This is a genomic window from Azospirillum sp. CT11-132 (assembly GCF_047302835.1).
Classification (GTDB): domain Bacteria; phylum Pseudomonadota; class Alphaproteobacteria; order Azospirillales; family Azospirillaceae; genus Azospirillum.
In genome coordinates, this window is record NZ_JBGLZA010000003.1 from 2170001 (window position 1) to 2225575 (window position 55575).

Sequence of the window (55575 nt, forward strand, 5' to 3'; positions counted from 1 at the left end):
CTCACCCAAACCACGCAAGCGCTTTTTTGCGCTTCGATGAAAAATTCCTGACGGTTCGTTTTTCACCGGAGCCTGCACCGGATTCAGTGTAAGGGAACGACCCACCAACCGCGGCGTGGCCGGCGACCGTCCGAGCGCGCCAATCCATAGTGTTCCCATAGGGTTCACCCAGAGTTCACCCCTGCGGTCTTGTGTCGGTTGACAGGGTCGGACCGGTCCAGCATCGTCCGATCTATAGGCTTAACACCTTTGGTGACGGCCATCGCCGACAGCCCGCTGGGCGGCCCTGGGGTTACAGGAGGAGGACGACGGTGCGTTCGAGGCTCTCCCGCCTTCCCACGCTCGCCTTGCTTGCCATCATCTCGGCCGGTGCGTTGACGCCTGCGACTGTTGTCGCGCGCAACGCGGATGCGCCGAATGGCCGGGTTCCCCATGCTTTCAAGCCGGCGGTGAAGCCAAACTTGGGCGCGGAGAGCAACTCCGAGGCCAAGGACGATGCCGGGGACAGTGAACGCGCCATCGGACCGGTCGACCGCCACACCCTGTCCATCGGCCGCGGCGATACGCTGATGGATCTGCTGTCCACCGCCAATGTGCCGGCCAACGATGCCCACGATGCGGTGGCCGCATTGCGCGAGGTCTATAACCCGCGTCGTCTCCAGGTCGGCCAGCATGTGACGGTCCTGTTCGAACCGCGTCGCGGCGGTGCCCGCAAGTTCGTCGGGTTCGAATTCGCGCCGGATCCGCTGCGGTCGGTGTCGATCGCGCGTAAGGGCGATGCCGGCTTCACCTCCAGCCAGATCGAGAAACCGGTCACGCGCAAGCCGGTGGCGGCCCAGGGCGTCATCCGCTCCAGCCTGTTCGAGGCGGGGGCCCAGGCCGGGGTGCCGATCTCGGTCATGATGGCGTTCATCCAGAACTTCTCCTACGACGTCGATTTCCAGCGCGACCTGCAGCCGGGCGACCGTTTCGAGATTCTGTATGAGAAGCTGGTCACGACGGAGGGCAAGGAGGCCGGCGAAGGCGAGCTTCTGTATGCCTCGCTGACGCTGAGCGGCGACGACATGCCGATCTACCGCTTCAAGACCCGCGACGGGCGGATCGACTATTACAATGGCGACGGCGAAAGCATCCGCCGCGCCCTGCTGCGCACGCCCATCGACGGCGCCCGCATCACCTCCGGCTTCGGCATGCGCCACCATCCGATCCTGGGCTTCAGCAAGATGCACAAGGGCGTGGACTTCGCCGCGCCGACCGGGACGCCGATCTATGCGGCCGGCCGCGGCACCATCGAGATCGCGGAACGCAGCAGCTCCTACGGCAACTATGTCCGCATCCGCCACAACACCGAGATCTCCACTGCCTATGCCCATATGAGCCGCTTCGCCAAGTCGATCCGCCGCGGCGGGCGGGTCGATCAGGGCGATATCATCGGCTATGTCGGCACCACCGGACGGTCGACCGGGCCGCACCTGCATTACGAGGTGTTGAAGACGGGCCATCAGGTGAACCCGCGCTCCGTCGACCTGCCGACCGGCGAGAAGCTGGAGGGGCGGGAGCTTCAGGCCTTCCAGCAGGCCCGGCGGTCGATCGAGAAGATGTTCGATGACAGCCGCGGCGGCCTGCAGCTGGCGCGCACTCCGGCACCGGCGTCGGTGGAGGAAAAGGGCTGCAACAAGGCGAACAGCTGCTGACCGGCTGGTAGGCAATCCGGCGGCGGAGGCCGCCGGTGTCCCTATTCCTTGTTCATCATGTTGCGGATGGCGCCGACGAACTGGCGGGCGGTGTTCTCGTCCTCCAGCATCTTCTGCAGCTTGTCGCGGATGATCATCGCCTTCGGCCGCTGCTGCATGGCGCGTTCGATGGCGACATCGGCTTCGCCGGGCTTCAGGGGTTCGAGGTCTGACATGGCGGACATCCCGTGCGGTAAGGGCGTGTCTAGTCGGCACGCAGGTAAGGATAGCCGGAACCGTCCCGGCCATCATCAGGCAAAGCGCATCAGCGGTATTGGCCGACCGTCTCCACCGCCTCCCCGCCGGTGCCGAGCTTGAACTCGGTGACGCCGGGGGCGGTGTCGGGATTGATGCCGCCGAGATCGAGCGCGCGGACGCCATGCTGCTTCAGCTCCTGCATGGCCTTCCACAGCACCAGCCGCATGGCGCCGCTCTTGCGGCCCGACTCGTTGGCCCAACTGATCTGACTGGTGGCGCAGACACCATGGCGGAAGAACAGGCCGCAAGCGACCGGGGCGCGGCCGTCGAGCGCCGTCACCATCACCACACCCTCATTGCGGCCACCGCCCTTGACCATGGCGTTGCGCAGGCGGACGGCCAGCGGCCCGGTCATGGCACGAAAGCCCTTCTCCAGCGCCTGGTCGTGCTCCTGCTTCATCAGCCAGGGCAGATTGTCGGCCTTCCAATCGGTGTCGAGGACGAGGCCGGCCTTCTCCGCCCCGCGCAAGCGCTGCCGCCAGTCGCGGGCGAAGCCGGCGCGCATCGCCTCCTCGTTGCGGGTCAGGTCGAACCAGACCGTCTGGTAGCCCGGTCCGATCTTACGGAAGCCGCAGCGGGCGAGCAGCGCCTCCGTCTCCGGCCCGGCGGGAAGTTCCGGCAACAGGCTGGCGCGGCTGAGCGGCGACCGCGGACAGGCGCGGCGCAGCAGGCGGAATACCGCTTCCAGCGTGGCGGCATCGGGGATCGTGCCGTCGAGCCAAAGCGGGCCGCGGTAGCATTGGCGGTCGTGGAAGACCTTCAGCATGCGGCGGTCCAGCGTCTGGACGAGGCCGATCGGCTCGCCGTCGCGGCGGATCACGCCAAGGCGTGGGACATGGCCATAGGTGCGGCCCATGGCGCGGCCATAGGCGAAGCTCTGCAGCAGGGTGGAGCGCGGAACGCGGGCGAACAGGGCGTCCCACTCGCCGACCGTTCCCTCGTTCCAGGCGATGTCGATGTCCGGCATCGGGCCCCTCCGTCGATCAGGACAACGGATCAGGCCGGCGGCAGGGCGGAGGTCGCCTCTTCCACCTGGGCGAAGGTCGGACGGTATTCCGGTTCCAGCACGTTGCGGGCGTATTCCACCGAAATGGCGGGCGCGTAGCCGGAGAGATGGGCGATCAGTCCGGTCTTCATTGCCTGATAATATTTGCCTTCCGCGTGATAGATGTTCTTCAGGCCGCTGGCGATGGGGGCGAGGAAGCCGTAGGCGACCAGAATGCCGGTGAAGGTGCCGACCAGCGCGCCGCCGATCAGCTTGCCCAGCACTTCCGGCGGCTCGGTGATCGAGCCCATGGTGTGAATCACGCCCAGCACCGCCGCCACGATGCCCAGCGCCGGCACCGCGTCGGCCACCGCCTGGATGGCGTCGGCGATGCGCTGGTGTTCGTGGTGCATCGTCTCGATGTCCTCGTCCATCAGGTCGACCAGCTCGTGCGGATTGTCCGCACCAAGCGACATCAGACGGAGATAGGTACAGAGGAAGGCGATGGCATGATGGTCGCCATAGAATTTTGGGAATTGCTGGAAAAGCGGTGAGTCTTCCGGTTTCTCGATATGCTGTTCGAGTGCCAGGAGGCCCTTGGTTTTCGCGATCTTGAAGACCTGATACATCATGGTGAGGACCTCCAGGAAGTCCTCTTTCTTGTATTTTGGTCCTTTGAACAGGTGACCCAGCTCCTTGCCGGTGTGGGTCACCACAGATTTTGGATTTGCGATGAAAAAGGCGCCGGCGCCGGAGCCCAGGATGATCATGAACTCGAACGGCATCCACAGCACGCCCATGTGGCCACCGCCGAGGATGTAGCCACCGAACACGCTGAAGATCACGATGCCGAAGCCGATCATCACGAACATTCGGTCTTTCCCTCCCCGATACCGACCACGGGCCGCAAGATGCTCCCAGCCGACAGATGGCCGGACATCGGTTGAGTTTCCGTGAATCACCCGAACGGCCTACCGCCTTCGCGACAGGCCGCGCGATCCTACCGGTGCAGGCGGGTCCTGTCACGAAAGGACTGACGATCCAGGCTTTTCAACGGATGCGATGCGGACGGCGGGCAAAGGGCCTGCAGGGAGCAGGCCTTGACACGGGGCGGGACGCGCGACAAGGGCACAGGATGGTCACAGCCCGTGACAGCGGTGCCGAAACGCAAAACGCTCCGGCCGCCGGGTAAGGCCGACAGCCGGAGCGCTTGGAAAACTTGGATCGTTAACGGAGCGGAATGTTCATCTGGACGCTGACGCCCGGTTGAGGGGGCGGCGGGGCATAGATGACCGCCGGCGGCGCGTAGGAAGGCGCATAGACGACGCGCGGCGGGGGCGGCGGGGCCGGAACCACGACCACCGGCGGCGGCGCGCCATAGATGACGACCGGGCCGTCGTCGTGATGGTGCTTCTTCTTGTGGTGGCCCCAGGCGTGGCCGCGGCCATGCTCGCCTGGGTCGGCGAGCGACGGCGTCGACAAGGCGGCGCCGAAAGCCAGCACCGCGGTGACGGCCACCACGGCTTTGGCAGCGGCACGGGCCACCCGGCACATCGCCGTGTGGGGCGACTGGGTGTCCTGCATGACGGCTCCGGCGTTCATCGGCCTGTTCTCCTGGAATGGGCTTGCATCGGCGATGGGAGCGGCGGCAGCCGGGCGGGCGTCCGCGTACCCATTTCGATGGGATAGATTTTTATGCTCAGGCTGAGGCTCGGCCGGTTGGGACATTTTTCGGGCGCTGTTCGGTGGACAAGGACGGTTGTAAGGATTGCGACGATCGATCGCCGTGCATCCTTACCTATCAACTGTCGATCCACGGGCGCCGTGGCTACCCGTCCGAAAGGGGTAGACCTGATGCGATGGGCGACCGGCCTGTCCCATCATGATCCGATAGGCGCCGGACCTCGTATCGGGCATCGTAGACGTAAGGATGCAAAGCCCTCCAACCGCCGAGCCCTACCGATGACCGTCCGAACCCGACTTCGCACCGTCGCCATGGCGGCGGTCTTTTCCGTGATGGGAGCCGCCAGCGCCATAGCCGCGAGCAGCACCGCCGCAAGCAATGCCGCCACAAGCAGCGCATACGACTTCACCTTCCAGGGCATCGACGGCAAGCCGCTGCCGCTGTCGCAGTTCAAGGGCAAGGCGGTCCTGGTGGTCAACACCGCCTCTCAATGCGGATTCACCCCGCAATACAAGGGGCTGGAGGCGCTGTGGCAGCATTACCGTGACCGCGGGCTGGTGGTGATCGGCGTACCGTCCGACGATTTCGGCGGCCAGGAGCCGGGGAACGCCACCCAGATCAAGGATTTCTGCGAGGTCAACTACCGCATCGACTTCCCGCTGACCGACAAGACGGTGGTGTCGGGCGACGGCGCCCATCCCTTCTACCGCTGGGCGGCCGACGAACTGGGCTTCCTCGCCAAGCCGCGCTGGAACTTCCACAAATATCTGATCGGGCCGGACGGCAAGCTGGTGTCCTGGTTCTCCACCATGACAGACCCCGAGTCGGACAAGGTGCGCGAGGCGATCGAGAAGCTGCTGCCGGAAAAGGCGACGAAGTCGTAAGGGCGCGGAAGCCCCCTACTCCACCGCCTGCCGCAGGGCCGCGGCCCCGGCCCAAGGGGCGAGCGGCAGGGCGGCGGCGAGGATGCCGGCGAGAAGCAGCAGGTGCGGGCGCGGGGTCAGCCCGTTGATGGCAGCGTCGATGGCGCCGGCGCCGAAGATCAGCACGGGAATGTAGAGCGGCAGGATCAGCAGCGACAGCAGCACGCCGCCGCGCCGCGCTCCCAGCGTCAGCGCCGCCCCGATGGCGCCAATCAGGCTGAGGATCGGCGTGCCCAGGGTCAGCGTCAGCACCAGAACGCCGAACCCTTGCGCATCCATGTTCAGCAGAACGGCCAGCAGCGGCGCGGCGACGATCAGCGGGACGCCGGTGACCAGCCAATGGGCCAGCGTCTTCGCCAGCACCGCGGCCTCCAGCGGCAGGGGGGAGAGCGAGAGCAGTTCCAGCGACCCGTCCTCGTAATCGGTTTGGAACAGCCGCTCCAGCGACAGCAGCGAGGCGAGCAGAGCCGCCACCCAGATCACACCGGCGGCGATGCGGGCGAGGATGTTCGGCTCCGGCCCGACGCCGAAGGGGAACAGCACCACGCACAGCACGAAGAACATGACGGCGATGGTGGCGTCGGACCCCTGGCGCAGGGCCAGCCGCAGGTCGCGCGCGACAAGGCGCAGAAAACGGCTCATGGCGCGGCCCCCTCTTCCTCATGGTCTTCGTCGCCAGCCTCTTCATCGTCGGCGTAGGGGGCGAACTCGTCCAGATGCAGCTCCTCGCCGCCGGGGGTGGCGATGTCGGTGTGGGTGGACAGCACGACCATGCCGCCCTGGGCGCGGTGTTCGGCGATCAGCCCCTCGAACAGGGCGATGGCGGCGCGGTCGAGCGCCACGGTCGGCTCGTCCAGCAGCCACAGCGTCGCCGGTGCCGCCAGCAGCCGGGCGAGGTTCAGCCGGCGCTTCTGACCGGCCGACAGATAGCGGCCCGGCACCCCGGCGATGTGCGGCACTCCCAGCCGGTCGAGCGCGGCCCGCGCGTTGGCGGCCGGGTCGGCGGCACCGGCCAGCGCCGCCCAGAAGGCGAGATTCTCCGCCGCGGTCAGCACCGGCTTCACTGCGTCGAGATGGCCGACATACTGCACCCGCGACCGGTGGCCGTCGGGATCCTCGGAAACCGGCACCCCGTCCCAGTCCAACGTCCCGCGCAGCGGCTTCAGCAGCCCGGCCATCACCCGCAGCAGGCTGGACTTGCCGCTGCCGTTGGGACCGAGCAGCACCAGCGCACCGCCGGGGGCGATGCGGAACTCCAGCCCGGTGAAGACCAGACGGTCGCCACGCAGGCAGGTCAGCTCTGATCCGGCAAAGACGGGCATGGGAACGGGTCGCGCTTCCGGTTGAGGGAGGCGCTGCTATAGCACAAGGGAACGGGAAAGCCTGAGCAAGAATGCTGTCGCAGCCTCCCGCCGCCATCTCGCCCGAAACAACCCGCCCAAAAGAAAAGGCCACCGCGAGGGGGTTCTCGCGATGGCCTTGCGTCCGGCCGGGTCCGGCCGGTCGATACCTTGTGGAACGGCTTCGTTCGTCGCTGCGGTGGCGCTAGGGGAACGCCGGTGCGCGACCTGCGGGGCCGGTTGCTTGAGATAAGGTCTAGGGGAAGAAAATGGCAAAATTTGGATGGAGTTCGAGGAATCGGACGCCGCCCGATGACGGGCCGCATGGCTCGCAGCGCTGCACTTCCATGCGTTCGCCGCAGCGCCGGACGTCGGGATTGTCACGGCTAAAGGCCGTGCACTTGTTCTGAATCAACGCTTTGCCCGCAGTCCTGCCGCATCGTCGCGCCGTCGTCCCCAATCGAAGGGGAAGTGCCGCAGTCATCGGGGATCCCACCGAACGCGGCGGCGGTTTGCCCAAATGTGTTCAGGAAGCGAGTTGCTCCATGTCGGCTTTCGCAGACATTCTCCAGGCCATGCCGCCGATCGCGCGGGTGGTGCTCATGCTCGGTCTCGTGTCGGCGGCGGGCGTGGCGCTCGGCCATATCAAGATCCGCGGGGTCGGGCTCGGCATCGGCGGCGTTCTGTTCTCCGGCATCGCCGGCGGCCATATCGCCAAGCAGGCGGGCATCGCCTTCAACCCGGAGATGATGGACTTCATCCGCGATTTCGGCCTGATCCTGTTCGTCTACACCATCGGCATCCAGGTCGGCCCCGGCTTCTTCGCCGCGCTCCGTCGCAGCGGGCTGGCGCTGAACGGGCTGGCCCTGCTGATGGTGGGGTCCAGCATCCTGCTGACCGCGGCGCTGGTGTCGTCGGGGGTGCTGTCGCTGGGCTCCTCGCTCGGCGTGTTTTCCGGCGCGGTGACCAACGCCCCGGCGCTGGCCGCCACCCAGCAGGTGCTGACGGAGGTCGGGGCCGATGCGGCGGTGATGGCCCTGCCCGGCCTTGCCTTCGCCGTCACCTATCCCTTCGGCATCGCCGGCAACCTGCTGGCGATGGCCGCCGTCCGCATCCTGTTCCGCATCGACCCCGAGGTCGAGGCCGCCCGCTTCGAGGAGTGTCGCCGCGCCGAGGTGTCGACGCTGGAGACCATGGACCTGACCGTACGCAACCCGGAGCTTGAGGGCCGGCCGCTCGGGTCCGTCGACGCGCTGTGCGATCATGGGGTGGTCGCCTCCCGCCTGTTGCGCGACGGCACGCTTTGCGTCCCCCACAACAACACCTGCCTGAAGCTGGGCGACGTGCTGCATGTGGTCGGGCCGCGGCCGAAGCTGGAGCAGGTGCGGACCCTGCTGGGGCAGGAGTTCGACCGGCCGCTGACCACCAAGGGCACCGACCTGAAATGGGAGCGCATCGTCGTCACCAACAACGCGGTGCTGGGCAAGTCGATCGCGGCGCTGAACCTGCAGGACGCCCATGACGTGGTGGTCAGCCGCGTCAACCGGTCGGGCGTGGAGCTGGTGCCGACCCCGGCGCTGAAGCTGCAGTTCGGCGACATCCTGACGGTGATCGGCCGGCCGGACAGCCTCGCCGCCGTCGGCCGGGTCTTCGGCAACTCCGCCCGCAAGCTGCAGCAGGTGGAGATGATCCCGATGTTCCTGGGCATCGCGCTGGGCGCGGCGCTGGGCGCCATCCCGATCTTCCTGCCGGGCATGCCGGCGCCGCTGCGCCTCGGTCTTGCCGGCGGGCCGCTGATCGTCGCGCTGATCCTGGGCCGCGTCGGCCATGTCGGGCCGCTGGTGTGGTTCATGCCGCCGGCCGCCAACCTGGCGCTGCGCGAGATCGGCATCATCCTGTTCCTGGCCGTGCTGGGCATCGCGTCGGGCGACCGCTTCGTCGCCACGCTGGCGAGCGGCGCCGGCTGGCCCTGGATGATGTGGGGCGTGCTGGTGACGCTGGTGCCGCTGCTGCTGACCGGGCTGGTCGCGCGCGGGCTGATGAAGCTGAACTTCCTGACCATCTGCGGCGTGCTGGCCGGGTCGCAGACCAACCCGCCGGGGTTGGCCTACGCCAACGCGCTGGTCGCGTCGGAGGCTCCGGCACTGGCCTACGCCACCGTCTATCCGCTGGCGATGTGCCTGCGTATCCTGGGGCCGCAGATTCTGGTACTTTTGTTGTGGTAACGCACTGTTTCCGGACACAAGCGGCTTAACGTGCATTTGATGTGAAATCTGCGTTGCGAAACGTGCATGCCCCGGTCTAGCCTGTGCCGCAATGGTCATACCGATGCCTTGGCCGGCCGCCTCGGCCCGCCGCGTCGGCGCAGCTGTCCCTCGCCACCCGAACCAGCCGGTTTTTCGCGCATGCACCGTCACCCGCCAGTCAGCGAGTCCGCTCCCGCCGCCGTCGTCGTGGAGGATCTGCACAAGCGGTTCGGCGAGCTGGAGGTGCTGAAGGGCGTCTCGCTGACCGCCCGCGAGGGCGACGTCATCACGCTGATCGGCTCGTCGGGCTCGGGCAAGAGCACGTTGCTGCGCTGCATCAACATGCTGGAGATCCCGGACGACGGGCGGGTCGTCATCGGCGGCGAGGCCATCGCGCTGAAGAAGACGCGCGGCGGCGCCAGCGTCCCCGCCGACACCCGTCAGGTGGAGCGCATCCGCACCAGCCTCGGCATGGTGTTCCAGAGCTTCAACCTCTGGACCCACATGACCATCCTGCAGAACGTGATCGAGGCGCCGGTGCATGTGCTGGGCGTGCCGAAGGCGGAGGCCATCGACCGCGCCCGCATGCTGCTGGACAAGGTCGGCATCCTGGCGAAGGCCGACGCCTATCCGGTCCAGCTGTCGGGCGGCCAGCAGCAGCGCGCCGCCATCGCCCGCGCGCTCGCCATGCAGCCCAAGGTCATGCTGTTCGACGAGCCGACCTCGGCGCTCGATCCCGAGCTGGTCGGCGAGGTTCTGCGCGTCATCCGCCAACTGGCGGATGAAGGCAACACGATGATCCTGGTGACGCACGAGATGGGCTTCGCCCGCGAAGTGGCGTCCAAGGTGGTTTTCCTGCACCAGGGGCGGATCGAGGAGGAGGGGTCACCCGACAAGGTGCTGACCGACCCCGACTCGGACCGGGTGCGGCAGTTCCTCTCGCGCCATCTGTCCGGCGCGGCGTGAGGGGACGAGGCAGAGGGCAGGACCGGACCGTCAGAAACAGCCCGGCCCCGGCAGGGGCGAGAGAACGGGCGAACCGAACAGAGGAGTGTGTTCGTTGAAGAAGATCGTTTCGGCCCTGGCGCTCGGCGCCATGATGGCTGTGGCCGCGGCAGGCGCCGCCAACGCCAAGGAATGGAAGACGGTCCGCATCGCCAGCGAGGGCGCCTATCCTCCGTGGAACGCCACCGACACCTCGGGGAAGCTGACCGGCTTCGAGGTCGATCTCGGCAACGACCTGTGCAAGCGCATGAAGGTCACCTGCGAGTTCGTCGCCCAGGATTGGGACGGCATCATCCCGGCCCTGCAGCAGGGCAAGTATGACGCCATCATGTCGGCGATGACCATCACCGACGAGCGCAAGAAGGTCATCGACTTCTCGGTTCCCTACGGCACCGAGCCGTCGGTGTTCGCCGTGATGGCCAACTCGCCGCTGGCCAAGTCGCTGGCGCTCGGCGCCGACCGCGTCGACCTGAACGACCAGGGCAAGGCCAAGCCGGTGCTGGAGAAGCTGGCCGATGCCCTGAAGGGCAAGTCCGTCGGCGTCCAGGTGTCGACCATCCAGGCCGACTTCATGGACAAGCATCTGCCGAAGGTGACCATGCGCACCTACGACAAGATCGACAATGCCGGCATCGATCTCAGCTCCGGCCGCGTCGACGCTATGCTGGGCGACCGTTCGGTGGTCGAGGCGGTGGTGAAGGCCACGCCGGACAAGATGATCATCGTCGGCCCGAACTTCATCGGCGGCGTGATCGGCGAGGGCATGGGCGTCGGCCTGCGCAAGGACACCGCCGACCTGAAGGCGATGTTCGACAAGGCGATCGCCGAAGCGCTGAAGGACGGCACCGTCAAGAAGCTGAGCACCCAGCATTTCGGCTACGACATCTCCCCCACCAAATAAGGGGACCAAGTAAGGCGGGCCTTCGGCTCTCCTGTCTGATCGGAACGGCGCCCGGCGGCCTTCACGGCAACCGGGCGCCAGTCGTTCCGTGATCTCCGTTCGCTGAACCCCGTACGGCCGGCCGTCCGCGCCGCGCCCGGCGGGCCTTACCGGGCGTGCCAATGCTGGAACTCCTTTCCTTCGGTCCCAACGGCTGGGGCGGACAGCTTCTGATGGGCACCGCGATGACCGTCGCGGTCGCCGTGTCGGCCTTCGCCTTCGGCATCGTCGTCGGATCGCTCGGCGCCTCGGCCAAGCTCAGCCACTCCCTGGCGCTGAACGTCCTGGCCGACTTCTACACCACCATCGTCCGCGGCATCCCCGAACTGCTGGTGATCTATCTGCTGTTCTTCGGCGGCAGCGGGGTCGCGACCTCCATTGCCGCCGCCTTCGGCTATGACGGCCGGGTCGACCTGAACGCCTTCACCATCGGCGTGCTGGCGGTCGGGCTGATCTCCGGTGCCTATTCGACCGAGGTGATCCGCGGCGCGGTGCAGTCGGTTCCCTTCGGTCAGATCGAGGCGGCGCGCGCCTGCGGGATGAGCCGCTGGCTGATCCTGCGCCGGGTGCTGGTGCCGCAGACCCTGCGCTTCGCCCTGCCCGGCCTTGGCAATGTCTGGCAGCTGACGCTGAAGGACACGGCGCTGGTGTCGGTGACGGCCTTGGCCGAGCTGATGCGCATCACCCATCTGGCGGCGGGCGCCACGCGCCAGCCCTTCCTGTTCTACAGCACCGCCGCCGTGCTCTATCTGCTGCTGACCACCATTTCGACGGCGCTGTTCAACCGCGCCGAAATCTCCGCCAATCGCGGCGTCCGGAGGGCCTGAGGCCATGAACTGGCAACTGATGTGGGACAGCCTGCCCCGCATGCTCGGCGGCCTGTCGCTGACGCTGCAGCTGATCCTGGGTTCGCTGGCGCTGGGGGCGCTGGTCGCCTTCGCCGTCGCGCTTCTGCGGCTGTCGGGCAACCGCGTGGTGGAAAAGCTGGCCGCGGCCTATGTCTTCGTCTTCCGCGGCACGCCGCTGCTGGTGCAGATCTTCCTGGTCTATTACGGGCTCGGCCAGTTCGAGTTCATCCGCGACAGCTTTCTCTGGCCCTTCCTGCGCGAGCCCTACTGGTGCGCCATCCTGGCGCTGACGCTGAACACCGGCGCCTATACCAGCGAGGTCCTGCGTGGCGCCATCCTGTCGGTGCCGCAGGGACAGGTGGAAGCGGCGCGGGCCTGCGGCATGTCGCGCGCGCTGGCCTTCCGCCGCATCGTGCTGCCGGTGGCGATCCGCCAGATGCTGCCGGCCTACGGCAACGAGGTGATTTTGATGGTGAAGGCGACCTCGCTCGCCAGCACCATCACGCTGATGGAGGTCACCGGCATCGCCCGGCGCATGATCGCCCAGACCTTCGCGGTCTTCGAGCTGTTCATCGTCGCCGGGGCGATCTATCTGGTGCTGAATTTCGTCGCCACCCGCCTGATCAAGTTCGCCGAATGGCGCCTGACCCCCTACCTGCGGGCGCGGGCGTAAGTAAGGATGGCAGTGAAAAAGCCCTCGCCCGGCTCGGGAGAGGGCCTTTTTCCTTACTGCCCCAGCATCTCGAACGACGGCGGCGCCGGATCGACGACGCGCGATCCGGTGGGCGTGATCTCCATCACCGCAAGCCCGCGTTCGACCAAGCCGTCGGCGCGCAGGCGGAACAGGCCGTCCAGCCCCTCGAAGCCGTTGGGGTTGGTCATCGCCATGCGGTCGAACGGAACCGGGCCGCCGCTGCGGGTCAGCACCGCGGCGATCGAGGTCGCGTCATAGGCCAGCGTGGCGATGCGCGGCGGCTTGCGGCCATAGACCTGCTCGAACTGAGACTCGAAGCGGGCGCGGGTCTGCGGCGTCGGGGCGGCGTAAAGCGCGCCGACCAGCGCCGGCTCCTGCCCCAGCGCCGCTTGCGAACTGTCGTCCCACAGCCCGGTGCCCAGCAGCTTGACCTGCTGCGGCTGCACGCCGTTGGCGGCCAGCGCCTGGGCGATGCCCTGGGCGCGCTGCCCGCCTTCGGCCAGCATCACCGCCTGCGGCTGCGGGGTTTCCTGCGCGACCTGCTTGGCCGGGACCGACAGGTCGGTGATGGCCGGATCGTAGCGCTCGACCTGCGTGGTCATGGCGCCGAGCCGTGGCGCGATGGTCTGCATGGCGTTGACCACCGCGTCGCCGTAGGGGGAGCGCGGCGCCAGCACGGTGAAGCGCGTCGCCCCGCGCGACCGGGCATAGCCGGCGACGCGGCTGACCTGATCGGCCGGGACGAAGCCCATCACATAGGTGCCGTTGCCGGCCTGGGTGGCGTCGTTGGTGAAGGCCAGCACGTCGACGCCGGCATTCTGCGCAATGGGGCGCACCGCGGCGACATCGGCAGCGAACAGCGGACCGATGATCAGGCGGGCACCCTCGGCCAGCGCCTGGCGTGCCGCGTCGGCGGCGCCGTTCGGCGTGCCCTTGGTGTCGCGCGGCAACAGCTGCAGCTGGTCGCCGGCCATGTCGAACAGCGCCATCTGCGCGGCGTCCAGCATGGACTGGCCGATGGCGGCGCTCTGCCCGCTGAGCGGCACCAGGACCGCGACCTTGACCGGGCCTTGCGTCTCCGGCAGGGGAGCCACCGGAGCGGGAACCGGTTGCGGCGCTTGTGCCACCCGCGGCGGCGCGCTTAAAGTCGAACAGGCCGACAACAGGCCGGCGACCAGCAAGGCTGCCACGCCGTGACGTTTCAGACCCTGTGAGAAAGCTGTTGCCAAGCGTGCCACCAATCGTCTCCACATCTGCTGAAACGGCCGCCGGAACCGAAGGCGAGACCCAAGGCATGGTCCCGGCCATGAGTCCGGGTGACTCGGCCGAAAGTGGCGCTCAAGGTAGCCCCCTCGCCGCGCCAAGTAAACTCGCGGGCGGACTCCATGTCGTCGCTACCCCCATCGGTAACGCCGCGGACATCACGCTGCGGGCGCTCGACACGCTGAAGCGGGCCGACGCCATCGCCTGCGAGGACACGCGCGTCACCGCAAAGCTGATGGGCATCCACGGCATCCACACCCCCTTCGTCTCCTACCACGAACACAACGCCGCAAAGATGCGTCCGGTCCTGATCGGCCGCATGAAAAAGGGCGAGGCCATCGCGCTGGTCACCGACGCCGGCACGCCGCTGGTCTCCGACCCCGGTTACAAGCTGGTGCGGGAATGCGTGGCGGAAGGGGTGGCGGTGACCACCCTGCCCGGCGCCTCGGCCCCGCTGGTGGCGCTGGTGCTGTCCGGCCTGCCGACCGACCGCTTCCTGTTCGCCGGCTTCCTGCCGAACAAGAGCAGCGCGCGGCGCGCCACCGCCGGCGAGCTGAAGGGTGTGCCCGCCACGCTGGTCTTCTTCGAATCGCCGCAACGCCTGCCGGAGTCGCTGGCCGACCTCGCCGATATCCTGGGTCCGCGCGAGGCCGCCGTCGCCCGCGAGCTGACCAAGCTGTACGAGGAGGTGCGGCGCGGCACATTGCCGGAGCTGGCCGCCCATTATGCCGAGGCCGGCCCGCCGCGCGGCGAGGTCGTGCTGGTCATCGGCCCGCCGGGAGAGGAGGCGACGCCGGGCGAAGCCGACGTCGACGCCCTGCTGCGCGAGGCGCTGACCCGCCTGTCGGTGCGCGACGCCGCCGCCGACGTCGCCGCCCGCACCGGCCAGCACAAGCGCACCGTCTATGCCCGCGCGCTGGAGCTGCAGCGGGAGGAGAAGACGAAATGACCGACCTGGATGCGCGGCGCCTGCGGGCCGAAAGCCTGGGCCGCCGGGCGGAGGCGCTGTGCCGCCTGTCGCTGCGGCTGCGCGGCTACCGCATCCTGGCCAGCCGCCTGCGCACGCCGATGGGCGAGATCGACATCGTCGCCAAGCGCGGCCAAACCATCGCCATCGTCGAAGTGAAGGCGCGTGGCGACTGGGATACCGCCAACGAGGCGCTGAACGCCCGCCAGCGCGGCCGGCTGGCCCGCGCCGCCCATGCCTTCCTGGGCGCCAACCCGCGCTATGCCGGCTATGTCTTGCGCTTCGACGTGATGCTGGTTACCCCTTGGGCCTGGCCCCGTCATCTGGTCGATGCCTGGAGACTGTGAGGGGCGACATGAGAGGGCGACAGTCTTGAGCAACCGCGCGGAAGCCCGCGAAATCCTGCGCCGCATCGGCGACCAGCCGGACGACGAGATCGATCTGGCCGAAGCCGCCCTGGCGCTGGGCGCGCTTGAACTGCCGAACGCCGACCTCGCCCCCTACCGCGCCCATATCCGCGCCATCGTCGAGGATCTGGCCGCCCGTGTCGCGGCGCAGGATCCGGCCGACGACAGGCTGGAGACGCGCATCGCGCACCTGCATGCGGTGATCGGCGGGCGCCACGGCTATTCCGGCGACCACGACACCTACGACGACCTGCAGAACGCCAACCTGCTGCGGGTGATCGACCGCCGGCGCGGCCTGCCGGTGGCGCTCGGCATCCTCTATATGCATGCGGCGCGGTCGCAGGGCTGGCCGATGGTCGGGCTGAACTTCCCCGGCCATTTCCTGGTCCGCATCGAGAAGGACGGCGCCCGCGCTATTCTTGACCCCTTCAACGAGGGGCAGACCCGCAGCGTCGTCGACCTGCGCGACCTGCTGAAGGCCACCGCCGGCAGCGCCGCCGAGCTGGAGCCCGGCCATTACCAGCCGGTGTCGAACCGCGACGTGCTTCTGCGGCTGCAGAACAACATCAAGCTGCGCCACCTGTCGGCGCACGAGGTGCCGAAGGCACTGGAGGTGCTGGAGGCGATGCGCCTGTTCGCCCCGCACGAGCCGTCGCTGTGGCGCGAGACCGGCCTTCTGGAGGCCCATGCCGGCAACCTGAAGGACGCCATCACCGCGCTGGAGACCTTCATGGCGCTGACCGGCGACGACCATCACCGCCACCAGACCGCCTCGTTGATCCAGCAGTTGAAGAACCGCCTGAACTGACCCCCGTTGCAGAGGTCCGGAGACCCGTCATGAGCCTCGCCGTCGCCTTCCAGATGGACCCTATCGAGTCGATCAACATCGACACCGATTCCAGCTTCATGATGGCGCTGGAGGCGCAGAAGCGCGGCCATCGCCTGTACCACTACCATCCGCGCGACCTGATCCTGACCGGCAACCGCCTGACCGCCCGCGTGCGCGAGATGACGGTGGTGCGCCAGCGCGGCGCCCATTATACGCTGGGCGAGCCGGTGATGACCGATCTGTCGACGATGGACGTCATCCTGCTGCGGCAGGACCCGCCCTTCGACATGGCCTACATCACCTCCACCCATCTGCTGGAGCATGTGCAGCCCAAGGTTCTGGTGGTCAACGATCCGGCCGAGGTGCGCAATGCGCCCGAAAAGCTGTTCATCACCAAGTTTCCCGACCTGATGCCGCCGACGCTGATCACCAGCGACAAGCAGGCCATCCTCGACTTCCGGGCGGAGCATAAGGACATCATCGTCAAGCCGCTGTTCGGCAACGGCGGCGCCGGCGTCTTCCACCTGAAGCCCGACGACGAGAACCTGGGTTCGCTGCTGGAGCTGTTCACCCAGCTCTACCGCGAGCCGGTCATCGTGCAGAAGTACCTTCCGGAAATCCGCCAGGGCGACAAGCGCATCATCCTGGTCGACGGCGAGCCGGTGGGTGCGGTCAGCCGCATGCCGCTGGAGGGCGAGGCCCGCGCCAACTTCCACGCCGGCGGCAGCGCCCAAAAGACCCAGTTGACCGCGCGCGAGCGCGAGATGTGCGCCGCCATCGGCCCGGTCCTGCGCGAGAAGGGTCTGGTCTTCGTCGGCATCGACGTGATCGGCGACTACATGACCGAAATCAACGTCACCTCCCCCACCGGCATCCAGGAGATCAACCGCCTGGACGGCGTGCAGATCGAAGCCCTGCTGTGGGACGCCATCGAGCGCCGGCGCGCGGGGAGGTGAGGATACGGCGCGGGTGAGTGTGGCGGGGGCGGCGGGTCCGCCCCCTCCCAACCACACGAACGCGGCGGTAGCGCACAAGCGCATTCAATACAACCAGGACAACTCACCCGCGACGATCCGCGCGGACAGCCGTCATGAGCGCGCCGTGCCTTGACCGGCGGACTTCGGGGGGCGATAACTGCCGCCTCCCAGAGTTTTCGAGCGAGACCACCCGTGAACCGCATTTTCTCCGGCATGCAGCCGACCCGGCAGCTTCACCTCGGCAACTATCTGGGGGCGCTGCGCAACTGGGTGGATCTGCAGAACAGCTACGAGTGCATCTTCTGCGTCGTCGACCTGCACGCGCTGACCATCGACCAGGACCCGGAAGTTCTGCGCAACAACATCCGCGAGGTCGCCGCGGCCTACATCGCCGCCGGCATCGACCCGGACAAGAACATCTTGTTCAACCAGTCGGTCGTCTCCGGCCATGCCGAGCTGGGCTGGATCCTGTCCTGCCACACGCCGCTGGGCTGGCTGAACCGCATGACCCAGTTCAAGGAAAAGGCCGGCAAGCAGAAGGACATGGCCAACCTCGGCCTCTACGCCTACCCCACCCTGATGGCCGCCGACATCCTGCTCTACAAGGCCACCCATGTGCCGGTGGGCGAGGACCAGAAGCAGCATCTGGAACTGGCGCGCGACATTGCCGGCGCCTTCAACCGCCGCTATGAGACCGAATTCTTCCCGCTGCCCGAGCCGCAGATCCTGGGCGAGGCGACGCGGGTGATGAGCCTGCGCGACGGCAAGAAGAAGATGTCGAAGTCGGACGAGTCCGAATATTCGCGCATCAACATGACCGACGATGCCGACACCATCGCGCAGAAGATCCGCAAGGCCAAGACCGACCCGGAACCCCTGCCGGAGACGGTGACCGAGCTGGAGGCCCGCCCCGAGGCCGACAACCTCGTCACCATCTATGGCGCGCTGGCCAGCCAGTCGCGCGAGCAGGTGCTGGCGCAGTTCGCCGGTGCCCAGTTCTCCGACTTCAAGAAGTCGCTGGTCGATTTGTCGGTGGACAAGCTGGCGCCGATCACCACCCGCATGAAGGAGCTGCTTGCCGACAAGGCGGAGATCGACCGGCTGCTGAAGAAGGGCGGCGAGCGCGCCTCCGCCATCGCGGAGAAGAACCTGAACGACGTGAAGGACATCATCGGCCTGCTGCGGCCGTAAGGATGTGACTGTAAGGATGTCTTGCCCGTGACGGCTCCCATCCTGCTCACCGGCTTCTCGCCGTTCGGGACCTCGGACGGCGAGCCGGCTCCTGATTCAGACCATTCCTGGGCGGCCGATCCGACCGCTCTGCTGATGGACCGGCTGACGGGGGAGCCAGGGGTCGTCACCGCCACCCTGCCCCCTCTCTATGACGTCTGCGGCGACGCCTTCGCCGAGCTGCTGGCGGAACACCAGCCGCTGGCGGCGCTCGGCTTCGCGTACCTCGAGTCGAGCGATTACATCCGGCTGGAACGTCTGGCCTGGAACCGCGACGAAAGCCCGCTGCCCGATGCCGCCGGCACGGTGCGGGAACACGCCGACATCGTCCCCGACGGGCCGACCGCCTATGGCAGCACCCTGCCGGTGCCGCGGGTGATGCGGGAAATGTCGATGGCCGGGCTGCCGGTGACCTTCGGCGACTTCTCCGGCGGCTTCCTCGGCAACCATCTGTTCTACCGGGCGCGCCACATCATCGAGCGCGCCGACCTGGATATCCCCTACGGCTTCTTCCACATGCCGCCGCTGCCCGAACGGGCCAAGGAGTTGCGGCGGTTCGGCGGTCTGGCGCTGGAGCGGCAGGAGTTGGCGGTGCGCACACTGGTGGGAATGCTGCGCACGGCGCTGAACGGGATCGCTTAGCTACAAAAATCAGGGCTACAAAAATCAGGGCTGCGAAAATCAGGCTGTCTTGGCGGCGCGGCGCTGCTCGGGCGGGTTCACGATGGCGCGCAGCGCGTCCAGGAACTCACGGCCCTTGTCGGTCAGGGTGACGATCTTGCGGCGGCGCTCGCGCGGGTCTTCCTGCGCCTGCACCAGATCGAGGCCGGCCTTGCCGAAGCTGTGCCAGCGGCTGAGCGCCGCAACGTTGCGCGATGCGGAGGATTGGGCGATGCCCAGGCGTTCCGCCAGTTCGCCGATGGAGATGCCTTCGCTCTGCGCGATGGTCATGAAACTCAGCGCATACTGGATGGGCAGATCGGGGTCGAGCTTGCGGAACGCCTCAAGCACCTGGACGACGGTAAGGACCTCGTCATGACGAACGCGGGCCGGCATTCAGCAGGTCTCCGCGGCGCCGCGCGCTATGCAGCGCGGGAGGGTGGTCCCCAACGGGCCGGTGTGTAGATGATGTTCAGGCGTCCAAGCCATAGGATGACTTCCCCGTTCTCACGCCGCAGGTCGAAGGACCCGGCCGGCGATGCCCAGCGGGCGTGTTCAACGAAGAGACGGTGACCGCAAAAACCCAGAAAGACACACATGGGATCCTCTCGATATCCGGAATTCACGTTCGAAGGGTGCGGGAAGAAGGCGGGCCGGCTGGGCATGATTGGCGGCCATATGGGCGGCCCAATTGGCGGCGGTGATGGCCGGATCGCCCGATCGGCGAGTCCAGGCGGTGGTTACGATGGCTTTCATCGATACTCTCCAGGGGTTGAGTGATGCCGGCGTGAGAGGCCGGCGGATCCGGTATCGCTGCTCAGCGATACGGTTGCAAGGTCAAAAATGTCCGCGCGTCCGATAGGTTCCGATCGCGGATGTGAAAAGGCGGAAGAGCGCGGCCGAGCGGAGGCTCTTCTCCATCCGTCGCCTCCCTGTCCGCCAGTCCGATGTCGCGCCGCAGGTGGTCGCACAATCGGCCCGGTCCGGAGGATGCCCCGGAATCGAGCCAGCGGCTCTGCATCGCCGTCCACAAGGTCGGCATGATCTGCTCCTGAGAAAGAGAGGCTCCGTCCGTCGGGCCTCTGGTGGCGAAATAATTCCGTGTGCGGATGTGTTCCGTCAACCTGTCCGTCCGTCAATGGCGTGATCTTTGCTGCACGGCTGTTGCAGATCAGCATCACCTATCGGCCGTTTTGCCGCCGTTCGGCTATCGGTCGGGATGGCGCCGGGCGCCTCTGGACAAGCGAAGGTCGCTCGGTCAAACACAAAGCCGCCGCCCAAAACCGTCTGCGGTACTCCATCCATCAGGTCCAGGTCGTCCGTCCGTGTCCATCCTCTCCTCTCCCGCATGGCCGATAGCGGTGCGCTCCGCCCGCAAGCTGCGGGCTGCGCTCGCGGCGGTTGCCGTGGTGATGGGTGCGCTGTTGGCCATGCCCGCGGTGGCGGAGACCCGCTTCACCCCTGGCCCCTGCTGGTTCACCGTTCCCGACGGAGAAGCGGCGCTGTGCGGGACGGTGGCGGTACCGGAACGCCGCGACCGCGCCAACAGCCGCAGCCTGCGCCTGCCGGTCGCCGTGCTGCTCAGCACCGCGCGCCAGCCCGACCCGGACCCCGTCCTGTTTCTGGAGGGTGGTCCCGGCGCCTCCCCCTTCGGCACCGGCGAGGCGACGGAAGAGCGGATGGAGGTGTGGTGGGAGCTGTCGGCGCCCTTCCGCCGCACCCGCAACCTGATCCTGTTCGACCCGCGCGGCGTCGGCCGGGCGGAGCCGGACACCGATTGCCCGGAGCTGGACGCCGTCGACGCCCGCGGCAGCCGGCCGCAGACGCGCGAGCAGCGGTCGGCGGCGGAACGCTCCGCAATCAGCGCCTGCATCGCGCGGCTGGAGGCGGCCGGGCTGGATACCACGCAGTTTTCCACCCCCGTCGCGGCGGAGGATGCGCTGGACATTGCGACGGCGCTGGGCGCCCAGCGCGTGAACCTGTTCGCGGTGTCCTACGGCACGCGCGTCGGGCTGGAGATCCTGCGGCGGCAGGGCGGCCGCGTCCGCACCGCCGTGTTCGACAGCATCTACCCGCCCGACGTCAACGCGCAGGAGGAGACGGCCGGGCTGGCCCAGCGTGCCTACCGCCGGCTGTTCGACGACTGCGCCGCCAACCGGACCTGCCGCTCCGCCTTTCCCGACCTGGAGAAGCGCTTCCTCTCCCTGGTCGAACGGCTGGATCGCAATCCCGTCGACATCGTCGTCGGCGATCATGAGACGCGCCGTGCCCTGCGGCTGACCGGCGGAGCGATCATCGCCGCCGGGCTGGAGGCGATGGCGATCAGCGAAGCGGTGCCGGCATTGCCGATCATGCTCGACCGCGCCATCCGCGGCCAATACGCCACCCTTGCCGAATGGGCGCCGACCAACTGGCTGGGCGATCCGGAGGTCGCCGACGGGCTGGCCTTTTCCGTCGAATGCCGCGAGTCGGTCAACACCGCCGACCCGCAGAAGCGCGCCGACAACGCCCGCCGCTATGCCCCCTATGGGCTTGTCGCCGCCGACGATCCGGGCCGGCGCGTCTGCCGTCTCTGGCCCGCCGGCCATCAGGAACCGGCCGAGCGCCTGCCGGTCGCCAGCCCGATGCCGGTCCTGCTGCTGTCCGGCGCCTACGACCCCGTCACACCGCCGGACTGGGGCGACCGTGCCGCCGCCACCCTGCCGAAGAGCCGCCATCTGGTCTTCCGCGCCGCCAGCCACATCGTAACATCCAGCGAAGACTGCGCCATGGCCGCCGCCGTGACCTTCGTGGAGCAGGAGTCGGTGCCGACGACCGTCTGTCCGGGGGCGGGCAAGCCGCCGGTGTTCGAGGGGCCGTAAGTTCAGGGAAGAGCAGATAGATAAAGATCAAGAAGCATGATACTAAGAAAATAGAAATTTGCAATTAACGGGTGGGGAAATGGGGAAATAAAAAATGATCAAGTTAGACCGCATTTGCGAACACACATTCTTTTCTTTGATCAATGAAAACTCTGTTGCGGTCGATTTCGGCTGCAACGAGGGAAAATTCGCACACGCCGTCATCGAGCGGTATGGCTGCAAGGTCTTTTCAGCCGAGCCTGTTCCCGAATGTGCCGAACAGATCGCCCGACATCCCAGGCTGACGCTTCAGCAGGTTGCGATTTCCGGCGCATCGGGCAGCCTGGACATCCATGTCTATCCGGACCGCTGTGCGAGCGGCTTCAACCGTTCTCCGGCAGAACAGGCGATTCGGACCATCCGGGCCGAAGCCATGACCCTGGCGGAGTTCCGGCGCCGCTGCGGCATCGGCCGCATCGCCTTGTTGAAGGTCGACATCGAGGGTGCCGAATTGGACATGTTCGCGGCCGCTGCGGATGAGGAATTTTCGGACATCGACCAGATCACCGTCGAATTCCACGACTTCTTCTATCCCGAAATGCGACCGGCGGTGGAGGCGGTGAAACAGCGGATGCGGTCCCTGGGATTCCATATGTTGCCATTCTCCCTGGACAACACCGACGTCCTCTTCGTCAATCGCCGGGCCGCGGTGAACTGGCAGAACCGGCTGTGGGCCGGCACCGTGGTGAAATATGGCCGCGGGCTCGAACGGCGGTTGCGGCAGATGATCGGCCGGACCGCTACCGCCCCGGCGCGATCCGCCGGTAGCTCAGCGCCTCGGCGATGTGGCGACGCTTGACCCCCTCGACCCCGTCCAGATCGGCCAAGGTCCGCCCCACCCGCATCACCCGGTGGTAGCCGCGGGCCGACAGCTTCAGCCGCTCCGCCGCCTCGGTCAGCAGGGCGCGGCCGGGGGCGTCGGGGGAGGCCACCTTCTCCAGAAGTTCGCCATCGGCCTCGGCGTTCGTCCGCACAGCCCGCCCGGCCGGGTAAGGACCGAAGCCGCCATAGCGTTCCGCCTGGATGGCGCGGGCGACGGCGACGCGGGCGGCGATGTCGGCGCTGCCCTCCGCCGGCGGCGGCAGGCTGAGGTCGGCCGGGCTGACCGCCGGCACGTCGATGTGCAGGTCGATACGGTCGAACAGCGGCCCACTAATTTTAGATTGATAATCTGCTGCACATTTCGGCGCCCGCGCGCAGGCGAGCGAGGCGTCGTCGAGATGGCCGCAGCGGCAGGGGTTCATCGCCGCCACCAGTTGCACGCGCGCCGGATAGGTTACATGATGATTGGCACGGCTGACCACCGCCTTGCCGGTTTCCAGCGGCTGGCGCAACGCCTCCAGCAGGGCGCGGGGGAATTCGGGCAGTTCGTCGAGGAAGAGAACGCCCTGGTGCGCCAAGGAGATTTCTCCGGGCTTGGCCCGCGTGCCGCCGCCGACCAGCGCCGGCAGGCTGGCGGACTGGTGCGGCGCGCGGTAGGGGCGCTGGCGCAGCAGACGCCCGCCCTCCAGCAGCCCGCCGACGCTGTGAATCATCGACACCTCCAGCGCCTCCGCCGGGTCGAGCGGCGGCAGCAGGCCGGGCAGGCGGGCGGCGAGCATCGACTTGCCGGAACCGGGCGGCCCGATCATCAGCAGGTTGTGCGATCCGGCGGCGGCAACCTCCAGCGCGCGCTTGGCGGTCTCGTTGCCCTTCACGTCGCGCAGGTCGGGCGGCGGCGCGTCCTGTTCCTGCAGCCGCGGCTTGGGCGGGGTCAGCACCTGGGTGCCCTTGAAATGGTTGATGAGGGCCAGCAGGTTGGCCGGCGCCAGCACGTCCAGATCGGGACCGGCCCAGGCCGCCTCGCCGCCGCAGACCGCCGGGCAGATCAGGCCGCGGTCGTTGGCCAGCGCGTCGATGGCGGCGGGCAGCACGCCGGCCACCGGGGTCAGCGCGCCGTCCAGCGCCAGCTCGCCCAGCGCCACATAGCGGGCGATCTCCGCATCCGGCAGAACCCCCATCACCGTCAGCAGGCCGAGCGCGATCGGCAGGTCGAAATGGCTGCCCTCCTTCAGCACGTCGGCGGGGGCAAGGTTGACGGTGATGCGCTTGGCCGGAAGCGCCAGCCCCAGCGCATGCAGCGCGGCACGCACCCGCTCCCGGCTTTCGCCCACCGCCTTGTCGGGCAGTCCGACGACGGTGAAGGCGACGATTCCGCCGGACATCTGGACCTGGACGTCGATCCCCAGCACCTCGATGCCCTGGAACGCCACCGTGTTGACGCGCGCAACCACCACCGCACCCCGAAACAGACGCCCGAGCGGGCAAATTGCACGCGATTGTAGTCATCGCCGGAGCAATGCGCCAGCGCGGGATGAGAGCGGTCATCGCCACGGCCCCGTCATGCCCGCCCGGCGCAGGGAGCGGTTGTCGCGGCCGTTTGGCCGCCTAACATGAGGGCCAACGCATTCCCGGCCGCATTCCCGGCACGCATCGTCGAAAAGGATCCGCCACCGTGCAGCTTCACCTGAGCACCTGGGCCGAGGTCGAAACCTACCTCAAGACCTCCAAGGGCATCATCATGCCGATCGGCTCGACCGAGCAGCATGGGCCGAACGGGCTGGTCGGCACCGACGCCATCTGTGCCGAGGTCATCGCGAAGGGCGTCGGCGACGCCACCGGCGCGCTGGTCGGCCCGACCATCCCGGTCGGCATGGCCGTGCATCATATGGAATTCCCCGGTTCGATGACGCTGAAGCCGTCGACGCTGATCGCCCTGCTGCGCGACTATGTCGGCTCGCTGGCCGAACACGGGTTCGAGCGCTTCTTCTTCGTCAACGGCCATGGCGGCAACATCGCCACCGTGCGCGCCGCCTTCTACGAGATCCATGCGGAGAACCGGGCGTTGCGCGGCCGCGACGCGCCGGACCTGCGTTGCGCCCTGGTGAGCTGGTGGGAGAATGGCGAGGTCGCCCGCCTGTCGCGTGAGCTGTACCAGGGCAAGGAAGGCTCGCACGCCACCCCCAGCGAGGTGTCGGTCACGCAATATGTCTATCCCGACTCGATCAAGACCGCGGCGCTGGAGCCGGAACAGGCGCCGGCCGGCGGCTTCCACGACGCCCGTGACTTTCGCCGCCGCTATCCGGACGGCCGCATCGGCTCCGCCCCCGGCCTCGCCCGCCCGGAGCATGGCCGGCAGCTGTACGAGGCGGCGGTCGCCGCCATCGCCACGCAGTACAACACTTTCCTGGCGGAGCAGTAAGGGACGCCGAGCGGTCGTGATGAAACGGCCTTACGGCCGTTTCAAGGTCGCAAGGCCGCAGGGCTTCTTCGCCCCGCACGTTGATTCGGCGGTCGGACCTGCCTAAATTCGGACCGGTTGACGGAACTCCCGTTCCGCAGCCGACCAGCCCGAACAGAGCCCGACCGCCCGACCTCCATGATCAACGAGCTGAACCAGCGATCGCGCGAGATTTTCCGGCTGATCGTCGACGCCTATGTGGCGTCGGGCGAACCGGTCGGCTCGCGCACGATCTCCAGGCGGCTTGGCATGGCCTTGTCGCCCGCGACGATCCGCAACGTGATGGCCGACCTGGAGGAGCAGGGGCTGCTCTATGCCCCGCACACCTCGGCCGGTCGCATCCCGACCGACGCCGGCCTGCGCATCTTCGTCGACGGCCTGCTGGAGATCGGGTCGCTGACCGAGGACGAGCGCGCCTCGATCGAAGCGAAATGCTCCGCCTCCGGCCGCGCCTTCGCCGACGTGCTGGGCGAGGCGTCGACCATGCTGTCCGGCCTGTCGCACTGCGCAGGCCTGGTGGTGGCGCCGAAGACCGACCGGCCGCTGAAGCATATCGAGTTCGTGTCGCTCGGCCCCGGCCGCGCCCTGGTCGTCCTGGTGAACGAGGACGGGCTGGTCGAGAACCGGGTGATCGAGGTGCCGATGGGGGTGCCGACCTCCACCCTGCAGACCGTGTCGAACTTCCTCAGCGCCAAGCTCGCCGGCCGCACGCTGGACGAGGCGCGGCAGGAGGTGCTGCAGGAGATCGAGCAGCAGAAGACCCAGCTGGACGAGCTGTCGCGCAAGGTGGTCGCCGCCGGTCTGGCCACCTGGGCCGGCAGCGGCGGGTCCAACGCCGGCCAGCTGATCGTCCGCGGCCAGTCCCGCCTGCTGGAGGACGTCACCGCGCTCTCCGACCTGGAGCGGGTGCGCGGCCTGTTCGAGGCGCTGGAGACCAAGGAGACGATGCTGCGCATGCTGGACGCCACCGGGCGCGGCGACGGCGTGCAGATCTTCATCGGCGCGGAGAATGTGCTGTTCAGCCATTCCGGCTGTTCGATGATCATCTCCCCCTTCCAGAACAGCCGGGAACAGGTGATCGGCGCCATCGGCGTCATAGGCCCGACCCGCATCAATTACGCCCGCATCATTCCGCTGGTGGATTACACCGCCAAGGTGGTCAGCCGGCTGATCGGCTGAGCGCCGCCTCCCTCACTCACTCCGCCTTTTGACGAAGCAAGAATTGAGAAAACCATGAGCGAAGAGCAGAACAAGCCCTCCGACGCCACGGTGGAGCCGACCGAGGCCACCGCCGAGACCGCCGCCGCCAACGCTGCGGAAACCGGCTCGCCCGAGGACCGCGTCGCCAAGCTGGAAGCTGAGGTCGCCAGCCTGAAGGACCAGCTTCTGCGCGCCATGGCGGAGACGGAGAACACCCGCCGCCGTGCCCAGCGCGACCGCGAGGACGCCAGCAAGTTCGCCGTGTCCAGCTTCGCCAAGGAACTGGTGTCGGTCGCCGACAACCTGCGCCGCGCGCTGGACGCCGTCCCGGCCGAGGGCCGCGAGCAGGACGAGATGCTGAAGGGCCTCGCCGTCGGCGTCGAGGCGACCGAACGCCAGCTGTTCGCCGCCTTCGACCGCGCCGGCATCAAGAAGCTGGACCCGGCCGGCGAGCCGTTCGACCCGAACTTCCATCAGGTGATGTTCGAGATCGAGAACACCGGCAAGGCCGCCGGCACCGTCGTCCAGGTCCTTCAGCCCGGCTACACCATCCACGGCCGCCTGCTGCGCGAAGCGATGGTCGGCGTCGCCAAGGGCGGTGACGCCGGCGGCCAGCACGTCGATACGAAGGCGTAACAATATAGCCTCGGCAAAGCCTCCGGTTCAGCGGTTCAGCCGCCGGGCCGGGGGCTTTTTTGTTGCCGGGATAGGGGATGCCAGCGGTTGACGGTGGACGGGAAATTGCCTAGGGCTTTCCTCTTAATTCTTTCTGCCGTATAAGCGGAGCCGCGTTCATGCCCAAAAGCGTTCTGACCGTCGACGATTCCAAGACCATCCGCGACATGGTCGGTTTCACGCTGAAAGGCGCCGGCTATGAGGTGGCGGAGGCGTCGGACGGCAATGCCGGCCTCGCGCTCGTCAACCAGCGCAAGTTCGACTGCATCATCACCGACCTGAACATGCCGGGCCTGGACGGGCTGGCCCTGACCCGCGCCATCCGCGCCTCGGCCCTCAACCGTGCCACCCCGGTCCTGCTGCTGACCACCGAAGCCGACCCCGCCAAGAAGTCCGCCGGCCGCGAAGCCGGCGCCACCGGCTGGCTGGTGAAGCCGTTCAACCCGGAAAAGCTGGTCGAGACGGTGCGGAAGGTTTGTCCGTAAGCGACTTTCTCCCATCCTAGACTTCCCCCTCTCCCCCCTGGGGAGAGGGTCGGGGTGAGGGGGATGCATGGCGTGGATCTGGTGGTGATCGGAAAGTGCGCGATGCTTGAAAATCCTCGCCGCCCGTCCCCCTAACCCTCTCCCCGGGGGGGAGAGGGGACTCTGGGCGGAGAGGGCATCCGCCGCGCCACCAGAAACTCCCCCTCCGGGTCATGGGCGGCGAACCGTCGCTGCGCCATCCCACGGTCGGCGACGGCGTAGCAGTAGACGCAGCCGTGCGGACAGCTGTCGTAGTCGCCGATGTCGCGGCTCTCCGCACAGAGGCAGCCGGGCCGGTTTCCCTTCTCCCGCGCCGCCACCGCATTTCCCGCGACGTCCGACAGCCGCAGCGCATCGACGCAGCGGGCGGCCGCCGTGCCGGGCGTACCGACCAGTTCCGGCTGGGTGCAGAGCGTCAGCGCCATCCCCTCCCCCGCCGCGATGCCGGCCAAGTCCGCCAGCAGCGCGCGCTTCTCCTCCGCTTCCGGATCACGCCAGCCGATGCCGGCGGCGGCGAGATTGCGGGCGGTCTTGCGGTAGGGCTGGAGGAAGGACACCACCACCTCGTCGGTCACCCCGCACAGCGCACGCGCGATCCGTGCGAAGGTTTCGCGATGCCAGTCCGGCGGCGTGGCCTCGGTCAGCGCGATGGGGTCGTAGCGCCAGACTACCGCCCGCGGTCCCCAGCGCTCGCGCACCCTCGCCATATGGCCGACCGCCGTCTCCCAATCGGGAACCGAGCGTTCCAGCGTGGTCGGCAGGCCGGTAACGCTGTACTGCACGATGAAGGGAAAGCCCCGCTCCGCCACGCTGTCGAGCGCGCCGAGGAAGGGTCCGAGATTCTTGGTCCAGAAGATGAAGCCGTCGACCGCCGGCCGGGTCAGGTCGATGCGGTAGGTCTGGCCGCCATAGGGATTGACCATCCGGCAATAGCCGGCGTCGAGGCGGTTCAGGAACCAGCGCCCATAGAAGGCGGGAATGTCGGTCTTGTAGCTGGCGGAGATGATCATCCCGCCAGCATGGGAATGCCGGCCCGCCGCATCAAGGGCGGACCGGCATAACCGGAGAGCGGATTACTGGACCGCGCGCACTTCGACCACTTCGGGGATGTAGTGGCGCAGCATGTTCTCGATGCCGTGCTTCAGCGTGGCGGTGGAGCTGGGGCAGCCGGAGCAGGCTCCCTTCATCGCCAGATAGACGACGCCGCGCTCGAAACCCTGGAAGGTGATGTCGCCGCCGTCCTGGGCGACCGACGGGCGGACGCGGGTGTCCAGCAGCTCCTTGATCTGCTCGACGATCTCCTCGTCGTCGGCGTTCGACGCCGCGGCATGGCCGTCGCCGCCGTCTTCCAGCAGGACCGGGCGGTCGGCGGTGAAATGCTCCATGATGACGCCGAGGATCGACGGCTTCAGCAGGAACCAGTCACGCGCGTCGGTCTTGGTGATGGTGATGAAGTCGGCGCCCAGGAAGACGCCGACGACGCCGTCGATCTCGAACAGGCGCTGGGCGAGCGGCGAACGGACGGCGTCCTCGCGGCTGGTGAAGTCGGCGGTGCCGCGTCCGAGCACGTCACGCCCCGGCAGGAACTTGAGAGTCGCCGGGTTGGGCGTCTGCTCGGTCTGAATGAACATGGTCTGGTCCTCCATCGGCGGCGGAATGGAACCGCCGGCGCGCCCGGGATCGGGACGCGGAACGATTGGGGGAAATTTGGGCCGAAACGCCGGGCGGATCAAGGACCCCGGTTGTGTGGGTATTCGGCATCCGGCATGCGCGCTCTGACCGTGGCCCCTATCCTTACTTACGTGCCCCCACTTACGTGCCCCCACTTACGTGATCGCGTCCAGCGCCTCGTTGCTGAGCCCGCCGGGCACGATGGTCAGCGGGATGCGCAGCCGCCCCAGCCCGCGCCCGGTGTAATAGGAGATCAGCGGACCGGGGCCTTCGGGATCGGTGCCGGCGGCCAGCACCAGGATGGAAATGCTCGGCTCCTCCCCGATCAGGGCCAGCACCTCCTCGGTGCGGTTGCCTTCGCGGACATAGAGCGCAGGCAGGGTGCCGGTCAGCTGGTTGACCTCGCGCGCCAGCTTCTGGAGCATCTGCTCCGCCTCGGCGCGCTGCTCCTCGCGGATCAGGTTCTCCACCGCCAGCCAGTGCTGCATCTCGCCCTTTTCCAGGACGGTCAGCAGCGCAACCTTGCCGCCCGACTTGCGGGCGCGCAGGCAGGCATAGCGGAGCGCCACCTTCAGCTCCGGGCTGTCGTCGACCACCACAAGGAAGATGCGCACCGGCTTGGGAGCCGGTGGCTGGGCGGGCGTTTCCGGCGTCGTGGACTGGGTCGCGTCGCTCATCTCGATCACCCTCTCGGCTTAGATCCGGCGGAATGCGGCGCCGGCCGCCCAGCCGGCCGCGATGGCGCCGATGACGGCGGCCACCCCGTAGATGACCGGGCGGTTGCGGGCGAAGTCTGACACTTCGGCGCTGAACCCGATCTTGGACACCACCAGCGGCGTGGTCTGGGCACTGACCACGTCGCCGTCGCGAATCAGCAAGGCTTCGACATTGTACAGCCCGGTCGGGACGTTGGCTGGAAAATAGATGTTGGTGCGGAACAGCCGTTCGCCCAAAAAGGCGACCTGCCCCATGGAAATGGCGTAGAGCCCCTGGCGCTGCTTGTTGCGGATCAGCGCGCTGCGGTAGGCGGCAAGCTCTTCCGGCGGCAGGGTGGCGTCGGCCGGCAATTGCAGCTGCGGCAACCCCAGCTGTTGGCGCTCCAGAACCGGGCGACCGACCAGTTGGTCGAGCGGGCGGCTGACCGCCACCGTGTAGAAGCTCGGCACCTGCTCGAAGCGCACGCTGTCGGTGTTCATCCACATGCCGGCCACCCGCTGCTTGCGGCGGACGGTGGCGGGGCCGCGCGGACCGGTGACGACGATGGCGACGTCACCCGCCCCGTCGGTGGTGCCGAACAGCACGACCTCCGTGCCGGTGAAGCCGGTGGTGATGGCGATCAGGTGGCTGGACAGGTCGGCGACCAGCTGCTGCGCCCACACCGTCGCCGCGACCGTGCCGCCCAGCAGAAGACCGGCCAGCGCCGCGGCGGCCTGGATCAGCCTGCGTTTCGTCCGCCCCGCCATCATCTCAACCCCGTGGTCAGGGTGAACAGATCGTCGGGGCGGGAGAACAGATCCCAGGCCAGCTTCAGCGCCACCGCCACCACGATGGTCGCCAGCGCCAGCCGGGCGGTTTCGCCGCGCAGGCGGCTGCCCGCCTTCGTTCCGAACTGGGCGCCGATCACGCCGCCGATCAGCAGCAGAAGCGCCAGCATGGCGTCCACCGTCTGGTTGGTGGCGGCCTGCAGCAGGGTCGCCGCCGCGGTGGTGAAGATGATCTGGAACAGCGAGGTCCCGGCGACCAGCCCGGCCGGCATGTTCAGCAGATAGATCATCGCCGGCACCAGCAGGAAGCCGCCGCCGATGCCCATGATCGCCACCAGCATGCCGCCGACCGCCCCGATCCCCGCCGGCAGCAGGGCCGAGATGTACAGCTTCGACCGCTGGAACCGCATCTTGAAGGGCAGGCCGTGCAGCCAGATGTGGCGGTGCAGCTTGCCGCGTTTCGCCGTCGGCGCGCGGCGGCGCAGGATGGCGCGGCTGCTCTCCACCAGCATCATCCCGCCGATGGTGCCCAGGAAGAAGACGTAGGACAGGGTGATGGCGATGTCGATCTGGCCCAGCCGCTGAAGGATGCCGAAGATCCACACCCCAACCGCGGTGCCGACCACGCCGCCGGCCAGCATCACCACCCCCAGCTTGACGTCGACGTTGCCGCGCCGCCAATGGGCCAGCACGCCCGACACGCTGGCGGCGACCAGCTGGTTGGCCTGGGTGCCGACGGCGATGGCGGGGGGAACGCCGATGAAGATCAGCAGCGGCGTCATCAGGAAGCCGCCGCCGACGCCGAACATCCCCGACAGGAACCCCACGAGCCAGCCCATGCCGAGCACCAGCAGCGCGTTGACCGACATCTCGGCAATCGGCAGGTAGACTTGCATGAATCGGCAATCTGTCGGGATGTTCAGGATGGGCGGCGGGACCGGCAGCTTACCCGAGCCGACGCTGTGGCGGAAGACCGCAGAGCCGGCCTTTGGGGCTGGAATCCCGGCGCAAGAGGGAGGTATCAGGGCACCGGCGCGTGGAAGAAGACCTTGAAGCCGGCCTTGTGCGGAAAGACGTGCTCCGCCTCGCGCCGGGCGGACTGCAGGTCCAGCGCATGGACCAGCACCCGGTTGTCGTAACGCCAGACCGGGTTCACCGGCTTTCCTGCGGCGCGGGCGGCGGTGGCGACGGCGGTGTCGTACTGCACCTCCGCCCGGAAGGCGCGGCGATTGCCTGCAGGCAGGCCGAGGATGTGCAGGAAGACCGGCGGTTCCTTGTCCACCGCATCGATCTGGCGCTGAAGATGGGCGACCCGCTGTTCGGCGGCCGACAGCCGGCCCTTGGCCTCCTCCAGCCGGCAGGTCAGGTCGGCCAGCGCCTCGGTCTCCGCGCGCTGGCGTTCCTTCAGGGGCACCACCGACTGGCGCAGTCGGTCCAGCCCGGCAACCCGGTCCCAGCTGCGCCGGATGCCGACCCAGCACAGGTGGCACAGCACCGCCAGAGCCGCCACCAGCGGAACCGCCGAGTCGAGGATCGTCCGCACCGCCTCCATCACCACCCCATCGCCTGGCCCATTCCTGGGCCCATCGCTTGGCCCATCGTCCCGATGCCCGGGCATCCGCCCTTGGCACGCCCGTTGCTGCAGCGCCGGCGCAAGCACGCAAGGAGCGTGCCGAAGGAGCGGAGGGACGATGAGCGCGCAGACGCCGCTGCTGCTCGTGCTGGAAATGGTGATCCTGATGGCCTGCCTCAGCTGGATCACCGTATCCATTCTGCGGATCGGCAACCGGATCGCCGCCGTCCAGCGCCGCCGCTCGCAGCTGCATCAGGGACGGACGGAGCTGACCCAAACCACCGAGTCGCTGCGCCGCGACATGCGCCACCAGGAGACGGAACTGCGGCAGGCGGAAGAGGCCATCGCCGTACGCAACGGCCAAGCGGTGGAACTGCAGACCCGGCTGAACGACCTGCGCCGGCAGGGGCCGCGCGAATACACGCTTTTCAACGGACGCTTCGGAGAGAAGGACCGGCTGTGGCTGCTGACCGTCCCGCGACCGGACCGGCCGGAGCGCTGGGCGGTGGCCGCCCCCGACAGCGGGACGGCGATGGCGCTGCTGTGCGCCAGGATCACGGTGCCGGAACGTCCCGTGATCGATGACCAGTTGAATTGACCCCCAAACGGAACCGGCCGCAGTTGCAGAATGCAACGCGGCCGGCAACGTCTTCGCGATTTGACGCGCAAATCGCGCTCCAGGGACGGCTTACGCCAGCAGGCCCTTGGCGGCGACCAGCTCGCGCAGGTTCACTTCCGGCCGGGCGCCGACATGGCTGATGATCTCCGCCGCGGTGACGGCGCCCAGACGGCCGCAGACCGCCGGGGACAGGCCGCGGGTATGGCCGAACAGGAAACCGGCGGCATAGAGGTCGCCGGCGCCGGTGGTGTCGACCACCCGCTCCACCGGCTCGGCCGCCACCTCGACCACTTCGCCGCCGGAGACGATGACGGCGCCCTTCTCGCTGCGGGTCAGCGCCGCGGTCTTGCCCAGACGCTTCACCGCCGCCAGCGAGTCCTCGAACCTGTCGGTGCCGTAGAGGGCGCCGATCTCGTGCTCGTTGGCGAACAGGATGTCGACGTGGCGCTCCACCAGATCGACGAACTCGGCATGGTGGCGATGGACGCAGAAGCTGTCGGACAGCGACAGCGACACCTTGCGGCCGGCGGCGTGCGCGATCTCCGCCGCCTTGCGGAAGGCCTCCTTGGCGCGGGGCGGATCCCACAGATAGCCTTCCAGGTAGGTCACCTGCGACCCGGCGATCAGCGCCTCGTCGATGTCCTCCGGCCCCAGTTCGACGCAGGCGCCGAGATAGGTGTTCATGGAGCGCTGGGCGTCCGGCGTGACCAGGATCAGGCAGCGCGCGGTCGGCGCTCCGCCCAACAGCGGCGCGCTGTCGAAGGAGACGCCGGCGGCGCGGATGTCGTGGCGGAACACGTCGCCCAGCTGGTCCTTGGCGACCTTGCCGATATAGGCGCCGCGCCCGCCGAGCATGGCGATGCCCGCCATGGTGTTGCCGGCCGAGCCGCCGGAGACTTCGACGCCAGGTCCCATCCTGCCGTACAGCTCCTCCGCCCGGGCGGCGTCGATCAGCGTCATCGCCCCCTTCTCGATGGTGTTGGCGGCGAGGAAGGCGTCGTCGGCGTGGGCGATCACGTCCACAATGGCGTTGCCGATGCCGGTGACGTCGTAGGCAGACGTGGCCATGGGTTCTCCTGAGGGATCTTGCGGTAAGGGCGAAATTGCGGCGCGAGTATAGCCGCCGCCACCCGCATCACAAGTGCGGCCCCTGGAAGCACGTCCGATGTTCCCCGGCCGGGCCGCCGATATCGGTTACTTGCATGATGAAAGTTACCATGCGACAGTCGCCGCCATGCGACGCACCCGGCTGACCGACTTCCCCTGCCCCATCGCCCGCGGCCTCGATGAGGTCGGGGAATGGTGGTCCCTGCTGATCCTGCGCGACGCGATGCTCGGCCTGACCCGCTTCGACGAGTTCCAGCGCAGCATCGGGCTCGCCACCAACATGCTGACCCGCCGCCTGCAGGCACTGGTGGAGGCCGGGCTGCTGGAAAAGCGACCTTATCAGGAACGCCCGCTGCGCCACGGCTATCACCTGACCGACAAGGGACGGGATTTCCTGCCGGTGCTGATCGCCATGGCCGACTGGGGCGGACGCTGGCTGCTGCCGGACGGAGCGTTCCGGCTGGTCGACCGCGAGACCGGCCTTCCGGTCGAACCGGTGCTGGTCGACCGCAACAGCGGCGAACCGATCCGGCCGGACCGGCTGCGTCCGGAATTGACGATCCCTGAAAAGGACGAAACCGAATGAGACGAGTCGTGGTCACCGGCCTTGGCGCCGTCACTCCGCTCGGGGCCGGCGTGGCGCCGAGCTGGCGCGCCGTGCTGGACGGCCGAAGCGGCATCCGGGCGGTGAGCGGGGTCGATGCCGTCGACCTGCCCTGCCGCATCGCCGGCCAGGTGCCGGACAGCGGCGACGCCGCCTTTGACGCGGATGCGGTGGTACCGCCCAAGGACCAGCGCAAGATGGACCGCTTCATCCTGCTGGCGCTCGCCGCCGCGGACGAGGCGGTGGCCGACGCCGGCTGGCGCCCGGCGGACGCGGAGGCGCAGGAGCGCACCGGCGTGATGATCGGCTCCGGCATCGGCGGTCTGCCGGGCTTGGCGGAGGCGGCGCTGACCCTGCACGGGAAGGGGCCCCGCCGCATCTCACCTTTTTTCGTGCCGTCGACCCTCATCAACCTTGCATCGGGCCACGTGTCGATCCGCTACGGCTTCCGCGGACCGAATCATGCCGCCGTGACCGCCTGTGCTACGGGGGCGCACGCAATCGGCGACGCGGCCCGGCTGATCGCGTTGGACGATGCCGACGTCATGCTGGCCGGCGGCAGCGAGGCGGCGATCTGCCGCCTCGGGATTGCGGGCTTCTGCGCCGCCCGCGCGATGTCGACCGGCTTCAACGACGACCCGGCCCGCGCGTCCCGCCCCTGGGACCGCGAGCGCGACGGCTTCGTCATGGGTGAGGGGGCCGGCGTGCTGGTGCTGGAAGAGCTGGAGCATGCGAAGCGGCGCGGGGCCACGATCTATGCCGAGGTCACCGGCTATGGTCTGTCGGGTGATGCCTACCACATCACCTCCCCGGCGGAGGACGGCAACGGCGCCTTCCGCGCCATGCGCGCCGCGCTGAAGCGGGCGGGGCTGGCGCCCGACGCCGTCGACTATGTCAACGCCCATGCCACCTCCACCCCGGCCGGCGACCCGGTGGAGATCGCGGCGGTCAAGCGCCTGTTCGGCCCGGCGGCGACAAGCCTTTCCATGTCCTCGACCAAATCGGCGACCGGCCATCTGCTGGGAGCGGCGGGCGCCGTGGAGGCGATCTTCGCCATCCTGGCGCTGCGCGATCAGGTGGCGCCGCCCACCCTGAACCTGGAGGCGCCGTCGGAGGGCTGCGACCTGGACCTCGTGCCGCTGCGCCCGAAGGAACGGCGCATCCGCCACGTCCTGTCGAACAGCTTCGGCTTCGGCGGAACCAACGCCGCGCTGGTGTTCAGTCCGGTGGCCTGACGGGATGGCGGAAGGGGGGACTGGAACCCGGCGCCCGGCCACCGTAGATATGCGGGCGGCCGTTCCCCCCTCCTCCTCAACCGCTCTACGGACCGCCGATGATCCGCGCCCTCGTGCTTGCCTTCGCCCAGCTGTCCGACCCGCGCGTGCGCCGGGTGGTGTGGATCGGCGTGCTCGTTTCGGTGATCGCCTATGCCTTGCTGGCCGGCGGCGCATGGTGGGCGCTGTCGGTGACGCCGCTGACCGGCTATGGCTGGGTCGACGCCACCATCGACGTGCTGGGCGGGCTGGGGGTGCTGGTGCTGGCGTGGCTGCTGTTCCCGGCCACAGTCGGCACGGTGTCGAGCTTTTTTCTGGACGAGGTGGTGGAGCGGGTGGAGGCGCGGCATTACCCCGCCCTGCCTGCCCCCCGCCATGCCGGCTGGCTGGAGGAACTGGCGACGGCGTTGCGGTTCCTGCTGCTGGTGCTGGCGATCAACCTGCTGGCGCTGCCGATCTACATCTTCGCGCCCGGCCTGAACCTGATCGTCTTCTACACCGTCAACGGCTATCTGCTGGGGCGGGAATATTTCGAGATGGTGGCGCACCGCCGGATGGACCGCGCCACGGCGCGGGCGATGCGGCGGGCACGGCCGCTGAAACCTTTTTTGGCCGGGACCGTCATTGCCTTCCTTTCGACAATCCCCTTCGTCAATTTGCTGGTCCCGGTCGTCGCCAGCGCCTTCATGGTTCATGTCCTACAGTCCATGTCGGCTCCCCTTGCGGCGGGCCGGACGACCGTGATACGCCGCTAGGCGGCACGGCCGCACGCCGTCGCCTGCCCGGACACCGACTGTGGCGCCCGCCTTCCCGGCGGCACGCTTCCGGCACCGGGCCTTTCGACTTCCAGGCCATCCCGCCACCCGCATGTCCAGATTGGGGGAACCGCTCATGCTGTTCGGACGAAAGACACCGCCCGCCGCTCCCAAGGCCGACAGCCCCGTCCCGCCGCAGCCGGGTGTCCGTCCGTACACCCCGGGCGAGCCCGGCGCCGTCTCGTCGCCGCTCGCCTCCCTCAACAATCCGGCACCGGCTCCTGGACACCATCCGGCATCCGCCCCGGTATCCGCCGTGGCGGCCGGAGACGCAGCACCCAGCATGGCCCACGCCCTGACCGATCCGCAGAGCGCCTCTCCGGCCTATCCCGACATGCCTTCCGCCTCGAAGGGACCCGACATGAACAGCATCCCCAAGCCCCCCTCCGCGCCGTCCATGCCGGGTGCCGGCTTCAAGCCCGACGTGCCGCGCCGGGTCGTCGACATGCCGGGCTCCGCCCCGCGCCAGCCGTCGATCCCCGTCGCCACCCCGGCGGCGGCTCACGCAGCCCAGGCGCCCGTCCAGGCTCCGGCCGCCCAGGCCCCGATGGCTCCCGCCATGCCGGAGCAGCGCCGCCTGACCGTCGGCCGCGACATCTCCCTGACCGGCGAGATCGGCTCCTGCGACGTGCTGGTGGTCGAGGGCACGGTCGAGGCCAAGCTGCGCGAAGGCCGTTCGGTCGAGATCGCCGAGAGCGGCCTGTTCAAGGGCTCCGTCGAGATCGAGGAGGCCGACATCGCCGGCCGCTTCGAGGGTGACATCTCCGTCCGCGGCCGTCTGACCGTCCGCTCCACCGGCAGGATCACCGGCTCGATCCGCTTCGGCGAGCTGGCGGTCGATGCCGGCGGCCAGCTGATCGGCGACATCCAGCTGTACAGCGCCAAGCCCGCCGCCGCTCCGGCGCCGGCCGCCGTTCAGGCGCCGGCCCAGGCTCCCGTCGGGCAGGTTCCGGCGGCCGAGGCCGTCTGAACCGCTTTCCGAAGCGCAAGGCACACAAGGCAACGCCCGGCTGGCTCCCGCCATGCCGGGCGTTTTGCGTTTCCCCTCACGGATCAGGCGATGATCTTGTCCTTGTAGCCGCAGAGGTCGGCGACCGGGCAGATCGGGCAGTCGGGCTTGCGCGCCTTGCAGACGTAGCGGCCGTGCAGGATCAGCCAATGGTGGGCATGGCGGCGGTAGAGCTTCGGCACCGCCTTCAGCAGCTTCGCCTCCACCGCGTCCGGCGTCTTGCCGGGAGCCAGCCCGGTGCGGTTGCCGACGCGGAAGATGTGGGTGTCGACCGCGATGGTCTCCTCCCCGAAGGCGACGTTCAGGACGACGTTCGCCGTCTTGCGGCCGACGCCGGGAAGCTGTTCCAGCGCCTCGCGGTCGCGCGGCACCTCGCCGCCATGGCGCTCGATCAGCAGTTCCGACAGGCGGATGACGTTCTTGGCCTTGGTGTTGAACAGGCCGATGGTCTTGATGTACTGGCGCAGCCCTTCCTCACCCAGCGCCACCATCTGCTGGGGCGTGGTGACGACCTTGAACAGCGGACCGGTCGCCTTGTTCACGCCGATGTCGGTGGCCTGGGCGGACAGCACCACGGCGACCAGCAGCGTGTAAGGATTGACGTATTCCAGCTCGCTCCGGGGTTCCGGGTTGGCGGCGGACAGGCGGCGGAAGAATTCCTGGATGGCGGCGGGCTTCATGGCCGCCACCATAGCCGCAACGGCCGGGCTTGCGCCAGAGGCGGGGCGTGCCGTCACGATCGGAGGGCGGCCAGTCTTGAGCCCCAGTCTTGAGTTGGTGTCCAAACTGCAGCGTTGCGTCGCAATTTGCGACAAAAATTGGAGTAATTGACGTCAATCGAACAGATTTGGTCGCAGGAATCCCGCTTTCCGGCTCCTTCGGCGGTGGCGTATGATTTGCTAACTGCCAAGGCACCGTTTGAACGCCGTCAATCGAACCACGGATCTTCCGGGTTGTGGCGTTCGGATCGGATAAGGGTATTTCGAAATGAGCGCGTCTTATCTTGTGGAAATAAAGGACTGGGGCCTGCATGTCCGGTTGCAGGGCACCCTGTCGATGGAGCAGCGCGACGCCGTCGCCCGGCAGGTGGAGGTGCACTGCGCCAACCTGGGCGCCCGCGGCACGCCATGGAGCAGCCTCGTCGAGTTCGACCGCTTCGAGGCCGATGGGTTCCGGCCGGAGATCGTCGTCGCCCTGATGAGGCTGGCGCGACGCTGCGGCCAACTGCGCTGCGCGGTGGTGATGACCGACTGGGACTGGGCCTCGGTGATGGCCGATGCGATGATCGCTGCGGGCACCGACGATCAGGCGCGGATTTTCGTCCAGGCCAAGGTGACGCCGGCCAACGGCGACCTTGCCGGAGAGCTTGACGGCGGACCGGCGGCCGATTTCATCGGTATGGACAGCGCCATGGCCTGGGTGCTAAACGGCGGCGCGGTGCCGATGGTGTCGAAGGCGGCATAACCCCGTCTTCGTCACGGTTTTTTGCCGGCCTCCGCTGGGTTAGGATGGCGGTCATGCCCATCGACATCAGCGGCCCCCAGCCTGATGGCCAGCCCGGCGACGGCCCCGCCCCTGCGGAGAGCGGCGGCGGAAGCGGTGCCGTGCGCGTGTTCTTCGACGCCATCCTCCATCCGCACCGCAGCCTGGGCCGCAACGGCTTCCGGGTCCTGATGGGCGTGGTGGTGATGATGAACCTGATCGTGGCCGGCATCTTCGTCTCCCATGGCGCCTGGCCGGTGGTGCCCTTCTGCGGGCTGGACGTGCTGGCGCTGTGGCTGGCCTTCCGCGTCAGCTACCGCTCCGCCCGCCAGTATGAGCGGGTGCAGCTGACGGAGAGCGCGCTGACGGTGCAGCGCGTCCACTGGAAGGCGCCGGAACGCCGCTGGTCCTTCCATCCCTACTGGCTGCGGATCACCCATGACGAGCGTGCCGACCATGATCGCCGCGGTCCGGCCGGGCAGGTCACGTTGAGTTCGCATGGCCAGTCGGTGGGGGTCGGGTCCTTCCTGTCGCCGGCCGAACGCTCCAGCTTCGCCCGCGCGCTGGACGACGCGTTGCGCGCTTGGCGCCGTCCGCCCTGCCCGCCGGCACCCGCCGGCTAACGTCTCCTACCGCCGATCCGACGGAACGCCTTTTATCGCCGATCCGACGTATCGGGCACCCCGCGTTCGTCGAGTTCCTCGTCCACCTCGCGTTCGACCGCGCGTTCCACCTTCTCGTCGATGCGGTGGTCCAGGCACTCGGCCGTCTTGGCGAGGCGTTCGAAGCTGCGCTTCACCTTCGCCAACTCGGTTTCAGGCATCTCCTCCAGGTCGATCATGCCGTTGCGGGCGGAGTGGGTGGCGCGGATCAGTTCGTCCAGCTTCAGATGGATGGCCTGAGTGTCGCGGTTCTGGGCGTTCTGGATGATGAACACCATCAGGAAGGTGACGATGGTGGTGCCGGTGTTGATCACCAGCTGCCATGTGTCGGAGAAGTGGAACAGCGGCCCGGTCAGGCCCCAGAGCAGCACGACCGCGAAGGCGGTGACGAACGCACCCGGCCGACCGGACTGACGCTCCATCCAGCGGGCGAAACGGGAAAAGGCATCGCTGAGCATTTTGCAGCACGCTCCGATTCATCGGACGGACAAAGGAGAACGCCCGGCAATGCCGGGCGGTTCCCTTTCCGGTACAGTCGGAGCTTGGCCCTTGGTTGGGGCCCTGGCGGTCAGGACCCCTGGCTGAGCGCCTCCGCCAGCGCACGGTCGTGCGGGTTCTGGCCGACGACCAGCTGCATCGACTGGGTCGGCATGGCGATGTCCAGCTCGTCGAACTTCTTCTTCAGTAGGCGGTTGAACTCGCGGGTGACGCCCCACTGACGGGTCGGGCGGGTCTTGAACTGGGCCAGGATGTTGATGCCGGTGTCGGACAGCTTGTCGACGCCCAGCACCTCCAACGGGTTCAGGATGTCGGCGGCGAACTGCGGCTGCGCCTGCACCTCGGCACCGGTCTCCTTCAGCACGGCGATGATGCGGTCGGGATCCTCGCGGTTGGACACCGTGACGGTGAACAGGGTGACCGAGAAGTCCTTGCTCATGTTCTTCACGGTGGTGACGGCGCTGAAAGGCACGGAATGGACGGCGCCGGCCCCATCGCGCAGGCGGATGGAGCGGATGGAGATCGCCTCCACCGTGCCGGAATGGCCGCCGCCGACATCCACCACGTCGCCGACCGACACCGTGTCCTCGAACAGGATGAACAGGCCGGTGATGATATCCTTGACAAGGGTCTGCGAGCCGAAACCGATGGCCAGACCGACGACACCGGCACCGGCCAGCAGCGGCGCGATGTTGACGCCCAGTTCCGACAGGGTGATCAGCGACACCATCGTCACCAGCAGGATCAGGAAGGCGTTGCGCAGAAGCGGCAGCAGCGTGCGCATGCGGGCGCTGCGCTCGATGCGGGCGCCGTTCTTGTCGGTGGCGCGCAGCAGATGCTCGATCAGCGCGCTCACCACCTCCCAGGCGATGATGGCGCCGGCCAGCAGCAGGCCGATGGAGATGGCGCTGCCGACGATGCGGCGGCCGGCGGCCGACTCGACCAGTCCCAGCGTGTCGACGCCCCAGCCGTTCAGCGCGGCCCCCAGCGCCACCAGCCAGATGATGACCTTGCCGATGCGCTGGACGATGGGAAGATAGTGGAAGGCGCGGGTGTGGAGCTGTGGCAGGTTGCCGGCCAGCTCGCGGTTCATGGTCAGGCCGCGACGCAGCGTCCGGTTCAGCCCGGTCACCAGCAGCCGCGCCACCACCACCGACAGCACGGTCACGGCGGTGCCGCGGGCCAGATACTCGAACCCGCCATAGACGTTCAGCACCCACACGCCCAGCGTCACCACGACATAGAGGATGGCCAGCACGTGCCAGATCTCGGCGAAGCGGCGGCGCGCGGTGCGCAGGACCGCCCCCTGCCCTTCCGCCTCGCGCCGGGCGGTCGCCAGCGGGTCGCCGTCGCCCGACAGCGGGTTGCCGCGCATCCACTCGGCGACGCCGACGCGGTTCTGCAGGATCAGCGCGATCAGCATGCCGGCGATCACCACGCCCAGCAGCTTCAGCAGCGCGCCGTAGGCGCCCAGCGGCAGGCCCAGCACATAGGCGCCCTCCGCCAGGAAATAGCCGTAGACCGCGACCGCGATCAGCCGGCGCGACCAGATGTAGCAACGCCGCGCCCCGGCCTCGCTGGTGTGGACCAGCCGCAGGTTCGGCGCGTCCGGCGCGAACAGCATGCGCACCAGGATCAGAATCGCCTGGGTGATGACGGTGGCGTTCACCACCGCCAGCGCCACCAGCCGCACGCGCGGCGCCGGTTCGGTCACCGACAGGATCGTATAGGCGACGACGATGAAGCCCAGGATCGGCGCCAGCTCCAGCACGGCGCGGCCCAGCAGCATCGGAATGCGCAGCAGGGCGGAGCCGACATGGCGGGCCGCCATCGCCCGTCGCGGCCGGCTGAGCAGCCAGGCGATTCCACGGGCCGCCACCGCGCCGATGCCGAGGATCATCGCCAGCTGGATGCCGATCTGGACCCAGCGGTCGCGGGCGGTGTCGTCCTGCGCCTGCCGCTGGACCCAGGACAGTGCCCCCGGCAGGTCGGAGAAGACGTTGGCGACCTGCACCAGCTGGCGGCTGACCACGTCCATCCGCGCCGCCAGGAAGGAGAGCGCGCGGGCGCCGAGGGTCTGCGGCAGCGCCGACTCGCCCTCGGCTTCCTTGGCCTGGGCGAGGCCGCGCTGGGCGGCGATCAGGTTGCGCAGCTGGCTGACCAGCTGTGTGCGCGCATCCTGGTTCTCCAGCGTGCCGACCAGCGCCTCCAGCTGCTGCACGGTCCCCTCGTCGACCACCACCGGGGCGGTGGAGGCTGGGGCGGCGGCACCGGCAGCCGGGGCAGCGGCCGGAGCGGCGGCGGCCGGTGCCGGCGACGCGGCCAACGCGGCGGATCCCGCCAACCCCGCTCCGGCGAGCAGAGCCGCGAGCAGCAGGACGGCAAAGCCGCCGGACAAAAACAAACGCCAGCCCCGTGCAAGGGCGGGTGCGGCAGGCGTTGCGGACCGGATCATCGGCAAATCACTCGGCTGGTCTTCGGAAAGCGGTGGCAAACAGCGGCAAAGCGGAACCCTGGCGCGGAACTGTGGCTCCAATATGCCGGGCTTCGGGAAGTTAGTTCTCCCGCTTCCGCTTGCCAACCCGACTGTCTGTTCCTTTTTTAAGCGGGCCCCCTGCCGGAAAAGCCGGAATCGGAGAAAAGGACGAGCCATGAACGACACACCCGCCGGATCGGACGGAAGCAGCGGATTGGAACCGGATCAACGGATCGGGCAGGACGGCGCCATCCGCGACAAGCTGGTCGCCACCAAGGAGCAATGGGCACGCGACGGCCGCGCGCTGACCGGACAAGCCGCCGACCCGGCACGCGACCGGCTGCCGCCCGGCCAGCGTCTGGTGACCGACTGGCCGGTGCTCGACCTCGGCATCACGCCGAAGGTGACGACCGCCAACTGGACGCTCGCCGTCGACGGGCTGGTGGAGAACCGGCTGTCCTGGACCTGGGAGGATTTCCAGGCCCAGCCGCAGGACAGCTTCGTCTCCGACATCCATTGCGTCACCACCTGGTCGCGCTACGACAACCGGTGGGAGGGCGTCAGCGCCCGCCGCCTGCTGGAACTGGCCCAGCCGAAGCCGGAGGCACGCTTCGTCGTCTTCCATTCCTTCGACGGCTACACCACCAACGTCGCGCTGTCGGACTTCGACGACGAGGGCGTGCTGCTCGCCACAACCTGGGAAGGCCAGCCGATCAGCCGCGACCATGGCGGGCCGGTGCGGATCGTGCTGCCCAAGCTGTATTTCTGGAAGAGTGCCAAGTGGGTGAAGCGGATCGAGCTGCTGGCAAGCGACCACAAAGGCTATTGGGAAGTCCGCGGCTACAACAACCACGCCGACCCGTGGCTGGAGGAACGCTATTCCGACTGACGCCGTGAGGAGGCGCTTCCCCCAAAAGCCACTTTCACCTTGCCGGCGAAACCGTTAAGGTGCCGCGCAAGTGGCCCCGTAGCTCATCAGGATAGAGCGCGAGTTTCCTAAACTTGAGGCAGCAGGTTCGAGTCCTGCCGGGGTCACCACCACCGTTCCGGTTTCAGTGCGCGACGATGGCGCAGACCGTCGCCTTCGTCGCCTTGGCCAGATCGGCCGGGGCCAGCACGATCTGCAGGCCGCGCCGGCCGCCATTCACCACCATTTCCGGCAGCGCTTCGGCGCTCGCGTCGATGAAGGTCGGCAGCGCCTTCTTCTGGCCCAGCGGGCTGATGCCGCCGACCAGGAATCCCGTGGTTTTTTCCGCCAGCGCCGGGTCGGCAAGGTCGGCCTTCTTCGCCTTCGCTGCCGCGGCGATGGCCTTCAAATCCAGCTTGGCCGCGACCGGGATGACGGCGCAGGCCAGCGCCTTGGGTTCAAGCTGGACGATCAGGGTCTTGTAGACGATGGCGGGATCGAGCCCGAGCGATTCGGCCGCATGCAGGCCGATGGCGTCGGCCGACGGGTCGTACTCGTACTCCATCAGCCGGAAGGCGACGCCCGCCGCCTTCGCCGCGTTGACCGCTGGTGTCACCTTCGCCGCCATGCTCCACACCGCTCACTGACAAAGTGCGGCGGGAGCTTGGCAGGCGGCGTTATGGGTGTAAAGCCCTCTCCCCGAACAGGAAGAGGGAGACGCTCACTCCATCCCACGCGAGGACGGGTTGCCGATCATCGTCAGGAATTCGCGGCGGGTCGACGGGTCGGTGCGGAAGGCGCCCAGCATGCGGCTGGTCACCATGGTCACGCCGGTCTTGTGGACGCCGCGGGTGGTCATGCACTGGTGCTGCGCCTCGACCACCACGGCGACGCCCTCGGGCTGCAGAACCTCGTCGATGGTGTTGGCGATCTGCGCCGTCATCTTCTCCTGGATCTGCAGGCGCTTGCCGTAAGCCTCGACCAGACGCGCCAGCTTCGAGATGCCGACGACGCGGCGGCGCGGCAGATAGGCGACATGCGCCTTGCCGATGATCGGCACCATGTGGTGCTCGCAATAGGACTCCACCCGGATGTCGCGCAGTACGACCATCTCGTCGTAGCCGTCGGTCTCCTCGAAGGTGCGCGACAGGATCTCGACCGGGTCGATGCCGTAGCCGGCGAAGAATTCCTCATAGGAGCGGACGACCCGGTCCGGCGTGCCGACCAGCCCTTCGCGCGCCGGGTCGTCGCCGGCCCAGCGGATCAGGGTGCGCACGGCCTCTTCCGCCTCGGTGCGGGACGGACGGGCGACGGGGTCGGGCCGGGAAAGGCCGGGGCCGCGAAGCACGTTGTCGGCGACCGGGGGCTTGGCGTGCGGGGTCTTGGTAGCCGTCACGGGAAACATCCTTTCCATAACTGGGAAACGCCCTGCGCGAAGCCGATGGCCGCAATCCGACGGCCGTCGCGCAACACGCCCATCGTGTCTGGCGTCACTTCCGTCGTCAGTACGGAGCCGAAGCCCCGGCGGATCAACCGAACGGGCAGCAAGACGAAAGAACCCATTCGCAAAATGCGGAGCGGCGGCGCCAGCCACGGTTTCCGCCGCTTGCCGCCTGTCGGAAGTCCCTAGATTTAGGTCCTGCCCCATGGCCTGCAAGCTATGGACAAAGTACGGACAGCCATGCGGATTGTCAAAGCCGCCTGTTAATTTCTTCCAATATCCACACACATTCTATTGTATTATTCGTCTGCGTCCGGAGTTGCCGGGAAGTCGGGACGTTCGATCAGTTCAGCTGCATCGGCTGGTGCGGACTGTCCAGCGAGAAGGCCGGGATCGTCACGTCGAAGGCGCGCCCGTCCTCCCCCTCCATGCCATAGCTGCCGGCCATGATGCCGGACGGCGTGCCGAGCGGGGTGCCGCTGGTGTATTCGAAATGGTCGCCCGGCTCCAGCACCGGCTGCTCGCCGACCACGCCGGGCCCCCGCACCTCCTGCACGCGGCCCATGGCGTCGGTGATGCGCCAGTGGCGGGTGCGCAGCTGCACCGTCTCGCTGCCTTCGTTCTCGATGCGGACGTGATAGGCCCAGACGAAGCGCCCCTCGGCCGGGGCGGATTGGTCTTCCAGGAAAACGGGCTGGACGGTGACGCGGATGTCGTGGGTGACGGCGGTGTACATGGCGGGCGGTCCGATGAACGGCGCCGGCCGTAAAAACGGGCCGGCGGCTTGGGGTTCCGGCTGGGGAGTCCGGGTGGCCGGGCGGCGGTTCCGCGCAGGATAAAGTCCCCTCTCCGCACTGTCCAGAACGCGGCCGGACAATGATGCGACATGCCCGCACTGGGATGGATACAGTCATGCGCAGTCTCCGGGTCTGCATGGTCTTGCGACAGGGGGGAGACGATGATATATGCGCAAGTCCCAGCAACGGCCGAAGAGCCTTGTCCATGTCTCGTTCGCACGCCCTTCGCATCCGACGACGGAGCCTCGCACCGCGCATCGCGGTTGCGGCCGTCCTTGGGTCGCGTGCGAACGCCAAAGGCACAACGGGGACCTGACACCCCCGGCCTTCCGGCGGCGGCGCGATCCGCCCTTCAAAAGCCTTCTGAGAAGACTTTCTTCCCGCCGGGAGCCCAACGCATGATCATCACCGTCGAAGAGCCGAAGCACGCCGCCGCCATCGAAGCCCTGCTGGACGCCTCCTTCGGTCCCGACCGCTTCTCCAAGACCGCCTACCGGCTGCGCGACGGCGTCGACTCCATCCCCGCCCTGAACCTCGTCGCCATCGAACATGACGAGCATGGGCGCGAGGTGGTGGTGGGCACCATCCGCTACTGGCCGATCCTGGTCGGCGGCACCACCCAGTCCATCCTGCTCGGCCCCATCGCGGTCGCCGCCCACCTGCAGGGCAGCGGGCTGGGCAGCAAGCTGATCCGGATGAGCCTGAACAAGGCGGTGGCGCTGGGCCACAAGTCGGTGATCCTGGTCGGCGACGCCCCGTATTACGAGCGGTTCGGCTTCTCCCGCGCCCTGACGCTGGGCATGCAGATGCCCGGTCCGGTCGACATGAACCGGCTGCTGGGCCTGGAGCTGGTCGAAGGCTCGCTGGCCGGCGCCGCCGGCATGATCGGCAAGCCGGAACAGGCGGATGCGCAGGAGGTTGCCATCGGCGCCACCCCGGTGATGAGCTCGGTGCTGGCCGCCCCGGCTGCGAACGCGCCTGTCCTGGCGGGAGACACCCCCGTCCCTTTCAGCGCCCTGTTCAGCCGGACGGCGGCGGAGCGACTTTGGACTGACCGCGTGCGCCGGACCGACTGGTTCTGGCGCGACGGCCTGCAAGCCGGCGCGGCGTGACCATTCCGGCCCTCGGTCCGCATTGCGGAAACGACGTCGTTGCAAACATGGGTGGGGCGAAGCGGGATTGACTCGATTCGCCCCACACGCGATACCATCTTTTCAGGAGCGACGCCGGACATGCGGCGTGCCGCGCGCCACGCAGCATCGTGAGCGCGCTATTCGTTTTTGTTGCAAGCGGAAGGGTGCGGGTTGACCAAGAAGCTGTTCATCAAGACCTGGGGCTGCCAGATGAACGTGTACGACTCCGCCCGGATGGCGGACGTCCTGGCACCGCTGGGCTACCAACCGGTCGATGAGCCGGACGGCGCCGACATGGTGATCCTGAACACCTGCCACATCCGCGAAAAGGCCGCTGAGAAGGTCTTCTCCGAACTGGGCCGGCTGCGCCAGATGAAGGACCGCAAGGCGGAGGCCGAGGACGGCCGGATGATCCTGGCGGTCGCCGGCTGCGTCGCCCAGGCCGAGGGCGAGGAGATCGTCGCCCGCGCCCCCTTCGTCGACATGGTCTTCGGCCCGCAGACCTATCACACCCTGCCGGAGATGGTGGCGAAGGCCAGCCGTGCCGCCGGCAGCGTGCTGAACACCGACTTCCCGGCCGAATCCAAGTTCGATTTCCTGCCGGAGGAAGCCGGCAGCCAGGGCGTCTCCGCCTTCCTGGCGGTGCAGGAGGGCTGCGACAAGTTCTGCACCTTCTGCGTCGTGCCCTACACCCGCGGTGCCGAGTTCTCCCGCCCCGCCGACCAGATCCTGGCCGAAGCGAAGCGGCTGGTCGCCGGCGGCACGCGTGAGGTCAACCTGCTGGGCCAGAACGTCAACGCCTGGCATGGCGACGGGCCGGACGGCACGACCTGGGGCCTTGGCCGGCTGATCCGCCAGTTGGCGGAGATCGACGGGCTGGAGCGCATCCGCTACACCACCTCGCACCCGCGCGACATGGCCGACGACCTGATCCGCGCCCACGCCGAGGTGCCGCAGCTGATGCCTTACCTGCATCTGCCGGTGCAGGCGGGGTCGGACCGCATCCTGGCGGCGATGAACCGCAAGCACACCGCCGACGACTATCGCCGGCTGGTAGACCGGCTGCGCACGGCCAAGCCCGATCTGGCGATGTCCGGCGACTTCATCGTCGGCTTCCCCGGCGAGAGCGACGCCGATTTCGCCGCGACGCTGAAGCTGGTCACCGACATCGGCTATGCCCAGGCCTATTCCTTCAAATACAGCCCGCGCCCCGGCACCCCGGCCTCGGTCGAGGGATCCCAGGTGCCGGAAGAGGTGAAGGAATCCCGGCTGGCAGCGTTGCACCAGCTGCTGAACGCCCAGCAGGTCGCCTTCAACCACAGCTTCATCGGCCGCAGCGTGCCGGTCCTGTTCGACCGTGTCGGGCGCCGCGACGGCCAGTTGCTGGGCCGCAGCCCGTGGATGCAGTCGGTCCATGCCGAGGCGAACGAACGGCTGCTCGGCCGCATCGTCGAGGTGCGGGTCGACGCCGCGCTGGCCAACAGCCTCGCCGGCACGGTCGTAACCGGTGAACACACCACCGCCTCTCCCTTCCAGCCTGCCGTAACCTTGGAGGCAAGCGCTTGAACGGTCTGCCCGAACGGCGTATCGACGTTCAATTCGATGACAACCGGCTTCTGCCGATGCTGTACGGGGAGCATGACCGCCACCTCGCCCGCATCGAATCCCTTCTCGGCGTGTCGCTGATCTCGCGCGGCAACACCCTGACCATCTCCGGCCCGTCCGATGCCGCCGAAACGGCCCAGGCGGCGCTGAACAGCCTGTATGGGCGGCTGACCCGCGGCCAGACCATCGACGGCGGCGAGGTCGACGGCGCCGTCCGCATGGCGACCGCCGATCCCGGTTTCGCCGGCGTGTCGGCTGGTGAAGAGCCTCGTGCGCCGGGGCAGCAGGCGACCATCACCCGGGCCGAGATTGCCCTGCGCACCCGCCGGCGCGGCCCGATCACACCGCGTTCCCCCACCCAGGCCGCCTATCTGCAGGCTCTGGCGGAGAGCGAACTGGTCTTCGGCCTCGGTCCGGCCGGCACCGGCAAGACCTATCTGGCGGTGGCACAGGCGGTGGCCCTGCTGACCACCGGTCAGGTCGACCGCATCGTGCTGTCGCGCCCGGCGGTCGAGGCCGGGGAGCGGCTGGGCTTCCTGCCCGGCGACCTGAAGGAAAAGGTCGATCCTTACCTGCGTCCGCTCTACGACGCGCTGCACGACATGCTGCCGGCGGAACAGGTGAAGAAGCGGCTGGAGTCCGGCGAGATCGAGATCGCGCCGTTGGCCTTCATGCGCGGTCGGACGCTGGGCAACGCCTTCGTCATCCTGGACGAAGCGCAGAACACCACGCCGATGCAGATGAAGATGTTCCTGACCCGTCTCGGCGAAGGCGGGCGGATGGTCATCACCGGCGACATCTCGCAGATCGACCTGCCGTCGGGCACCCGGTCGGGCCTGCGCGACGCGCTGGACATCCTGCGCGGGGTGGAGGGCGTGCGCTTCGTCCGCTTCACCGACGCCGACGTCGTCCGCCACCCGATGGTCGCCCGCATCATCCGCGCCTATGACCAGGCCGATGCCCGCGAGGCGGAACGCAAACAGGCCCGCCGTATCAGTTCCGTACCCGAAACAACCGGCAACGGCCCTGCGATCGTCGGAGATCCGGAATGACCAGCGCGGTCGACATCACTGTTTCACGTGAAGCCGGCGATTGGGCGGAGGATGCCGAGTGGCTGGCGGAGCGCGCGGCGCTCGCCGCCCTGGGTGCGGCCTATGACGACGAGGAAGGCCCTGCCGAGCTGTCGGTCGTGCTGGCAGACGACGAGCTGGTCCACAGGCTGAACCGCGAGTATCGCGGCAAGGACAAGCCGACCAACGTCCTGTCCTTCGCCCTGACCGAGGCGGAGGAGCCGGAGGCGCAAGACGGCGTGCCGGTGATGCTGGGCGACGTCATCCTCGCCTATGAAACGGTCGCCCGCGAGGCGTCCGAACAGGGGAAAAGCTTCAAAGACCACATGACTCACCTTGTGATGCATGGTGTTCTGCATCTGCTGGGTTATGATCACGAGACGGACGACGAGGCCGAGGAGATGGAGGCGCTGGAAACCCGGCTGCTTGCCACGCTCGGAATCGCCGATCCTTACGCCGCCAACCACCAACCGCCGGACCGATGAGCGAGATATCCGACAGTCGCACGCCCCGTGATGACCACGGGGCCGAAGACCATTCCCTGGGCCACCTGTTCAAGGGGTGGCTCCGCACCGTCTGGGGCGGCCGCGAGGACAATTCCCTGCGCGGCACGATCGAAGAGCTGATCTCCGGCCTGGACGATGCCGCGAGCGAGGACGGCGAGGATTCGCTGGGCGCCGGCGAGCGGGCGCTGCTGACCAACATCCTGAAGCTGCGCGACCGCACCGTCGCCGACGTCATGGTGCCGCGGGCCGACATCATCTCCGTCGACATCGACACCCCCTTCCCTGCCCTGGTCCAGCGCGTCGCCGAGGAGGGCCATTCCCGCCTGCCGGTGTTCCGCGAGACGCTGGACGACGTGGTCGGCATCATCCACATCAAGGACGTGCTGACCCTGCTGGCGAAGCAGGCCGCCTCGCCCGAGGGCCTGCGCCAGAAGCCGGACCTGACCGGCATCATCCGCGAGGCGAAGATCGTCGCCCCCTCCATGCATGTGCTCGACCTGCTGGTGCAGATGCGCCAGACCCGACAGCACATGGCCCTGGTGGTGGACGAGTTCGGCGGCATCGACGGCCTCGTCACCATCGAGGATCTGGTGGAGGAGATCGTCGGCGAGATCGAGGACGAGCATGACGAGACCGCGGCGCCGCGGCTGGTCGAGCGTCCCGACGGCAGCCTGATCGCCGACGCCCGCCTGCCCATCGAGGATTTCGAGCATCGCGTCGGCCCGGTCCTGTCCGAGGAGGAGCGTGAGGACATCGACACGTTGGGCGGTCTGGTCGTTTCCATCGCCGGCCGCGTGCCGGGGCTGGGCGAGCGGCTGATCCATCCCTCGGGCCTGGAGTTCGAGATCGTCGACGCCGACTCCCGCCGCCTGAAGCGCCTGCGCGTCCACAACGTCCCGGCCAACAGTTCGGAGCTGGCGGAGACGGCGTAAGGATTGGGGTGGGGGTCTGACGCCTCCCCCACCCCGACAACACAGCTCCGCCCACAACAGCCTTGGCGCCCCTGTCCGGCCGCATTACCTATGGCGCCGCCCGCCATTCCTTGCCGCTGCCGGAGTTTCCCGTCTTGACCGTCACCGATGCGCTGCCCGTCCCCGCCCGGCTGGGCCGTGTTTCCGCGCGGCTGGCCGCGCTGACCGGCTGGCGCCGGCTGGCTGCCGCGGCCTTGCTGGGTGGGCTCGCCACGCTGGCGGTTCCGCCGGCCGACCTGATACCGGTGCTGCTGGTCGCCTTTCCCGGCCTGATCTGGCTGCTGGACGGGGTGGAGACGAAGAAGAGTGCCTTCGCCCTCGGCTGGTTCTTCGGCTTCGGCCATCACCTGCTGGGACTCTATTGGATCAGCGCCGCCCTGTTCACCGATATCGAGCGCTTCTGGTGGGCCCTGCCGCTGTCGGCCGTCGGTCTGCCGATCCTGCTGGCAATGTTCAGCGGCGGCGCCACCCTGACCTTCCACATGCTGCGCCGGCGCGGCTTCGGCATCGGGCTGGGCCGACCACTGCTGTTCGCCGCCTGCTGGTGCCTGTGGGAATGGCTGCGCGGCCACGTCTTCACCGGCTTTCCCTGGAACCTGATCGGCTATGGCTGGGTCGGGGTGCTGCCGGTGCTGCAGACCGTCTCGCTGGTCGGCATCTATGGGCTGACGCTGGTGACGGTGCTGGTCGCCTCTCTGCCCGCCGCCCTGCCCGACCGCGACACCACGCCACGCCGCGCTTGGGCCGGCGTTGCCGCCGGGTTGGCGCTGCTGGCAGTGCTGGGCGGCTGGGGCGCCTGGAGGCTGGCCGGCGCGGTGGACGAGCCGGTGCCGGGCGTCCGTCTCCGGCTGGTCCAGGCGGCGATCGACCAGCGGCTGAAATGGGCGCCGGCCGAGCGGGTGCAGAATTTCCAGAACCATCTCGCCCTGTCCGCCGCCCCGCCGGCCGATCCGTCGGCCCCACCGCCCAACGTCATCATCTGGCCGGAAACCGCCGTCCCCTTCTTCGTCGAGGAGGATGCGCGGGTGCGCCAGGCGATGGCCTCCGTCATCCCGCCGGGCGGTCTGCTGATCACCGGGGCGCCGCGCACGACGGTCGGTGCGGACGGCGAGCGTCGTTATTTCAACGGCATGGTGGCGGTGGACGGCAGCGGTGCGGCAGTCGCCGACTACGACAAGTTCCACCTTGTGCCCTTCGGCGAGTACATGCCGCTGCGGCAATGGCTGCCCGTCGGTGCCATCGCCGGCAACGGGGCGGAGTTCTCGGCCGGCCCCGGTCCGCGCACCTTGGACCTGGAAGGTCGTGTGGCCGGCCTGCCCTCCTTCAGCCCGCTGATCTGCTATGAGAGCATCTTCCCCGGCGCCGTGGTCGACACCGCGGACCGGCCGCACTGGCTGCTCAACTTGACCAACGACGCCTGGTACGGCCGCACCGCCGGTCCGCACCAGCATTTTGCGATCAATCAGGTCCGTGCCGTGGAGGAAGGACTGCCGCTCGTGCGGGTGGCGAATACGGGAATATCCGGGGTGGTGGACTCCTACGGTCGTGTGCAACAATTGCTCGGTCTGGGTGAGCGGGGCTTCATCGATACCACGTTGCCGGAAGCGCCTGACGGCGTCACAGCCTATGCCCGTATGGGAGACTGGATTTTCGGCATAGTGCTTCTAGGCTGTTTTCTGGCGGCTCTGGCCTCGCGATATCACCGGTGACGCAGCATTACGGGCAATACGCCCGCCACAGGCAGAACAATTTCGTGTAACCGGCTTGACCGGAGCGGGCTTGACTGCATACGTGGATATGTCGTAACTAGGTTGCACAACCGTTACAGGGATAAACGAGATGCAGACTGAAACTGGGGCGCCGCGCGGGCGCCGTGCGGGTGCCGGCCGTCCGAAGACCGGAAAGCCGAATCCCATCGATGTCCATGTCGGATCCCGCGTCCGTCTTCGCCGCACGCTTCTCGGCATGAGCCAGGAGAAACTCGGCGAGGCGATCGGCCTGACCTTCCAGCAGGTGCAGAAGTACGAGCGCGGCGCCAACCGCATCGGCGCGTCGCGTCTGTTCGATCTCAGCCGCGTCCTGGATGTGCCGGTCTCCTTCTTCTTCGACGACATGCCGGCCGAAGCGGCTGCCGCCCGCGTCGACGACGAGGACGAGTCCGGTGCGACCGAAGAGCGCTCCGCCAGCACCTACGAGCCCGATCCGATGGCCAAGCGCGAGACGCTGGAACTGGTCCGCGCCTACTACAAGATCAGCGATCCGTCGGTGCGCAAGCGCCTGTTCGAACTGACCAAGGCCGTGGCCAGCGCCGCCGTTGCGGAAGCCGCCGAGTAACGTCGTCAAGTACCTCCTGCCGGTTGCCACACGGCATGTGATACCCACCGAACGGGGATGGCACGGGCTCGACCGTGCTCCCCCTTCGTGCGGCGCCTGCGGTAATCGGTCCGGGGCCCTACCGCCGGTAGATTTCTTGACCCCGGCTGAATTCCTTGTCACAACCCGTTTTGGATCGGTGTCTGCGGCCGCTGTACCGGTCTGCCGTTTCGGCTCATGAAATAGCGTGCCGCCGAATGCCGAGGTTTCCCGTGGCAAAGCTGAACTACGTCTTCACCAGCGAGTCCGTGTCGGAAGGTCATCCCGACAAGGTCTGCGACCGCATTTCCGACGCCATCGTCGATCTTTATCTTTCGCACGACCCGCAGGCACGCGTGGCCGTCGAGACGCTCGCGACCACCAATCAGGTTGTTCTGGCCGGCGAAGTTCGCGGCCCCGACAGCATCAAGGCCGACCAGCTGGTCGAAGTCGCCCGCGCCGCGGTGAAGGACATCGGTTACGAGCAGGACGGCTTCCATTGGGAGAAGATGGACGTCAAGTGCTTCGTCCACTCCCAGTCCGCCGACATCGCCGTGGGCGTCGACGCCGCGGGCAACAAGGACGAGGGTGCCGGCGACCAGGGCATCATGTTCGGCTATGCCTGCCGGGAGACCCCGGCGCTGATGCCGGCCCCGATCTACTACAGCCATGCCATCCTGAAGTCGCTGGCCGAGGCGCGCCATTCCGGCGCCGCCCCGCAGCTGGGCCCGGACGCCAAGAGCCAGGTCACCCTGCAGTACGTCGACGGCCGCCCGACCCGCGCCACCGCCATCGTGCTGTCGACCCAGCATGCCGAGGGGCTGGACCAGGACGCCGTGCGCGAGATCGTCCTGCCGCACATCGTCAACTGCCTGCCGGAAGGCTGGATGTGCGACCCGAAGCACCTGTACGTCAATCCGACCGGCCGCTTCGTCATCGGCGGCCCGGACGGTGACGCCGGCCTGACCGGCCGCAAGATCATCGTCGACACCTACGGCGGTGCGGCCCCGCACGGCGGCGGCGCCTTCTCCGGCAAGGATCCGACGAAGGTCGACCGCTCGGCCGCCTACGCCGCCCGCTACCTCGCCAAGAACGTCGTCGCCGCGGAACTGGCGGAGAAGTGCACGATCCAGGTCTCCTACGCCATCGGCGTGTCGAAGCCGCTGTCGGTCTATGTCGACACCCACGGCACCGGCAACGTCGACGAGGATCGCCTGTCCGATGTGCTGCAGCAGCTGGTGGACCTGTCCCCGCGCGGCATCCGCACGCATCTGGGACTGAACAAGCCGATCTACGCCCGCACCGCCGCCTATGGCCATTTCGGCCGCGAGCCGGAGGTGGACGGCGGCTTCTCGTGGGAGAAGACCGATCTGGTCGGCGACCTGCGCAGCGCCTTCCTGTAAAAGCGCGTTCGCACCATAGGACCCGCCGCAAGGCGGATGGACGGCAGGGGCTGGCAACGGCCCCTGCTTTCTTTTGAGGCCCATCCCTTTTCCCGATACAGCGTTCCGATATGACCGACGACAGCACCTCCGGCCCCCTCGCCGAAAGCTCCAACCGCCTGTTCGGGCGCCGCAAGGGCCGGCCGTTGCGCAAGCGCCGGACGGAACTGATCGACGTTCTGCTGCCGCAGCTCCAGATCACGCTGCCGCAGCCCGGCGACAGGCTGAACCCCGCCGGCCTGTTCGACAGCCCGAAACGGGAGGTCTGGCTGGAGGTCGGGTTCGGCATGGGCCATCACCTCGCCTGGCAGGCCGGGCACCATCCGGATGTCGGCTTCATCGGCGCGGAACCCTTCCTCAACGGCATCGCCGGCCTGCTGGGCATGGTCGATGACGACGATCTGCGGAATGTACGCATCCAGCCCGACGACGCCCGGCCGCTGCTGGACGCCCTGCCTGACGCCTCCATCGGCCGCGCCTTCGTGTTGTTCGCCGACCCCTGGCCGAAG

Annotated in this window: 58 protein-coding genes and 1 tRNA gene (1 of these 59 running past the window's edge); 37 read left to right on the forward strand and 22 right to left on the reverse strand. The window is 68.0% G+C overall.

Annotated features, from left to right (window positions below):
- The first annotated feature begins 461 nt into the window (after positions 1-461).
- A complete protein-coding gene (locus ACCD06_RS16180) occupies positions 462-1694 on the forward strand; it encodes a M23 family metallopeptidase (protein WP_413341805.1) in 1233 nt (410 codons plus the stop codon).
- 41 nt (positions 1695-1735) lie between these two features.
- On the opposite strand, the gene ACCD06_RS16185 is transcribed toward ACCD06_RS16180, so the two are convergent.
- From ACCD06_RS16185 to ACCD06_RS16200, 4 genes are all read right to left on the reverse strand, one after another.
- Positions 1736-1909 (reverse strand): hypothetical protein, encoded by a 174-nt coding sequence (locus ACCD06_RS16185; RefSeq protein WP_158281987.1) that lies wholly within the window; start codon positions 1907-1909, stop codon positions 1736-1738.
- A gap of 89 nt (positions 1910-1998) precedes the next feature.
- Complete coding sequence (locus ACCD06_RS16190) at positions 1999-2958, reverse strand: lipid II:glycine glycyltransferase FemX (RefSeq protein ID WP_413341807.1); 960 nt, start codon at positions 2956-2958, stop codon at positions 1999-2001.
- Positions 2959-2987: 29 nt separating this feature from the next.
- Positions 2988-3848, reverse strand: coding sequence for a flagellar motor stator protein MotA (gene motA, locus ACCD06_RS16195; protein ID WP_109074851.1), 861 nt, complete (start codon positions 3846-3848; stop codon positions 2988-2990).
- Positions 3849-4203: 355 nt separating this feature from the next.
- Positions 4204-4578, reverse strand: a complete 375-nt coding sequence (locus ACCD06_RS16200) for a hypothetical protein (protein WP_413341809.1) — start codon at positions 4576-4578, stop codon at positions 4204-4206.
- Between the two features lie 360 nt (positions 4579-4938).
- Between ACCD06_RS16200 and ACCD06_RS16205 the strand changes: the two genes are divergently transcribed.
- Complete coding sequence (locus tag ACCD06_RS16205; protein ID WP_413341811.1) at positions 4939-5544, forward strand: glutathione peroxidase; 606 nt, start codon at positions 4939-4941, stop codon at positions 5542-5544.
- 15 nt (positions 5545-5559) lie between these two features.
- On the opposite strand, the gene ccmB is transcribed toward ACCD06_RS16205, so the two are convergent.
- Together ccmB and ccmA are read right to left on the reverse strand one after the other, a co-directional pair.
- Positions 5560-6225, reverse strand: coding sequence for a heme exporter protein CcmB (gene ccmB / locus ACCD06_RS16210; protein ID WP_098740972.1), 666 nt, complete (start codon positions 6223-6225; stop codon positions 5560-5562).
- Positions 6222-6905 carry a heme ABC exporter ATP-binding protein CcmA gene (gene ccmA, locus ACCD06_RS16215; RefSeq protein WP_109074853.1) on the reverse strand — a complete coding sequence of 228 codons (684 nt, stop codon included), beginning with the start codon at positions 6903-6905 and terminating at the stop codon, positions 6222-6224. Before ccmA ends, ccmB begins: the two co-directional genes overlap by 4 nt.
- Before the next feature lie 563 nt (positions 6906-7468).
- Here ccmA and ACCD06_RS16220 point away from each other — a divergent pair.
- From ACCD06_RS16220 to ACCD06_RS16240, 5 genes are all read left to right on the forward strand, one after another.
- On the forward strand, positions 7469-9148 hold the full coding sequence (locus ACCD06_RS16220) for a putative transporter (RefSeq protein ID WP_413341814.1): 1680 nt from the start codon (positions 7469-7471) through the stop codon (positions 9146-9148).
- A 180-nt stretch (positions 9149-9328) separates the two neighbouring features.
- Positions 9329-10135 (forward strand): ABC transporter ATP-binding protein, encoded by an 807-nt coding sequence (locus tag ACCD06_RS16225; protein ID WP_109074854.1) that lies wholly within the window; start codon positions 9329-9331, stop codon positions 10133-10135.
- Between the two features lie 85 nt (positions 10136-10220).
- Entirely contained in the window at positions 10221-11075 is an 855-nt protein-coding gene (locus ACCD06_RS16230; RefSeq protein WP_247871307.1) for a lysine/arginine/ornithine ABC transporter substrate-binding protein, read from the forward strand.
- Between the two features lie 161 nt (positions 11076-11236).
- A complete protein-coding gene (locus ACCD06_RS16235) occupies positions 11237-11941 on the forward strand; it encodes an ABC transporter permease (protein ID WP_109074856.1) in 705 nt (234 codons plus the stop codon).
- A 4-nt stretch (positions 11942-11945) separates the two neighbouring features.
- A complete protein-coding gene (locus ACCD06_RS16240; RefSeq protein ID WP_109074857.1) occupies positions 11946-12635 on the forward strand; it encodes an ABC transporter permease in 690 nt (229 codons plus the stop codon).
- Positions 12636-12688: 53 nt separating this feature from the next.
- Here ACCD06_RS16240 and ACCD06_RS16245 read toward each other — a convergent pair whose 3' ends face one another.
- Positions 12689-13846 (reverse strand): penicillin-binding protein activator, encoded by a 1158-nt coding sequence (locus ACCD06_RS16245; RefSeq protein ID WP_413341817.1) that lies wholly within the window; start codon positions 13844-13846, stop codon positions 12689-12691.
- Positions 13847-13962: 116 nt separating this feature from the next.
- Between ACCD06_RS16245 and rsmI the strand changes: the two genes are divergently transcribed.
- The 6 genes from rsmI to ACCD06_RS16275 all read left to right on the forward strand — a co-directional run bounded on the left by rsmI (position 13963) and on the right by ACCD06_RS16275 (position 18971).
- Positions 13963-14868: a 16S rRNA (cytidine(1402)-2'-O)-methyltransferase gene (rsmI, locus tag ACCD06_RS16250; protein WP_413341819.1), complete on the forward strand. Its 906-nt coding sequence runs from the start codon at positions 13963-13965 to the stop codon at positions 14866-14868.
- Positions 14865-15233, forward strand: coding sequence for a YraN family protein (locus ACCD06_RS16255; RefSeq protein WP_109074859.1), 369 nt, complete (start codon positions 14865-14867; stop codon positions 15231-15233). The genes rsmI and ACCD06_RS16255 overlap by 4 nt, the downstream gene beginning before the upstream one ends.
- A gap of 25 nt (positions 15234-15258) precedes the next feature.
- The gene (locus tag ACCD06_RS16260) at positions 15259-16101 is read left to right on the forward strand and encodes a SirB1 family protein (protein WP_109074860.1); all 843 of its coding nucleotides are present in this window, start codon (positions 15259-15261) and stop codon (positions 16099-16101) included.
- A 29-nt stretch (positions 16102-16130) separates the two neighbouring features.
- The gene (gene gshB, locus ACCD06_RS16265; protein WP_413341822.1) at positions 16131-17078 is read left to right on the forward strand and encodes a glutathione synthase; all 948 of its coding nucleotides are present in this window, start codon (positions 16131-16133) and stop codon (positions 17076-17078) included.
- Positions 17079-17291: 213 nt separating this feature from the next.
- Entirely contained in the window at positions 17292-18290 is a 999-nt protein-coding gene (trpS, locus tag ACCD06_RS16270; RefSeq protein ID WP_109074862.1) for a tryptophan--tRNA ligase, read from the forward strand.
- Positions 18291-18317: 27 nt separating this feature from the next.
- Positions 18318-18971 carry a pyrrolidone-carboxylate peptidase gene (locus ACCD06_RS16275; protein WP_413341824.1) on the forward strand — a complete coding sequence of 218 codons (654 nt, stop codon included), beginning with the start codon at positions 18318-18320 and terminating at the stop codon, positions 18969-18971.
- A gap of 39 nt (positions 18972-19010) precedes the next feature.
- Here the strand turns inward: ACCD06_RS16275 and ACCD06_RS16280 are convergent, their stop codons facing one another.
- A complete protein-coding gene (locus tag ACCD06_RS16280; protein WP_109074864.1) occupies positions 19011-19385 on the reverse strand; it encodes a MarR family winged helix-turn-helix transcriptional regulator in 375 nt (124 codons plus the stop codon).
- A gap of 929 nt (positions 19386-20314) precedes the next feature.
- On the opposite strand from ACCD06_RS16280, the gene ACCD06_RS16285 reads away from it, so the two are divergent.
- Together ACCD06_RS16285 and ACCD06_RS16290 are read left to right on the forward strand one after the other, a co-directional pair.
- Positions 20315-21850, forward strand: a complete 1536-nt coding sequence (locus tag ACCD06_RS16285; RefSeq protein ID WP_413341827.1) for an alpha/beta fold hydrolase — start codon at positions 20315-20317, stop codon at positions 21848-21850.
- Positions 21851-21944: 94 nt separating this feature from the next.
- A complete protein-coding gene (locus ACCD06_RS16290; protein ID WP_413341829.1) occupies positions 21945-22688 on the forward strand; it encodes an FkbM family methyltransferase in 744 nt (247 codons plus the stop codon).
- Here the strand turns inward: ACCD06_RS16290 and ACCD06_RS16295 are convergent.
- A complete protein-coding gene (locus ACCD06_RS16295; RefSeq protein ID WP_109074866.1) occupies positions 22630-24162 on the reverse strand; it encodes a YifB family Mg chelatase-like AAA ATPase in 1533 nt (510 codons plus the stop codon). The two genes, ACCD06_RS16290 and ACCD06_RS16295, sit on opposite strands and share 59 nt — an antisense overlap.
- Before the next feature lie 221 nt (positions 24163-24383).
- On the opposite strand from ACCD06_RS16295, the gene ACCD06_RS16300 reads away from it, so the two are divergent.
- The 4 genes from ACCD06_RS16300 to ACCD06_RS16315 all read left to right on the forward strand — a co-directional run bounded on the left by ACCD06_RS16300 (position 24384) and on the right by ACCD06_RS16315 (position 27529).
- A complete protein-coding gene (locus ACCD06_RS16300; protein ID WP_413341831.1) occupies positions 24384-25130 on the forward strand; it encodes a creatininase family protein in 747 nt (248 codons plus the stop codon).
- A gap of 177 nt (positions 25131-25307) precedes the next feature.
- Entirely contained in the window at positions 25308-26348 is a 1041-nt protein-coding gene (gene hrcA / locus ACCD06_RS16305; RefSeq protein ID WP_109149745.1) for a heat-inducible transcriptional repressor HrcA, read from the forward strand.
- 54 nt (positions 26349-26402) lie between these two features.
- Complete coding sequence (gene grpE / locus ACCD06_RS16310) at positions 26403-27005, forward strand: nucleotide exchange factor GrpE (RefSeq protein ID WP_109074868.1); 603 nt, start codon at positions 26403-26405, stop codon at positions 27003-27005.
- Positions 27006-27163: 158 nt separating this feature from the next.
- Positions 27164-27529, forward strand: coding sequence for a response regulator (locus tag ACCD06_RS16315; protein WP_109074869.1), 366 nt, complete (start codon positions 27164-27166; stop codon positions 27527-27529).
- 131 nt (positions 27530-27660) lie between these two features.
- On the opposite strand, the gene ACCD06_RS16320 is transcribed toward ACCD06_RS16315, so the two are convergent.
- The 6 genes from ACCD06_RS16320 to ACCD06_RS16345 all read right to left on the reverse strand — a co-directional run bounded on the left by ACCD06_RS16320 (position 27661) and on the right by ACCD06_RS16345 (position 32275).
- On the reverse strand, positions 27661-28578 hold the full coding sequence (locus ACCD06_RS16320; protein WP_413341834.1) for a DUF1848 domain-containing protein: 918 nt from the start codon (positions 28576-28578) through the stop codon (positions 27661-27663).
- 63 nt (positions 28579-28641) lie between these two features.
- Positions 28642-29199: a NifU family protein gene (locus ACCD06_RS16325; RefSeq protein WP_413341836.1), complete on the reverse strand. Its 558-nt coding sequence runs from the start codon at positions 29197-29199 to the stop codon at positions 28642-28644.
- Between the two features lie 195 nt (positions 29200-29394).
- Positions 29395-29916 carry a universal stress protein gene (locus ACCD06_RS16330; protein ID WP_109074873.1) on the reverse strand — a complete coding sequence of 174 codons (522 nt, stop codon included), beginning with the start codon at positions 29914-29916 and terminating at the stop codon, positions 29395-29397.
- An 18-nt stretch (positions 29917-29934) separates the two neighbouring features.
- Positions 29935-30705, reverse strand: a complete 771-nt coding sequence (locus tag ACCD06_RS16335; RefSeq protein WP_413341839.1) for a TIGR02186 family protein — start codon at positions 30703-30705, stop codon at positions 29935-29937.
- On the reverse strand, positions 30702-31619 hold the full coding sequence (locus ACCD06_RS16340) for a sulfite exporter TauE/SafE family protein (protein ID WP_109074875.1): 918 nt from the start codon (positions 31617-31619) through the stop codon (positions 30702-30704). Before ACCD06_RS16340 ends, ACCD06_RS16335 begins: the two co-directional genes overlap by 4 nt.
- A 125-nt stretch (positions 31620-31744) precedes the next feature.
- The gene (locus ACCD06_RS16345) at positions 31745-32275 is read right to left on the reverse strand and encodes a hypothetical protein (RefSeq protein WP_109074876.1); all 531 of its coding nucleotides are present in this window, start codon (positions 32273-32275) and stop codon (positions 31745-31747) included.
- 139 nt (positions 32276-32414) lie between these two features.
- On the opposite strand from ACCD06_RS16345, the gene ACCD06_RS16350 reads away from it, so the two are divergent.
- Positions 32415-32894, forward strand: a complete 480-nt coding sequence (locus tag ACCD06_RS16350; protein ID WP_413341841.1) for a hypothetical protein — start codon at positions 32415-32417, stop codon at positions 32892-32894.
- Between the two features lie 90 nt (positions 32895-32984).
- Here ACCD06_RS16350 and ACCD06_RS16355 read toward each other — a convergent pair whose 3' ends face one another.
- On the reverse strand, positions 32985-33983 hold the full coding sequence (locus tag ACCD06_RS16355; protein ID WP_413341843.1) for an adenosine kinase: 999 nt from the start codon (positions 33981-33983) through the stop codon (positions 32985-32987).
- 166 nt (positions 33984-34149) lie between these two features.
- Here ACCD06_RS16355 and ACCD06_RS16360 point away from each other — a divergent pair, with 166 nt between their 5' ends.
- From ACCD06_RS16360 to ACCD06_RS16375, 4 genes are all read left to right on the forward strand, one after another.
- The gene (locus tag ACCD06_RS16360) at positions 34150-34608 is read left to right on the forward strand and encodes a winged helix-turn-helix transcriptional regulator (protein WP_413341845.1); all 459 of its coding nucleotides are present in this window, start codon (positions 34150-34152) and stop codon (positions 34606-34608) included.
- Positions 34605-35861 (forward strand): beta-ketoacyl-ACP synthase II, encoded by a 1257-nt coding sequence (fabF, locus tag ACCD06_RS16365; RefSeq protein ID WP_413341847.1) that lies wholly within the window; start codon positions 34605-34607, stop codon positions 35859-35861. The genes ACCD06_RS16360 and fabF overlap by 4 nt, the downstream gene beginning before the upstream one ends.
- 98 nt (positions 35862-35959) lie before the next feature.
- Positions 35960-36655, forward strand: a complete 696-nt coding sequence (locus tag ACCD06_RS16370; RefSeq protein WP_413341849.1) for an EI24 domain-containing protein — start codon at positions 35960-35962, stop codon at positions 36653-36655.
- Positions 36656-36791: 136 nt separating this feature from the next.
- Positions 36792-37685, forward strand: a complete 894-nt coding sequence (locus tag ACCD06_RS16375; RefSeq protein WP_413341851.1) for a polymer-forming cytoskeletal protein — start codon at positions 36792-36794, stop codon at positions 37683-37685.
- Between the two features lie 83 nt (positions 37686-37768).
- Here ACCD06_RS16375 and nth read toward each other — a convergent pair whose 3' ends face one another.
- On the reverse strand, positions 37769-38404 hold the full coding sequence (gene nth / locus ACCD06_RS16380) for an endonuclease III (protein WP_252138325.1): 636 nt from the start codon (positions 38402-38404) through the stop codon (positions 37769-37771).
- Between the two features lie 307 nt (positions 38405-38711).
- On the opposite strand from nth, the gene ACCD06_RS16385 reads away from it, so the two are divergent.
- A complete protein-coding gene (locus ACCD06_RS16385; protein WP_413341854.1) occupies positions 38712-39188 on the forward strand; it encodes a hypothetical protein in 477 nt (158 codons plus the stop codon).
- 53 nt (positions 39189-39241) lie between these two features.
- Positions 39242-39829, forward strand: coding sequence for a DUF2244 domain-containing protein (locus tag ACCD06_RS16390; protein ID WP_413341856.1), 588 nt, complete (start codon positions 39242-39244; stop codon positions 39827-39829).
- A gap of 32 nt (positions 39830-39861) precedes the next feature.
- Here the strand turns inward: ACCD06_RS16390 and ACCD06_RS16395 are convergent, their stop codons facing one another.
- Positions 39862-40326, reverse strand: a complete 465-nt coding sequence (locus tag ACCD06_RS16395) for a low affinity iron permease family protein (protein ID WP_413341858.1) — start codon at positions 40324-40326, stop codon at positions 39862-39864.
- A 110-nt stretch (positions 40327-40436) separates the two neighbouring features.
- A complete protein-coding gene (locus ACCD06_RS16400) occupies positions 40437-42770 on the reverse strand; it encodes a mechanosensitive ion channel domain-containing protein (protein ID WP_247871310.1) in 2334 nt (777 codons plus the stop codon).
- 247 nt (positions 42771-43017) lie between these two features.
- Here ACCD06_RS16400 and ACCD06_RS16405 point away from each other — a divergent pair, with 247 nt between their 5' ends.
- Together ACCD06_RS16405 and ACCD06_RS16410 are read left to right on the forward strand one after the other, a co-directional pair.
- Positions 43018-43731, forward strand: coding sequence for a sulfite oxidase-like oxidoreductase (locus ACCD06_RS16405; protein WP_136704806.1), 714 nt, complete (start codon positions 43018-43020; stop codon positions 43729-43731).
- Positions 43732-43803: 72 nt separating this feature from the next.
- Positions 43804-43880, forward strand: a tRNA-Arg gene (locus ACCD06_RS16410).
- Between the two features lie 14 nt (positions 43881-43894).
- On the opposite strand, the gene ybaK is transcribed toward ACCD06_RS16410, so the two are convergent.
- The 3 genes from ybaK to apaG form a co-directional block, all read right to left on the reverse strand.
- Complete coding sequence (ybaK, locus tag ACCD06_RS16415; RefSeq protein ID WP_199230777.1) at positions 43895-44377, reverse strand: Cys-tRNA(Pro) deacylase; 483 nt, start codon at positions 44375-44377, stop codon at positions 43895-43897.
- A 93-nt stretch (positions 44378-44470) separates the two neighbouring features.
- Complete coding sequence (folE, locus tag ACCD06_RS16420; protein WP_109075001.1) at positions 44471-45097, reverse strand: GTP cyclohydrolase I FolE; 627 nt, start codon at positions 45095-45097, stop codon at positions 44471-44473.
- A 436-nt stretch (positions 45098-45533) separates the two neighbouring features.
- On the reverse strand, positions 45534-45926 hold the full coding sequence (apaG, locus tag ACCD06_RS16425) for a Co2+/Mg2+ efflux protein ApaG (protein WP_109074886.1): 393 nt from the start codon (positions 45924-45926) through the stop codon (positions 45534-45536).
- A gap of 459 nt (positions 45927-46385) precedes the next feature.
- On the opposite strand from apaG, the gene ACCD06_RS16430 reads away from it, so the two are divergent.
- From ACCD06_RS16430 to trmB, 9 genes are all read left to right on the forward strand, one after another.
- Entirely contained in the window at positions 46386-47099 is a 714-nt protein-coding gene (locus ACCD06_RS16430) for a GNAT family N-acetyltransferase (protein WP_109074887.1), read from the forward strand.
- Between the two features lie 192 nt (positions 47100-47291).
- Positions 47292-48686 carry a tRNA (N6-isopentenyl adenosine(37)-C2)-methylthiotransferase MiaB gene (gene miaB / locus ACCD06_RS16435; RefSeq protein WP_136704807.1) on the forward strand — a complete coding sequence of 465 codons (1395 nt, stop codon included), beginning with the start codon at positions 47292-47294 and terminating at the stop codon, positions 48684-48686.
- Positions 48683-49777, forward strand: a complete 1095-nt coding sequence (locus ACCD06_RS16440; RefSeq protein ID WP_109074889.1) for a PhoH family protein — start codon at positions 48683-48685, stop codon at positions 49775-49777. The genes miaB and ACCD06_RS16440 overlap by 4 nt, the downstream gene beginning before the upstream one ends.
- Positions 49774-50280, forward strand: a complete 507-nt coding sequence (gene ybeY, locus ACCD06_RS16445; protein WP_109074890.1) for an rRNA maturation RNase YbeY — start codon at positions 49774-49776, stop codon at positions 50278-50280. The genes ACCD06_RS16440 and ybeY overlap by 4 nt, the downstream gene beginning before the upstream one ends.
- On the forward strand, positions 50277-51233 hold the full coding sequence (locus ACCD06_RS16450) for a hemolysin family protein (RefSeq protein ID WP_109074891.1): 957 nt from the start codon (positions 50277-50279) through the stop codon (positions 51231-51233). The genes ybeY and ACCD06_RS16450 overlap by 4 nt, the downstream gene beginning before the upstream one ends.
- A 134-nt stretch (positions 51234-51367) precedes the next feature.
- The gene (lnt, locus tag ACCD06_RS16455) at positions 51368-52981 is read left to right on the forward strand and encodes an apolipoprotein N-acyltransferase (protein ID WP_413341863.1); all 1614 of its coding nucleotides are present in this window, start codon (positions 51368-51370) and stop codon (positions 52979-52981) included.
- A 130-nt stretch (positions 52982-53111) separates the two neighbouring features.
- Positions 53112-53606 (forward strand): helix-turn-helix domain-containing protein, encoded by a 495-nt coding sequence (locus ACCD06_RS16460; protein ID WP_109074892.1) that lies wholly within the window; start codon positions 53112-53114, stop codon positions 53604-53606.
- Between the two features lie 236 nt (positions 53607-53842).
- Complete coding sequence (gene metK, locus ACCD06_RS16465; protein WP_413341865.1) at positions 53843-55027, forward strand: methionine adenosyltransferase; 1185 nt, start codon at positions 53843-53845, stop codon at positions 55025-55027.
- A gap of 110 nt (positions 55028-55137) precedes the next feature.
- Positions 55138-55575: the 5' portion of a tRNA (guanine(46)-N(7))-methyltransferase TrmB gene (gene trmB, locus ACCD06_RS16470; protein WP_136704810.1), read on the forward strand. It continues 285 nt past the right edge of the window; the window shows 438 of its 723 coding nt (coding positions 1-438); the start codon lies at positions 55138-55140; its stop codon lies beyond the right edge, outside the window.

Bases quoted from the DNA above. Each gene is read 5' to 3' on its own strand.
- ACCD06_RS16185 (WP_158281987.1), bottom strand. From the start codon at position 1,909: ATGTCAGACCTCGAACCCCTGAAGCCCGGCGAAGCCGATGTCGCCATC.
- ACCD06_RS16190 (WP_413341807.1), bottom strand. From the start codon at position 2,958: ATGCCGGACATCGACATCGCCTGGAACGAGGGAACGGTCGGCGAGTGG.
- motA (WP_109074851.1), bottom strand. From the start codon at position 3,848: ATGTTCGTGATGATCGGCTTCGGCATCGTGATCTTCAGCGTGTTCGGT.
- ACCD06_RS16200 (WP_413341809.1), bottom strand. From the start codon at position 4,578: ATGAACGCCGGAGCCGTCATGCAGGACACCCAGTCGCCCCACACGGCG.
- ACCD06_RS16205 (WP_413341811.1), top strand. From the start codon at position 4,939: ATGACCGTCCGAACCCGACTTCGCACCGTCGCCATGGCGGCGGTCTTT.
- ccmB (WP_098740972.1), bottom strand. From the start codon at position 6,225: ATGAGCCGTTTTCTGCGCCTTGTCGCGCGCGACCTGCGGCTGGCCCTG.
- ccmA (WP_109074853.1), bottom strand. From the start codon at position 6,905: ATGCCCGTCTTTGCCGGATCAGAGCTGACCTGCCTGCGTGGCGACCGT.
- ACCD06_RS16220 (WP_413341814.1), top strand. From the start codon at position 7,469: ATGTCGGCTTTCGCAGACATTCTCCAGGCCATGCCGCCGATCGCGCGG.
- ACCD06_RS16225 (WP_109074854.1), top strand. From the start codon at position 9,329: ATGCACCGTCACCCGCCAGTCAGCGAGTCCGCTCCCGCCGCCGTCGTC.
- ACCD06_RS16235 (WP_109074856.1), top strand. From the start codon at position 11,237: ATGCTGGAACTCCTTTCCTTCGGTCCCAACGGCTGGGGCGGACAGCTT.
- ACCD06_RS16240 (WP_109074857.1), top strand. From the start codon at position 11,946: ATGAACTGGCAACTGATGTGGGACAGCCTGCCCCGCATGCTCGGCGGC.
- rsmI (WP_413341819.1), top strand. From the start codon at position 13,963: ATGAGTCCGGGTGACTCGGCCGAAAGTGGCGCTCAAGGTAGCCCCCTC.
- ACCD06_RS16255 (WP_109074859.1), top strand. From the start codon at position 14,865: ATGACCGACCTGGATGCGCGGCGCCTGCGGGCCGAAAGCCTGGGCCGC.
- gshB (WP_413341822.1), top strand. From the start codon at position 16,131: ATGAGCCTCGCCGTCGCCTTCCAGATGGACCCTATCGAGTCGATCAAC.
- ACCD06_RS16280 (WP_109074864.1), bottom strand. From the start codon at position 19,385: ATGCCGGCCCGCGTTCGTCATGACGAGGTCCTTACCGTCGTCCAGGTG.
- ACCD06_RS16290 (WP_413341829.1), top strand. From the start codon at position 21,945: ATGATCAAGTTAGACCGCATTTGCGAACACACATTCTTTTCTTTGATC.
- hrcA (WP_109149745.1), top strand. From the start codon at position 25,308: ATGATCAACGAGCTGAACCAGCGATCGCGCGAGATTTTCCGGCTGATC.
- grpE (WP_109074868.1), top strand. From the start codon at position 26,403: ATGAGCGAAGAGCAGAACAAGCCCTCCGACGCCACGGTGGAGCCGACC.
- ACCD06_RS16315 (WP_109074869.1), top strand. From the start codon at position 27,164: ATGCCCAAAAGCGTTCTGACCGTCGACGATTCCAAGACCATCCGCGAC.
- ACCD06_RS16320 (WP_413341834.1), bottom strand. From the start codon at position 28,578: ATGATCATCTCCGCCAGCTACAAGACCGACATTCCCGCCTTCTATGGG.
- ACCD06_RS16325 (WP_413341836.1), bottom strand. From the start codon at position 29,199: ATGTTCATTCAGACCGAGCAGACGCCCAACCCGGCGACTCTCAAGTTC.
- ACCD06_RS16330 (WP_109074873.1), bottom strand. From the start codon at position 29,916: ATGAGCGACGCGACCCAGTCCACGACGCCGGAAACGCCCGCCCAGCCA.
- ACCD06_RS16335 (WP_413341839.1), bottom strand. From the start codon at position 30,705: ATGATGGCGGGGCGGACGAAACGCAGGCTGATCCAGGCCGCCGCGGCG.
- ACCD06_RS16340 (WP_109074875.1), bottom strand. From the start codon at position 31,619: ATGCAAGTCTACCTGCCGATTGCCGAGATGTCGGTCAACGCGCTGCTG.
- ACCD06_RS16345 (WP_109074876.1), bottom strand. From the start codon at position 32,275: ATGGAGGCGGTGCGGACGATCCTCGACTCGGCGGTTCCGCTGGTGGCG.
- ACCD06_RS16350 (WP_413341841.1), top strand. From the start codon at position 32,415: ATGAGCGCGCAGACGCCGCTGCTGCTCGTGCTGGAAATGGTGATCCTG.
- ACCD06_RS16355 (WP_413341843.1), bottom strand. From the start codon at position 33,983: ATGGCCACGTCTGCCTACGACGTCACCGGCATCGGCAACGCCATTGTG.
- ACCD06_RS16360 (WP_413341845.1), top strand. From the start codon at position 34,150: ATGCGACGCACCCGGCTGACCGACTTCCCCTGCCCCATCGCCCGCGGC.
- fabF (WP_413341847.1), top strand. From the start codon at position 34,605: ATGAGACGAGTCGTGGTCACCGGCCTTGGCGCCGTCACTCCGCTCGGG.
- ACCD06_RS16370 (WP_413341849.1), top strand. From the start codon at position 35,960: ATGATCCGCGCCCTCGTGCTTGCCTTCGCCCAGCTGTCCGACCCGCGC.
- ACCD06_RS16375 (WP_413341851.1), top strand. From the start codon at position 36,792: ATGCTGTTCGGACGAAAGACACCGCCCGCCGCTCCCAAGGCCGACAGC.
- nth (WP_252138325.1), bottom strand. From the start codon at position 38,404: ATGAAGCCCGCCGCCATCCAGGAATTCTTCCGCCGCCTGTCCGCCGCC.
- ACCD06_RS16385 (WP_413341854.1), top strand. From the start codon at position 38,712: ATGAGCGCGTCTTATCTTGTGGAAATAAAGGACTGGGGCCTGCATGTC.
- ACCD06_RS16390 (WP_413341856.1), top strand. From the start codon at position 39,242: ATGCCCATCGACATCAGCGGCCCCCAGCCTGATGGCCAGCCCGGCGAC.
- ACCD06_RS16395 (WP_413341858.1), bottom strand. From the start codon at position 40,326: ATGCTCAGCGATGCCTTTTCCCGTTTCGCCCGCTGGATGGAGCGTCAG.
- ACCD06_RS16405 (WP_136704806.1), top strand. From the start codon at position 43,018: ATGAACGACACACCCGCCGGATCGGACGGAAGCAGCGGATTGGAACCG.
- ybaK (WP_199230777.1), bottom strand. From the start codon at position 44,377: ATGGCGGCGAAGGTGACACCAGCGGTCAACGCGGCGAAGGCGGCGGGC.
- apaG (WP_109074886.1), bottom strand. From the start codon at position 45,926: ATGTACACCGCCGTCACCCACGACATCCGCGTCACCGTCCAGCCCGTT.
- ACCD06_RS16430 (WP_109074887.1), top strand. From the start codon at position 46,386: ATGATCATCACCGTCGAAGAGCCGAAGCACGCCGCCGCCATCGAAGCC.
- ybeY (WP_109074890.1), top strand. From the start codon at position 49,774: ATGACCAGCGCGGTCGACATCACTGTTTCACGTGAAGCCGGCGATTGG.
- ACCD06_RS16450 (WP_109074891.1), top strand. From the start codon at position 50,277: ATGAGCGAGATATCCGACAGTCGCACGCCCCGTGATGACCACGGGGCC.
- ACCD06_RS16460 (WP_109074892.1), top strand. From the start codon at position 53,112: ATGCAGACTGAAACTGGGGCGCCGCGCGGGCGCCGTGCGGGTGCCGGC.
- metK (WP_413341865.1), top strand. From the start codon at position 53,843: ATGCCGAGGTTTCCCGTGGCAAAGCTGAACTACGTCTTCACCAGCGAG.